Consider the following 57394-nt stretch of genomic DNA (forward strand, 5'->3'; position numbering starts at 1 on the left):
GAATATTCGTCTTCGGTTGGGCAAAGGTCGCCCTGAATTCATCGGCTGAGGCGTTGTCCGGTGGTGCTCGCTGGTGGCGCTTGCTCGTGGTACTTGATGGTGGTGCTCGATGGTGGTGCTTGATGGTGGTGCTCGCTGGTGGTGCTTGATGTTGGTGCTTAATGGTGGCGCTCCCTGGTGGTGCATGATGGCGGTGCTTGATGGTGGTGCTTGATGGTGGTGCTCGCTGGTGGTGCTTGCTCGTGATGCTTGATGTTGGTGCTTGATGTTGGTGCTTGATGGTGATTCTCGCTGGTGGTGCTTCATGTTGGTGCTTGATGGTGGTGCTTGATGTTGGTGCTTTCTTGTGGTGCTTTCTCGTGGTGGCTGCTCCCCAATAAATTGTATTCATACAACTTATTTGGCTCCAAACGGCGGAGAAGAGGCATTTACTTGCAAAAGTACAACTTATTCAACAGAAAATCGANNATCGATATGAAGGTCATTCTGTGGAAAAAGTTGTACATTTACAACTGTTCGGTCGGCGTTGGAGGTCCGGAAGTCTGGAGGTCCGGAAGTCTGGAGGTCCGGAAGTCTGGAGGTCCGGAGGTCCGGAGATCTGGGGATCTGGATGTCCGACAAATCTATGATGACGGAACAATAGGTGCTTAGAATGTCAGAATGTCCGCTTACCACCAATAAGAATTCGATAGGCCATGTGGATTTTATCGTTGCAGCTCGTAAAGGCCGGATTCGCCGCTGTGCGATCCTTTTATAGCCTGTCGCAATTTTCATTATTGCTGTAACCTAGTAAGGTCATGCGTGTTTTTATCGGTGACCATTTAGAAATGGATAATCATGAAACTTATCAAATTCTAAATGGCAAAAAAAAGTCCCGCTCGCGGCCATTGGCCGCTGGCGGGACTTCTTGCGTATAAGGGCAAAGATTAATACAGATGACAAGCCACGAAGTGGCCCTGCTCGACTTCCTTGTAAGCAGGCATCGACTGCGCGCACTTGTCCATCGCGCTAGGGCAGCGCGTACGGAACGGACAGCCGCTCGGCGGATTCAGCGGGCTTGGAATCTCGCCTTGCAGGATGATGCGCTCCCGCGTCTTCTGCACTTCCGGATCCGGGATCGGGATCGCCGACAGCAGCGACTGCGTGTAAGGATGCAGCGGCTTGGCGTTCAGCTTCTCGGAATCGGCCACCTCGACGAGCTTGCCCAGGTACATGACGCCGATCCGGTCGGAGATGTGCTTGACCATCGCGAGGTCATGCGCGATGAACAGGTACGTCAGATCGTGCTCGCGCTGCAGCTTCTTGAACAGGTTCACGACCTGCGCTTGGACGGATACGTCCAGTGCGGAGATCGGTTCGTCCGCGATGATGAACTTCGGCTCGATCGCGAGCGCCCGGGCGATGCCGATGCGCTGGCGCTGACCGCCGGAGAACTCGTGCGGGAAGCGGTTGGCGTGCTCTTCGTTCAAGCCGACCGCATCGAGCAGCTGGTGCACGCGCTCCGTGCGCTTGTTCCCTCTGTACAGGCCGTGGATGTCGATCCCTTCGGCGATGATCTTGCCGACGGTCATCCGCGGGTTCAGCGAGGCGTACGGGTCTTGGAACACCATCTGCATATCGCTTGTGAACTTCTGGCGCTCGGCGCCTCTGAGCTTGCGGACGTCGCGGCCGCCAAAGATGACTTCGCCGTCGGTCGGCTCGTAGAGTCGCATGATCGTGCGGCCGGCCGTGGACTTGCCGCAGCCGGACTCGCCGACGAGACCGAACGTCTCGCCGCGCTTGATCTCGAAGTTCAGGCCGTCGACCGCCTTCAGCACCCGGTTCCCGCTCAGTTGGAAGTGCTTCTTCAGGTTATTGATCTTTAGGATCGGCGCTTCAGACATGCGTGACACCTCCTCCAGCCGCTACCGGTCTCTCGACTTTGGGCGCGTCGGGATGCATGAGCCAGCATGCGGCGGTATGCGTTGGACCCGACACCGGCAAGTGCTCGGGGTCCTGCTCTTGACAGATCTTCATGGCGTACGGGCAGCGGGCAGCAAACGCGCAGCCCTTCGGCGGCGCGAACAAGTCGGGCGGGGTGCCCGGGATCGACGCCAGCGCCGCCTTCTTGTCGCTGTCCAGCCGCGGCACGGAGCTGAGCAAGCCCCACGTGTACGGATGCTGCGACTTGTAGAAGATGTCGTTCAGGTCGCCTTGCTCCACGACTTTGCCCGCGTACATGACGATGACGCGCTGCGCCATCTCGGCCACGACGCCGAGGTCATGGGTGATCAGGATGATCGCGGTCCCGGTCTTCTCTTGGATGTCGCGCATCACGTCCATGATCTGCGCTTGGATCGTCACGTCGAGCGCGGTCGTCGGTTCGTCGGCGATCAGGAGCTTCGGATGGCAGGCCAGCGCGATCGCGATCATGACGCGCTGACGCATGCCGCCCGACATCTCGTGCGGGTATTGGTTGATCCGCTCGCCGGGGTTCGAGATCCCGACCAGCGTGAGCAGCTCGACGGCCCGGCGCATCGCGGCGGACTTGCTGAGCTTCTCGTGCTTGCGGATCCCTTCGGCGATCTGCGCGCCGACCGTCATGGTCGGGTTCAGGGAGGTCATCGGATCTTGGAAGATCATTCCCATCTCCTGACCGCGGATCTTCATCATTTGTTTCTCGGAGAGCTTCGTTACGTCCGTCTTGCCGTCAAAGATGATAGAGCCGTCCTTGATGAAGCTGGGCGGCGTCGGCGTCAGACGCATAATGGTCTGCGCCGTGACCGACTTGCCGCAGCCGGACTCCCCTACGATCGCTAGCACTTCACCTTTATCCAATGTAAAGGAGACGCCGCGAACGGCTTGGACTTCGCCGGCGAACATTTTGAACGATACTTTAAGATTGTTCACTTCCAGTAAAGGTGCGCTCATTCGACTCTCCTCCTTATTTTCTCATTTTGGGATCGAGAGCATCCCGCAGACCGTCTCCCAACAGATTGAAGCTAAGCAGAATCAAGCTGAATACGACCGTAGGGAAGATCAAGCGATGCGGATGGAACTGCATAACCTTCGCGCCGTCGCTGAGCAGGTTGCCGAGCGATGCGAGCGGAGGGCGAATACCTAGACCGATAAAGCTGAGGAACGCTTCCGCGAAGATGGCGGCAGGCACGACGAACGTGATCTGCACGACGATAACGCCGAGGGCGTTGGGAATCAAGTGCTTCAAGATAATCCGGAACGGCTTGGCGCCGAGCGCACGGGCCGCCAATACGAACTCCTGCTCCTTCAAGACGAGCAGCTGTCCGCGGACGAGCCGCGCCATCGAGACCCAACCGGTGATGGCATAAGCAAATATGATCGACTTCATGCCCGGCCCAAGCACCATCAGCAGCAGAATCGCCAGCAACAGGTATGGGACGGAGTAGATGACTTCGATGAAACGCTGCATGATGCTGTCCACGCGGCCGCCGAAGTACGCGGAGATGCCGCCGTAAAGCACGCCTATGACGAGGTCCATCACGGCTGCAACGATACCGATCGTCAGCGAGATGCGGGCGCCCCACCAGATCCGGGTCCACAGATCGCGGCCGAAGTCGTCGGTCCCGAAGTAATGCGCGGCCGAAGGCCGAAGGTTAATCGATTTGGTATCCTGCGTCTTGTAGTCGTAACCGCTGACGAGCGGCACGATGATCGCGAGCGCCGCGATGATGATGAGCACGACAAGAGCGATCATGGCCAGCTTGTTCTTCTTCAGCCGCCGCCAAGCATCTTGCCAATAGCTGAGGGACGGGCGCAGTATCGCGTCTTTGTGCGCCTGCTGTATGGCAGGCTGGAATTGTTCCTTGGCTATAGATTCCATCCCTATCTCCCCTTCCCTAACCGAATGCGTGGATCAACCAAGCCGTAAGCGATGTCGGTAATGAACAAGACGATGATCAAGATCGCAGCGTAGAACAGCGTCAGTCCCGTAATCATCGTATAATCGTTCGACACGATGGAGCTTACGAACTGGGACCCGAGTCCCGGCACCGCGAAGATAATCTCCACGACAAGGGTGCCTGTAACGACGTTGACCGCAATCGGACCGAGAATGGTAATGACCGGGAGGATGGCATTACGCAGCATATGCGAATTGATAATGGCGCCGGACGTCAAGCCTTTGGACTTGGCTGTCTTGATGTAGTCTTGGTTCGCTACATCCAGCATCGAAGCCCGCATCATCCGCGCCAGGATGGCGATCGTTCCGAAAGATAACGCAAGCGCCGGCAAGACTCGATGCTCCGGCCCCGTCCATAGACCCGGAGGCAGAATGCCCCATTTGACGCCGACGAAGTAGGACAGCAGAGGCCCGATGACGAAGGACGGCACGGAGATCCCGACAATGGCGATCAGCATGGCGGTGTAGTCGCCGGCCTTGTTGTGCCGGAGCGCCGCGTAAGTGCCGAGAGCCAAACCGATGACGATCGCGAAGATCAGAGATTCGAGGCCGAGCTCCAGCGAGGCTTTGAAGGAGTGCTGAATGACGCTGACGACGGAACGCGTAGGGTATTGATAAGAGATCCCGAGATCTCCTTGGAGCACGTTGCCCATGTACTTCAGGTATTGCTGCCACACAGGTTTATCTAAGCCGTACTGCTCGCGCAAAATCTGGAGGTTTTCGGGCGTCAGCTTGGCTGCGCTCTCGCCGAACGGATTGCCGGGAAGCAGCTTCATCAGGAAAAAGGTCAACGTAATAATGACCCACAGCGTCACAAGCATATAGAAAAACCTGCGAAGCGTGTATTTGAGCATACGAACAGCCTCCTTTCTAAGAATGGAACAAACGGCAACAACATGAAGGAAGCCGTTCAAGTCGTTAACGAGAACGGCCTCCCCATGTATGGTGTCTATTCTGGTTGCAATGGAGCGCTAAGCCAGGTTGTTATTCTACGTGGGCCCACTTCAGTTCGAAGTCAGGACCGAAAGGAGGCAGGATCAGGTCTTTCACCTTCGGATTCACCAGGAACGTCGAAGAACGGAAGTACATTGGCGATACCGCAGCTTCGCCCAGCAGGATCTTCTCGGCTTGCCCCAGCATGTCGGCGCGCTTCGCCAGGTCGAGTTCCTTTTGCGCGTTCTTGATCAGCGTGTTGTACTCATCGTTGTTCCAGTCTTGCGTGTTGAAGGAAGAGCCTTTGATGAACATGTCGAGCCACGTCATCGGGTCGTTGTAGTCAGCGCCCCAGAGGGTGTTGACGATGTTGTAGTTCTTGCCGAGCTCGCGATCCAGACGGTTCGCGTGCGGCAGCGGTTCCGCGCTAACGGTTACGCCGAGGTTCGTGCTCCATTGGGAGACGAGGTATTCCAAGACTTTCTTGCCCGTCTCGGTGTCGTCGCCGATGATGGACAGGTTCTTCGGCAGCGTTTGGCCGGATTCCTTCAGACCTTCTTCCAGCAGCGTCTTCGCCTTAGCCGCGTCGAACGCCACTTCCGTGTCGCCGACGACGTCGCGGAATTGCTTGCCGTTGCCGTCGAGATTGCCCACCGGTACCAAGCCGGTCGAAGGGATGGAGCCGTTTTGCAGCACGAGGTCTACCAGGCCTTGACGGTCGACGGCCATGCTGAACGCTTGACGAACCTTCGCGTTGGCGAATGCAGGAACCTTCGTTTGTTGGAAGTTCAGGTAGCCGGTGACGAGTTCTTTCTTAACCGCCAGGTCAGGCTTGCCTTCGTATTCCTTCAGGAAGTCGCCCTTGACGTCCGCATAGTCGGTCGACTTGGTCTTATACAGGTTGACGCCTGTCGTCGGATCTTTCACGATGTTCAGGGTCACTTTGTTCAGCTTCACGTTAGCAGCGTCCCAGTACTTGTCGTTCTTCTCGAGAACGAGCTGTTGCTCGTGATCCCACTTCGTGAGCTTGAAGGGACCTGCGCCGAGGACTTTGTCCGCGTCTGCGCCGCTCTTCTCGCCTTGAGCGGATACGAACTTCTCGTTTTGCGGGTAGAAGTTCAGGAAGGCCAGCTGGGAGGTGAAGAACGGAACCGGGTTTTCCAGCGTGATGACGAGGGTCGTGTCGTCCTTCGCTTCTACGCCGAGTTCTTTTTTGTATTTTTCTACGTCTGCAGGCGTCTTGGCGTTCATCAGCTTGTCGCCGCCCTTGATCCAGGCGACCATGAAGGCGTAGGAAGCTTTGGTAGCCGGGTCAAGCGTTCTTTGGTACGAGTATACGAAGTCTTTGGCGGTCAGCGGGCTGCCGTCCGTCCATGTCAGGCCGGATTTGAGCTTGATCGTGTAGGTCAAGCCGTCTGCGGAGATCTCAGGCATGCCGTCGGCAAGCGCCGGTTGCGGTTGCAGGTCTTTGTCCAGACGGTACAGGCCTTCGCTGATCGCGCCCAGAATCGTGAACGACGCGGCGCTCTCCGCGATCGATACGTCCAGCGCGGGCGGATCGGCCCGGTAGTTCATGACGATCTCTTGTTTGCTGTTCGAGCCGCTCGGGCTCGCGCTTGCGCTGGCGCTAGGGCTAGCGCCGTCACTCGCGCTCGGGCTGGCTGCGTTGTTGTTGCTGCCGCAAGCGGCCAACGAAGCGCCCAGCAAAACTAATGTTACTAATCCTGACACAGACTTCTTTAACTTCATCTGTTCTGCCTCCCCAGGGATATTGATAGGACTTGACCACGTGTCTTCTTTACCAGTTTCGGACGCATGTGAGCCCCTCGCTTCCCAGATTATAATGCAAAGTTGAATCGAAATCTATCAAAATTTATTTAAATCCTTACTTTCTCTGGTTTCACCTGTACATAATATGTTAAGTATGTACATGGAGGAAACGATTGCAAGTTCAGAACTTTCGAGGCATTGTCGAATAATGACCTCTTGAAAGCGCTGTCCGTCAACGTTTTTCGGTTTCGTTCGTTATTACTTCACGAATCATGTGAGGTGGCCATGTCAGCTTCCTTTTTTTGACGCCTACAGCAACTTCCAGCATTCTACCAAAATCGATATTCCCCCTAAATTCACCTCCTCCCCCGAGAGATTTACTTCTATTTCCATGTCGTCTCAGCCGCGGCGATCAGCGGTCGGGCGGGTCGCCGCCCTCGGTCGCGGCTCCGCCTTCGCCTCTCCGGACACCCGGGTGCCGGTGAACGAGCGACATCTTGAGCTCCCATGCCTTCTCGCTTAAGCTGACCCGATATTGCTCCGGATTCAGCTTGCGTAGATATTGCGGCCAGAAGAGGCGGAATTGCTCGGCATGATAATCGCGGATCGCATCCAACCGCGGCAGGCCGCCCACTTGGGCGCCTCCGTCGATCACCGGGACAAGCAGCGGAATCGCTTCGTAATCCTCGACATACTTGTGGATGTAGGGATGGACCGGATCGAACAGCTTGATGCGCTCTCCGCGAGCCACGGCTTCCTCGTCCCGCAGCGTGATATAGTCGCCCTCCGCCTTGCCCGTCCGCCGGCTGACGATGCGATACGCTTCCTTGAAGCCGGGATTCGTCACCTTGTCCGGGTTGGCCGAGATCTTGATGACGGGCTCGTACCGGCCTTCCTTCTCGCGCGCGACCAGCTTGTACACGCCGCCGAGCGAAGGCTGATCGTTCGCCGTGATGAGCTTGGTCCCCACGCCCCAGATGTCGATGCGCGCGCCCTGCGACTTCAGGTTGAAGATAATATTCTCGTCGAGATCGTTGGAAGCCGTGATCTTGACGTAGTTAAGCCCCTCCTCGTCCAGCATTTCCCTCGCGCGCTGCGACAGATACGCGAGGTCCCCGCTGTCGAGCCGGATCCCGTTCATACGCTTGCCTTGCCGTTCCAACATGCGGGCGATCTTGATCGCGTCCGGCAGGCCATCCCTCAGTGTATCATAGGTGTCCACCAAAAGCGTAACCTGGTCGGGCAGCGCCTCCGCGTATTTGCGAAAAGCTTCCTCTTCCGTATCGTGCGCCTGCACCCAGGCATGCGCGTGCGTCCCCTTGGTCGGGATGCCGAACATCATGCCGGCCCGCATGTTCGAGGTCGCGTGGAAGCCCGCGATATAGGCCGCTCTCGCTCCCCAGACGGCGGCATCCGCTTCTTGCGCGCGCCGCGTGCCGAATTCCAGGAGGATGTCGTCCGGCGCGGCGAGCTTGATTCGGGCGGCCTTGGTCGCGATGAGCGTCTGATAGTTCACGAAGTTCAGCAGCGCGGTCTCGATCAGGTGCGCTTCGAACAGGCGGGCTTCGACGCGCGCCAGCGGCACGTTCGGGAAGACGATCGTGCCTTCGGGCACGGCATGCAGCCGCCCCGTGAACCGGAATTCCCTCAGCAGCGCGAGGAACGCCTCGTCGTAGCCTTCTTCCTGCTCGCGCAAGTAAGCGAGCTCCTCGTCCCCGAACCGCAAGTCCGCCAAATACCGAACGACCCGTTCCAAGCCGGCGAAGACGGCGAACCCGTTGCCGAACGGCAGCTTGCGAAAGTAGATCTCGAATACGGCTTTGTCGTTCAGGGAACCCTGCACCCAATGGGCGTACATCATGTTGATCTGATACTTGTCCGTGTGAAGCGTCAAACGTTCGGCGTTCATGGCTCACTCTCCCGCTGCGCGTTCCGCGAGCCGCTGTGGCTGTCGGCCGCTGATCTAGGTTGTGTACAAATCGCCCGATCCATACTTTTCCTCAGGCGACGATGCCGCCCCGCTCCCAGAGCGGGAGCGTTAGCGTGACCGCGGCCCCGCTCGGCGGCCGATTGCGAATGGACAGCCTTCCTTCATGCGTTTCCACGATCTTGTAGCAGACCATCAAGCCCAGGCCCGCGCCTTTCTCCTTCGTCGTGAAGAACGGTTCGCCCAGCCGCTCCAGCAGCTCGGCGGGAATGCCCGGCCCGTCGTCTTCGATCCATACCGCCACTTCGCCTTTGATCCGGTCCCGCTCGTACCGGATATCGATCGTGCCGCCGGTCGGCATCGCTTCGATCGCATTCTTCATCAGATTGATCAGCACTTGCTTGATCTGGTTCATGTCGCACCGGACCAGGCACGCTTCGGACGGCGGCTCGATCCGGAGCACCACGTTGTGCAGGATCGCCTGGGATTCCAGAATCGGCACGATCCCGATCAGAATGTCGTGGAGGTTCTCCGCCTTCAGCTCCTGCCGGTGATGCGGCTTGGATAGCACCATAAATTCGCCTACGATATAGTTGATCCGCTCCAGCTCCCCCATCATGATCTCGTAATACCGGCTGTTCGAATCGGCGTTCCGATGCAGCAGTTGGGTGAAGCCCTTCAGCGCGGTGAGCGGATTGCGGATCTCGTGCGCCACGCCCGCGGCCAATTGTCCGATGACGGACAACTTCTCCGAACGGATGAGCCACTGTTCCGAGAGCTTGCGCTCGGTAATATCGAGCACGATACCGGAGATCGCCTCTCTGCCTTCATAGTAAGTCGTAGTCAATTGCATCTCCAGATACAGCGGCGTCCGATCCTTGCGGATGGCGGCCACATCGAAGCGGACGGTCGAGCCCTGGAGGAGACGCAGCTTCATTTGCTCCCGGAATTTGACTGCATCGCCGGGCGCGATGAGCCCCGCGACCGAACGCCCCCGCATCTCCCTTTCCTCGAAGCCGAAGATCCTTTCGATCTGCCGGTTCGTATAGACCAGCGCGCCGTTCTGCTCGATGAAGACGCCGACCAAGGAGTTCTCCGTCCAGCTTCGGTAATTGCGGTTCGACTTGCTCAGCGCTTTGTTCATCGACTCGTACTCGTAGATCGCGAGGAAGAGCCGGATCAGCAGCAGCGCGACGGCGATGATCGACAAGCACGCCATGAAGGTCGGCAGGACGCTGGCCAGCACGACCAACAGCATGACCGTTCCGACGCCTAACGGGATGTAGCGCCTGAGCAGCCAATTGCGATTGTTCGAGGCGTTCAACGTCCGGATGCCGGCGCGATAGCCGTCCAGCAGGCCCGAGAAGCCAAGCAAGAGCATGCCGGTCAACCAGGAAGCGCTGGGCACCCAACTCCAATGGATCCACTCTCCGCCTTGTTCCACGAGGATCGCGGCGGAGTTGCCGATCGACCGGATGAGGAATCCGACGATCAGCACCGCCATGACCCGCAGCGGCAGCGCGGTGCGTTCATACAAGCATAGAATGAGCAATCCGACGAAGATGACGGCGTTCAAGGAGCAGCAGTACAGTTCGTAGACGATCGACAGGATCGGGAGATCGCTCTTCTCGCCGAGCAGCGGCTGGATCGCGACCAGCCAATTCAGCGCGAAGGAGATGACGGTGAAGACCAGCACGTCCAGCAGAAACCGCAACGAAGGCGCCTGTTTGGCACGATTGTACTGATGCAGAATGGCCAGCAGATAGAAAATGTACTGAATCATCCAGAGCGCCTGGGGAGCCCCGAAAGTCTGGGACAAGCTGCCGTCGCGCAGCAATTCCGCGATCCGGAAGGACTGGGCCAGCAGATAGCAGGCCGCGCCGCATGCGTAAAAGAGCCAATGGCGCTCCCGGCCCGTCCGGCGATACGCCCCGATCGTCAGCAGGACGGTAAAGACCGCGGCCGCCTCGTGGATGAGACTTTCTCCGAGCCGTACCGTCATGGAGGAATTGTCCCGATAGACCATAACCCAAACGAAGTAAGCTCCCCCGATCAAGAGCCCGATCAGACCCGCGACGCGCCTTTTCCCGAGCATGCGATCCCTCTCCCCGTCAGCCTGCCGAGCAAGCCGCTTGAACCTATCGATTTCTAATTCCATCCTCCTCCGGAAAATCCTCTCTTTCGCGCAGAAATAAAGCGAATGTCAAATGCCGAATGCCGCGCGGAACATCCTTCGCTGCCGTCTACCCGACTTTACCCGTCCGACCCCGCAAACGAAAAGCCGCCCCGGTCTGCATCGCCGGGGCGGCCGCTGGCTGTCCGATCAGGCGTCGCGCCACTGATCGATCGCCATCCGCGCATGGTAGGATAGATTAAACTTGGCGCGTTCGGAGACCACGCCTTTCTCCCCGCCACGGTTAAAAAACAGAGATTCGCAACGCGTCGCGCCAAATTCGATAGACCCGAAAAAGACCCGAAAGCGCAAGAGATGCGCTCTCGGGTCCGGACCCGGCAGCCTGAAGGGTTAAGACTTCGGTTCGGCGACTTCGTCCTTCGGCTCGGCGACGAGCTCCTTGGCGGACGCCTTGAACTCATGCAGCGTACGCCCGATTGCTCGCCCTAGTTCGGGCAGCTTGGACGGGCCGAAGAGGATCAGCACGACGACGAGAATCATGATCAATCCAGGAAAACCGATGCTTTGCAGCATGCTATCATCTCCATTCAATAGATTAGCGGACGCCGGAAGAGCCGGCCGTGCGCGACGTCGCTAGCGGCGACCCGGCGCCTTCTAGCGCTTCGGATAAGCCGCGAACGCTTCGATCTCGATCAGCCAGTCGGAGCTGACCAGGCTGGACACCCCCACGGTCGATCGCGCCGGCTTCGTCGGATTCTCCTTCGTGTTGAAGAACTTGGCGTAAGCGTTAAACCAGCCTTGATAGTCGAACTTCCCGCCGAGCGCCGCGTCCGGCGCGACATAGACGCGCAGATAGGTGACGTCCTGAAGCGACAGGCCCTGCTCCTTCAGCTGCGCTTCGATCGCTTTAAGGATTCCCTCCCCTTGCTTCTCCGTATTGCCGTATTTCTCGTAGATCGTCTTGCCGTCCTTGTCCAGGACGGGCGGCACCGTCCCGCTCGTCCAGAAGGATGCGGTCCCCTTCGGAATGGCGACCGCGCTCGAGATCGATGACGTCTCGGCGCCGAAGTAGGTCACCTTGTGGATCGTCTTGTACGCGGCGGCGTAGACGCTCGCCCCAGCGAAGCAGGAGAGGAGCGCCGCCCCGACCATCGCCTTCGCTTTGTTCCTTGCCTTCATCTCGCGTCCCCCTCGCTCAGCATGGATATAGACCGATTGATCTTACGGACCGATGGATTCGATAGATTCGATTGATGATAGAATCTTCAGCTCTGCATGACCCGCTCATGGATCGCCGTGACGACCTCGCGCGCCGACTCGATGGCGCCGGCCTGCCACGCGGTGATATAGCTCATATGCTCGCCCGCCAGATAGACATTGCGGTCCGGCTTGCAGAGTGTCGGATAGATCGTCTTGCGTTGATCGCCCGTATAGGACACCCAACCGCCGAGGTTGTACTTGATCCGTTTCCAGTCGACCGAGAAAGAAGCCTCGAACTCTTTCTGGTATTGCGGGTGAATCTTGGCCCCCTGCGCGAGGGCGTGCGCTTCGCGCTCCTGGTAGGTCATCGCCCCCAGCTTGTCCGCATTGGCTCCGAAGGCGTAATAGCCGAGCAGCAGCCCCTTCTTATCGTTGTAGCGCGTAGGCGGATAATATATAGAAGAGATGTCCATGTTCGTCAGCGTATTGCCTCCGTAGATCTGCTCGTCCTCCTCCCAGAACCGGCGCTTGAACTGCAGGCCGATCTTGCCCGCGGAGGCGTAGCCCACGCTGTCGATGGCGCTCTTCATCTCCGGGGAGAAATCGGCCTTGATCGACTTCAGGACGGACAGCGGGATCGTGCAGATGCAGAAGTCTCCTTTCGCCTCGTTCAGCCGGCCCGTTACCAGATCCTTGTAGGCGACGGTCACGCCGTTCTCGCTCTGCTTGATCTCCGCCGCTTCGGCATTGAACTGGATCTTGCCCTTGAGCCGGCTCTCGAACGCCTTCGGGATCGCATCCATCCCGCCGACCGGATGGAACATCATCATCTGCTGGTCGTACTCGTACTCGTTGCTGAAGAAGTTGCCGAAGCCCGCGTTCAGGATCGCCTTCATGCTGAACGGATCGCGGATGACGCCGGCGTCGAGGCCGGATCCCGGCTCGTCCTTGTAACCGCCGCGCGAGGACCCTTTGTAGAACAAATCCTTGTCAAGCGCCCCCTCCGCGCGGAGGTAATTGACGAGCTTCTCCTTCTCCTCCGGCGTGAGCGGCAGATCCAGCCCCTGCTGGTTGACGGCCTTCGCCATCAGCTCGCTCACGTAGCCGCGGACGTCCGCCTTGGCCTCGCGTTTGCGAATCTTCCGGTCGGACAGCTCGCCGACGTTCTCGTTGTAATAGTAGGCATGGTCGTTCACGTTGTTGAACGGTTCGATCGGAATGCCGAACTTCTTGATGTACTCCATCGTCACGTGGAACTGCGGAATCCGCATCGGGCCGGCGTTCAGATACATGTCCTCTCCGAAACGAGCGATCTGCTTGGCCCCGCCGACCTCGGTATTGGCGGTGCCCTTGCGCACGGACCAGGCTCGTCCGCCCGACCGCGTCCGCGCTTCCAGCACCGTGCAATCGTATCCGGCCAGTCCGAGCTCGTAAGCGGCGGTCAGACCGGCGACGCCCGCGCCTAAGATGACGACCTTCTTGCCATTGCGCTTGGTGAGATTCAGATCGTTCTGGCCCGGCGGCGTATACGCCGCCGCCTTCATCGTCTCCGGCGAGAGCAGTCCCAGCGTCCCCATGACGCCGAAGACGGCAGCGCCCCCGCCGAGCTTGCCGACGGTCGTCAGGAATTGCCTCCGCGTGATTTCGTTCGGCGCTCCCGTCGTTTCTTTGGTCTCCATCTCGATCACTCCCGTTGGCTGATGGTTCTGCATCCAACGTGAATGTAGCATGGGCTTCGAGCAGCTCGCCATTTTTGAGTCAGTATTTCTCACATCACCTTTTCTTATCACCTCGAAGATATTCAATAAATTTCAGAAATATACGCCCTCGGTCCTGCGCCGAATCGCGGATCGGGCTTCAATTTTTGTAATTAATATCATTCGAAATAACCATTGTCAGCGAACGAAACGCTTGGTAGAATCTCGACCATAACCATTTGCGTTACTTTATGTGACGCAGATATCACAAAATGCAGGGCGCACACCCCATTCCACGAGGCAAGGGAGGACGCTTGATGCACGAAAAGGTCATGAACATCGGCACCGTACGCGAATTGACCGGTCTCTCGGAGCGGCAAATCCGGTACTACGAGGAGAAGCAGCTGATCTTTCCCCGACGCTCCAAGGGCGGAGCGCGAAAATTCTCGTTCGAGGATGTCGAGCGGTTGAAGGAGATTCATATGAAGATGAAAGACGGCTTTCGAACCTTCGATCTGCGCAAGTCGGCCGCCGGCACGCTTAAGCTCGACAGCGGAAGGAGCTGACCGCCATGAGCCGCCCCTTCTCGATGCCCGTCCTGAGCCACGTGAGCGAGCTGCGCAAACGGCTGATCATCGTGGCATCCGTCTTCGCCGTCAGCATGGTCGGCGGCATGTTCGCGGCGCCGTCTATCCTGAACTATATGAAAAGCGCCCCGCCCGCGTCGGGCATGACGTGGAACGCCTTCTCGCCTTGGGACGGGATTCAGCTGTATATGAGCGTCTCCGCCATCCTTGCGTTCGCGGTCACGCTCCCCGTCGCGCTGCACCAGCTATGGGCGTTCGTGAAGCACGGCCTCAGCGATCGCGAACGGACCGCGACGCTCCGCTATATTCCTTTCAGCTTGGGCTGTCTCGCCTGCGGCCTCGCCTTCGGGTATTACGTCGTCTTCCCGATGAGCTTCTCCTTCGTCTCCTCTGTCGCGCAGCGGATGAGCCTGGTCGAGACGTACGGCGCGAGCCAGTATTTCCGCTTTATGCTGAACGTCGTCATCCCCATCGCCGTCGCGTTCGAGCTTCCGATCGTGGTCATGTTCCTGACCGGCATCGGCGCGCTCACGCCGTACAAGCTCCGCAAGCTGCGGCGCGCCGCCTATGTCGTGCTCGTCGTCGTCTCCACCGCCATCACGCCTCCCGACTTCCTGTCGGCGTTCATCGTGCTCATCCCGCTCGTCATCCTGTACGAGGGCAGCGTATGGCTCTCCGGCAGCGTGTACCGCAAGCGGACCGAGCGAATCGCCCTGGCCGGCGCCGCGGCCGAAGGATCGGCAGGATGACCGTCCCTCCTCGAGGAGCTGCGCAACCTTCGCTTATGGACGAGAGGCGGGACAGGATCGCCAATTGTTGCGGATGCATGCATCAAAAAGAGCTTTGGCCGCGCCAAAGCTCTTTCGCGTTGTCGGCATGCGGATGGCGATACCCCCTCTCCTCGCGAGCCCAGAGACCGGTCATTCAACTCTGCATCTTCCCGGGCCGCTTCGTATAGCGGTTCGCATACGCGGAGGCGATGACCGCATCCGGCTTCAAGCGAGCCTTCATCCCTACGGCCTCCACGCGATGGCGCATGTCTTCGACGTACGCGGCCGTCTTCGAGACCGCCGGATCCGTCCCCGCGTCCACGTCGATGTAGGCGTCGAACGTGGCGCCTTGATAGACGTAAGGAAGCACGACGTTCTCCATCTGCGCGAGACGGTCGCCGATCAAGTGAAGGGCGATCTCCTCGCTGTAGGAGGTCTCGAGCGACAGCTTCTCCTTGATCGAGAGCAGCTCCCTCGGCAGGATCACCTGCCTGTAGCAGGCCCAGGCCCCCTTTCCCTTGCGCTGGATGACGATGCCGGTGATGAAGTTCGTATAGCCGGGAAAAACCTGGCAGTCGGTCCCGATCATCAGATTGTAGCTGCCGCGCGGATCCTGGTTCATAAACCTGAGAATCCGGTCGTGGACTTGATCGAGACTCAGCCGGCGTTCCGATACGTTATGGAAGGTCATGTCGTGCTTCCACTTCAGGTTCTGAATCTTCCTCATGATCGCCACCCCAATCCTCGAGATATTGTATGGCGGAGCAAGCCGGTCTTGAACCAAATGACGTATTGACTGTCTGGGCGGGAGCGCCTAGGATGGAAATATCAGGCGAATCGGAGAGGCGGCGGGAAGTTTGGCAGCGAAGCCCATGACGGCATGGCGGAGATCGCTTTGGATCGCAGTGATTTCCCTGCTTGTCATCTACGTAGGTTTCTTCCCGTCTCCGACGGCCGAGCTCGCCGTGCGCAAGCACCTCTTTTTCTCGTTCCATCCGATCAAGGCGTTTACGGAAGAGGTAAGGGCGGGCAGCATCCGGAACGACGCCCGATACGGCGATTTGTACTTCGTCGATTCGGTAGCGCTTCCCGCGATCTATGTGAGGCACAACTTCCTCGGGTACCGGGTAACTTCCGCAGGTACGGGGCCGTGAAGTCGGTAGATTCCAGCTCGGCGCCGGGCGCCAGGCCGCGTCGAGACGATGAAGGAGACGATGCTTGTGGGACCGTTCGCGGCGGATTTGCTGCAGGACAAGGTCGTTCTGATTACCGGCGGAGCCACTGGACTCGGGCGCGCGATGGGCGAGCAGTTTTTGCGGTTGGGCGCGAAGCTGGCGATCGCCGGCAGGCGCGAGGAAGTATTGAAGCAAGCGGCCGACGAGATGAGCCGGGACGGGGGCGAAGTATACGGCAAGAGCTGCGACGTGCGGGACCCTGCCCAAGTCAGCGCGCTCGTCGACGCGGTCGAGGAGCGGTTCGGACGAATCGACGCGCTAGTCAACAATGCGGCGGGCAACTTCATCAGTCCGATGGAGCGGCTCTCGCCCCGAGCCGTCGACGCGGTGCTAGGGATCGTCCTTCACGGGACGTTCTATATGACGCTGGAAGTGGGTAAAAGGTGGATCGCCCATGCGCAGCGGGGCACGATGCTGAATATCGCGACCACGTACGCTTCGAGCGGCTCGGGGTTCGTCGTCCCGTCCGCCGCGGCCAAGGCCGGCGTCCTCGCGCTGACCCGCTCGCTCGCCGTGGAATGGGCGCGGCACGGCATCCGCCAAGTCGCCATCGCGCCGGGTCCCTTTCCCACCGAAGGCGCCTGGTCCAGGCTCTCGCCTACGCCGGAGCTCGAAGAGAAGCTGATGAACCGCGTCCCGATGGGACGGGTCGGGAACCCCGAGGAGCTCGCGCATCTGGCCGCGTATCTGATCTCCGACTATGCCGGCTATATTAACGGCGAAGTCGTCACCATCGACGGCGGCGAATGGCTGCGGGGCGCCGGCCAGTTCAACGATCTGCTCGAAGTGACCGGCGAGCAATGGGACGTCCTGGCCGCATTGACGCGCAAAGGCAAGTGACGCGCGGGAGGGCGGCTGCCGGAGCGGTTGCCGTATCCGTGAACTTCGGCGGCTTATCGCGGTCGGGCATCGCACGCCCCCCCCGCACTACGGTGTCGATCAGCGCGCCAGTCCTTGGCCCTCGAGCCCGGCGAACTTCTCGCGGACGGCCTCGGGGATCGGCGTGCTGCTCCCCTGCGCTTTGTCGATATGAACCATCGCGCCGCGCCCCGTCGCCTTCAGCACGCCTGTGTCCGCTTGGACGATCGCGTACTCTAGATCGAACGAGGACCGGCCGATTTTGGCCACCCGGACATGCAGCTTCAGCGGATCTTGGATATAGATCTGCGACAGATACTGGCATTCCAGATCGGCGACGACGGTGATGGTTCGGTCGTTGAACAGCTCGTCCCTCAAGCCGAGCCGATCCAGATATTCGACGCGCCCTTGCTCGAAGTAGATGAAGTAGCTTACGTTGTTCACATGGCCGAGGATATCGGTCTCGCAGTAGCGGACTTTGATCGACGTGGAGAAGTTGAACTTCTGCAGCCAGACCTGCGGGTCTGTTCCTACGTACGGCGCGTTTCTCATGGGTTAACCATCCTTTCTCGTGTGCGAACCTGAACCTGATCCTGATCCTACCATCATATACGATCTTGCAATCAAGGAGAATCCATTTGAATCTACAAACGCGCATTTTGAACGCCTTGTCAGACGAGCAATACCAGGAGATTCAAGCGCTGCACCGGCTCTGCGAATCGGCCGAAGGTCTGCACCTGAAGATCAACTGGGATATGATCAAGAACCGGCTCGGCGACGAACGCAACGACTATTTGGCCTACGCGGACGGACGCCTGATCGGCTACTTGGCGTTGTACGTCTTCCATGACGGAGAGGCGGAGGTCAGCGCGATCGTGCACCCGGACCATCGACGTCAAGGCATATTCGCAACCTTGCTGGAGGAAGCCCGGAAGGAACTGGTCGACCGGCGCATCCCGCAATTCCTCTTCATCGTAGACGAGAAGTCGTCATCCGGGCAAGCGGTCGCCCGCCGTCTCGGCACCCGCTTCGACCACTCCGAATTCAAGATGAAGACCGCGGCTGGCGAAGCCGTTCTAGCCGACACCCACCCTCTCTCGCTCACGCGCGCGACGGAGCGCGATCTGGCGGATATGGCGGAGCTGGACGGCGCCTGCTTCGGTCCCGAATTCTCCGAAGTATCGGAGCGCTCGAGGCGGGACATGGATCATCCTCAGCGGCTGCACTATCTGTACCGCGAAGACGGCCGGCTCATCGGCAAGGTCAATCTGAACGTCATCGAGCCGGGGCTTGGGTTTGTGTACGGCTTCTGCATCCGGCCGAACCGCCAAGGCCAAGGCATCGGACGCGCTATGCTCTCCGCCCTGATGGCACGCTATCAGGATCAAGTGGACGCCTTCGCGCTCGAGGTCTTCGGGGAGAATCGACACGCCCTGCGCCTGTACGAACGATGCGGCTTCCGGTTGATCTCCCAGGACGATTACTACGCGCTGCCGACCTCCGCGCAGGAGCGCCAATGAAGAACTATTCATTGCTCCTCTCCGTCGGCTTGTTGGCCGTGTTCTTCTTGGCCGTCTTCCTCTCTTCCGGCCGAAGCTCGGACTTCGCGGACAGCTTAGAGTGGGCGACGAAGTTCATCTTGCCTTGGTTGTTCTTCTTCGCCTTTATCTTGATTTTCGGCAGACGAAAATAACGGCAAATAAAAAGGCCCGTCGCGTCGCGAGACGGGCCTTTTTTGATCGGCGCTCTAAGCGCATGCTGCTCATCCCGCAAAGGAATCCCCTTCGCCATGAACCTCTTGCCGAACGGTTTCCAAGCTCGGATCCATCTTGCGCTTCATATAGGGAACGAACACTTGGACAAGCACCGGATCGAACTGGGTCCCGGAGCAGCGCTCCAGCTCGTGCAGCGCTTCTTCGAACGACTTGGTCTCCTGATACGGCCGCTCGGTCGTCATCGCGTCGAACGAATCGATAATGCAGAGCATACGGGCCAGCCGGGGGATCTCCAGGCCTTTCAGCCCGTGAGGGTATCCTTTGCCGTCATATCGCTCGTGGTGCAGTTCGACCAACGGGACCAGCTCTTTGTACTTCCCGGTGGCGAGGACGAACTCCTTGCCCCACAGCACGTGCTTCTTGACGATCTCCCATTCTTCGTTCGTCAGCCGCGTCTTCTTGTTCAGGATATCCCGAGGGATCTCCAACTTCCCGATATCGTGAATAAGGGCACCCAGCGCCAGGACGCGGCGCTCTTCTTCGCTCAGGCGAAGCTCGTCGGCCATCTCGACTGCGTACGAGAAGACGCGCTTGGAGTGCTTGAACGTGTACACGTCCTTGGACAGGAAAATCCGGATCTGCTGTTCGATCTCGTTCATCTCGTCTTCGATGCTGATCGGCAGACTGCTCTGCTCGCCGTAGATGAGAACCGTATTTTTCCCTTTAGCCTTCGCTACGTAGAGCGCGCGGTCGGCGAGATCAACGAGCTGAGATTTGTCGTAGCTCATCTCGCTCACTTCTATGATGCCGGCCGAAAATGAGATGCAGCCGTGCGGGAGCACCTCTACGCCCTCGTATGGGGTATCGTTCACGTGTTTGCGGAGATTGTCGATGAATACTTTGGCACGGTCCTGCGCGTAACCCGGGAGGATGATCGCGAATTCCTCTCCGCCGTACCGGGCGACGAACAACCGATCCGGTTCGCACACCTCCTTCAGCATTTGGCCGAAGAAGCCTAGCAGCTTGTCTCCCTGGGGATGGCCGTACTTGTCGTTGAACTTCTTGAAGTCGTCCAGGTCAAGCAGGGCCAAGGAAAAGGTCGTTCCGCGTTCCCGGTATTCCTTGATGAAATCCTCTAGCTTTTCCTCGAAGTAGCTATGATTGAAGAGACCCGTTCGTTGATCCTTGTTCGCTTTTTCGTTCAATTGATCGTACATGTTGAATAATTGTCTAAAAGCGTGGGAGAGCAGCATGGCAACCGCCAAGAAAAGGAACAATCCGAACGTGCGGTTATGAACAAGCAAAATCACGAGGACTAACGAGAGCAAAAGTGTGCTAAGGTAAGCGAAAAGGGCATCCGACAAGAAAATGCGCATAATTCCGAACAGGTTGCCTTTATGAACCAAATAGAGATAGAATCCCAGCGCCAATGCGTTCAGTAGAAAATAAACGATCAACGCTAGAATATAAGAATGCAGGCGGCTTATCTCGATTGTACCTAGATGGCCTCCTGTCAGCTTAAAGGCTGCGCCAGCTCCGGTGATCATGATCGTATAGGCCGAGAAATTAACGATATGCTTCCACCATAAGGTTTTGCGGTTAAAAAAGAAAGCGATCAAGAAGCCGAAGAACAGTACCGACAAAGAAAAGTCGAATCCATATACGAAAATTACCGCGAGATAGACCGACGAATCCATCGATTGAAAATTCCCGTCAGGCGGAAGTCGAAACATATAACGATCCAAAATCTGAACCGCGGCGACCAGAGCGTACACCAGTACCCAATCGTTAATCGAATAGGATAGGAAGGAGAGTCGATTATTCGTGATAAAAAGAACAGCACCAATAAGGCAGACGAACGCAAGATAGCCGATGGTAGGTTGCTTCAATTGCCTAATCAATCTGCTGGCCACTCCCATTCAGGCTCCGACCTTTCACAAATTCGAATCAAATAAAACAAAGGAAACAGGATGGCCCTGTTCCCCGTCCTTACCTATGATATTCGATGTGATATCAAAAAATCCTACTAGGTTTGTTAACCAAGCTTCCAACCGGACGTCAGCGCTACGACAACGGAAGCTACGATTAGTGCGTTGATGACGATACGACCAATTTTGATACCTTCGAACGATTTTTTCATTTGACATTCTCCTTTTTATTGTTTAATAGTATGGACGAATCTATGTTATTTTGTTTGCACAAATGATGCTCTCACTTTGTTCTTCAACATGACGCTCTGCAAATACAGGAAGATGCCCACATTCATCACGACGTCGCCGATGCTGATGACTTGCGTTCGCGGATATGGCGGGGCTATCGGAATGATATCCCCCAGAAACGACAAGCGGGTAGAGTCGTCCAGCGCGTAATGCTTGGCGGCGCCAACGCCATCCTTCAGCATTTGCGTGTAGATCGGATCAAGGACTGCCGCGGCATCCAGAGATACCGGCATTCGGCCGCCGTTCACCAGCATAACGAGGAAGTTCATCGCCACCCCGATGAAGATAATCCAGATGCCGCTCTCCTTGCGGTTGAGCCACAGCACATAGAGCCCAACGACGTAAACCGCCATAAACAACCAGCCGCTGTACTGCCCCACAAACGAAACGCGATCTTGGATCGAAAAGACAATCAACTGTACGGCTAGCAAAGCGGGGAAAATCCATCCGCCTCGAATGCGGATCTGCGAGAGCGCGACAAGCCCGGGGCGCCAGCCGGCGCGCAAGAGCCCGATGATGAGCCCGATTACGATCCCATCGTAGACCATCTGCTTAATTCCCTTCTCTACTCCGGAGATGGATTAGATCGCCATCGAGCGGACCGTGCCCGGCTTCGGTTGATCCTTCGTCAGAATGTACGTCTTGCCGAACTTCCTGCAGCGTACCTTGCCCTCTCGACACCATCTCTTCACGTGATCTTGGTGAACGCCCCATAGCTTTGAAGCTTCTTCGGTAGTCATAATCTGAGTTAGTGGGTCCAAGTCTAGGTCGTCCTCCTCATGCGGGTCATGCTAGCATTCGGGATAGGGGATGATCTACCAACATTTTCTAACTTCCTGACATGATTATAGAATGTCCGACATCGGACGTCAACAGATTTCGAGAAATATTTTCCAACTTTTTTTCATAGAGCCATGGATAGGAAGATTGGAATGATTCGAAGTGGCTGCTTTGCCGCCAAATGTCGCCTCAAATAGCGGTCCGTCGCCGATTCCGGATGTTTGGCGAGTTCGGTCGGACCCCCTCGAAGATGACCCTCCGGCCTTCGGCCCCCGCTACCGTTCTCCTATCGAACCTTTGAGCGTTGATTTTTGTCCAAAAGAAAAACCGCCCAATGCGGCGGTTCATTCTTCTATTACTTGTGCATTTTTCCCCTCATGATAGTCTTCCCAAAGCGGGCTGATGTATTTCTCTAATGTTTTTACGACGTCATCTCTTCGGCTCTCTTCGATATTTACAGTGTCATTTGAAATATCATTTCTAATTCGTATGAGCACAAATAAAGGAGGTAATGCTACCTCACGGAGAGCCTTAATCATGTTTTCTTCTTGTGGCGTAATATCCATAACGTATCTTTTTTCCTTTCTAGCAGATTATACAAATATTATAAACCCTGACAACAGTGTTAGGGTCAAGCCTGGTTGGACGAAAGATGGGTTGAGCATCCGCCCAAGCTCGCCCACGATGACGCGAGGGGTGCTGGCTCGTGCACCGAACTTCAAGGCTGTCCCACCATGTCCCCGATCTCGAACGATCCAATACCGCGGATGCCAGGCGATTCACACCGATAGCATGACTTCGAGATTGTGTTTCACTTCAGCAGCAATCAAGTCCATGATCGGCTGGAGATCCCCATGATCAGCCTTCTCCAAAGCGGTGTAGTAGATGTCACGGTTTTCATTCCTAATAATCGCAGGCGGGTAACCTGTCTTCATCAGGATGACATTCATCGCAAGCCGACTTACTCTGCCGTTCCCGTCATTGAAGGGATGTATAGCTGTTAATTTATGGTGGAATACTGCCGCCAGTTCTATGGGGTGCATCGCATTCCTCATACCGTCATACCACTGAATTAATGCTTCCATTTCAGATGTGACATGAATAGCAGGGGTATAATGATGAATAACGCCTGACAAGGTTAGAACGTGGTTATCTTCTTTCTTGTACTCGCCCGGTGAAAAATCGATATCTCGGACGCCTTGAAAGAGAATCGCATGGAATTCCTTAATCATTCCTTCAGTCAATTCCCTTTGCTCGATACCTTCTCGCAAGAAGTCGATTGCTTCGGCATGGTTAACAATCTCAAGATGCTCTCGGAGCGATTTGCCCTTGACCGTGAGACCTTCCCGTAGGAAAAATGCGGTCTCTTGAATGGTAAAGGTGTTTCCCTCTATGGCGTTCGAATGATACGTCCATTCTTCGCGGAACTTTTGAGCGAGTGTATTCATGATGTCCGGATGAAGCGGGCGCCGCGCATCCACTAGTTTGCGCATTGCGTCAATTTTCTCGAACATATATTTCACTATTCCTTCCGCATACTGTTCTATTCTTCATTATATCAGAAGCACATCCGATAAATACGCTATTCCACACGAGGTGGATTGATATTCCCGGATATCTCGCGCTGTTGGCGGTTACTCGTAATCTGTCGATAGGTCCACCCTTCTTCTACATGTAAACGCACAGCCTCTTTCTATCACTTCCGAATAGAAATTTGAACTTTTGTCCCAAAGTCGCCATAAAAATGCACCCCTTAGAAATCATCGGAATAACCGGGGGTTGTTCCAATGTCTATTCTAAGAGGTGCACCTCACGGGCAGCCAGGCTTTCTGAGTCGACCGATGAGTTGGAGAAGCGTCGGCGCCGTTAAACCGCTGCGATGCGATCCGACGCCCGCCTGCGCAGCGCCGGCAGAATGTCGTTGACCGTCATTAGCGAGACGCCGCAGGACAGCGCGTAATCCACTTGCTCCTCGTCGTCGGGGCAGTAACACCAGGCCAGCAGCCCTAGGCTGCGCATCTGCGCGACGAGCTCGGACGTCAGCAGCTTCATCGGCAGGCCGACCGCCCACATTTTCGCGTAGGTGCCGGCCTCCCCATGCTCGAAATTCGACATGAGCGCCGCGGGAAATCCCTGCGTCTTCACGCCGTGCACTTCGTGCAGATAGGCGATGATGCCGGCATCGAAGCAGGTGAACACGCATCGCGCGAGGAGTCCGGAAGCCTCCAGCATCGGGACGACCTTGTCCGCGATTGCCCGCGCCTGCTCGCTCGGCTTGATCTCCACGTTCAGCAGCGTATCCGGATAAGCCGCCATCAGCTCGCACAGCTCCGCGAACGTCGGGATGCGCAAGCCTTCGAACGACCGCCCGAACCAGCCGCCGGCATCTAGCCTTTTCAGCTCCGCGAGGGTTAATTCATTCACGCTCCCCGTGCCGTCGGTCGTGCGGTCGACCGTATCGTCATGGATGACTACGGTGACGCCATCCTTGGACATCCGCAGGTCGAACTCCAGCATATCGACGCCCCGCTTCAACGCTTCCTCGAACGCCAGCAGCGTATTCTCGGGATAGGCCGCTTTGTAGCCCCGATGGCCTGCCACGACGATTCGCGATTCGTCGGTCAGACGTTCTATGGTCGCCATGCTTGTCGCCTCCGATCGGTCTCTTATTGGTTAAGGATGCGGTCCGCTTCCTTCTTGAATGTCGCCAGCGTGCTCTTGATATCCTTGCTGTCATACATAATCGCTTCGATCGCCGAGAAGAACTCGTGCATGACTTCGGGCCAAGCGACGTCCATGTTCGTGTCCACGGCATACTGCAGCTGATCGTAGGCGACCTTGCGGTTCGGCTCCTTCGCCCACAGATCCTTGATCTCCTGGGAATCGACCATCGCCTTCGTGAACGGCAGATACCCCGACTGCACGATGAACTGCTGGGCGCCCTGCGGATCGGTATCCATCCAGCGGATGAACTCCCATGCGGCATCCTTGTTCTTCGAACCGGACAGGATCGTGACGTTCGCGCCGCCCGTCGGGTTGGCGTATTCTTGATCCTTCGGCAGGAACGCCGTCACGTAGTCGAAGTTGACGGCTTCCATCAGGCCGCCGATGGAGCCTGTCGATTGATACATCATCGCGACCTTGCCTTCGGTGAACATCTTGTTGACGATGTTGCCGGAATCCTGCTGCGGCGGATAGTAGAAGGCGCCGGCATTCTGCAGGTCCTTCAGGTAGGCGAATACTTTCTCCCCGACGCCGTTGTCGATGAAGTCCACCGACGTCTTGTCGTCGTTGAAGAACTTGCCGCCGGCTTGGGTGATCATCGCGAGCTGGTACCAGGTATCATAAGGCATCGTCAGGCCGTATTGTCCTTTGCCCTTGTCCGCCAGCGCGTTCGCGGCCGTCTTCAGCTCGTCCCACGTCTTCGGGACGGAGAGCCCCTTTGCGTCGAGCAGCGTCTTGTTCACGTGCAGGATGGGCGTCGAACGGTTCAGCGGCAGCGATACCAGCTTGTTATCGAAGTACGAGTGGCCCATGAGGCCCGCGGTAAAGTCGTCCGGGCTCATGCCCGACTTGTCCAGATAGGGCTTCATGTCCTCCAGCACATCCGAGTCGGCGAACATCTGCACGTATGCCCGCTCCAGCATGCTGACGTCCGGCGCGGTGTTCGACGCGATCGCCTGCTGCAGCTTCGTCACCGTCTCGTCGTAGCCGCCTTGGAACGTGCCGACCACCTCGATATCCGGGTGCGAGTCGTTGAAGCGCTTGATGAGCGCGTCCATGTATTCGCCGTTCTTGCCGCCTAGGGAATGCCAGAACTGCACCGTCGTCTTGCCGCCTCCAGTTGCTTCCGCGGACGGCGAAGCCGATGCGGACGCGCTTGCGCTGGGCGAGCTCGATGCCCCCTGGTTCGCATCGTTCGGCGCCGCGTTGTTGCCATTGCCTCCGCCGCAGCCGGCGAGTACCCCCATTAACGCTGTTGCGGCCAATACCCCGCGAATCTTGTTTGCCACTTTTGAACCCCTCCATGAATGTTAATTCGGATCTCTATGCCAAGGGATCTCGCCGATTCACTTGATCCCCGAATAGACGAATGCTTTGACGATCTGCTGGGAGCAAAACAGATAGACGATGAGGATCGGGACGACGAGCACCACGTTGCCCGCCATGAGGATGTGCCAGTTGCTGATGCCTTCCGTCTCCCGCAGCATCGCGATGCCGAGCGTCAGCGGCCGCACCGCGTTCGAATCCGTCATGATGAGCGGCCAGAAGTAGTCGTTCCAATGGCTGACGAAGCTGAACAGCGCGATGGTCGCGAGCGCCGGCTTCGACATCGGGATCATGACGCGCCGGACGATCTTCGCTTCGCTGGCATTGTCCAGCCGCGCCGCCTCGATGATCTCTTCCGGAATCTGCATGAAGTATTGGCGGAGGAGGAAGATGCCGAACGCGCTCGACAGGAACGGCAGAATCTGCGGCAGCAGCGTCTTGATCAACCCCCAGTCCGCGAGCATCAGGTACACCGGGATAAAGGTGACCTGACCCGGGATCATGAACGCCAGCAGCACGAGTCCGAACAGGATGTTCCTGCCGGGAAAACGGTATTTGGCGAACGCGTACGCCGCCGGGATCATCACGAGCAATTGAAGCGCGATGATCGATGCCGTGACGACGATCGAATTGCGCGCGTACGTCAGGAACGGGCCCGCTTGCATCGCATGGGAGAAGTTCGTCCATTGCGGGGAAGCCGGGATCCACGTCGGCGGGAATGCCATCGTCTCGCGAAACGTCTGAAGCGACGTCGAGATCATCCAGAGGAACGGAAAGACGAAGACGAGCACGACGGCGCCCTTGAGCGCATAATCTGCGATCGAGCGGATGGGATGGCGTTCGTATTCCGGATTCAACGGTTATGCTCCTTCCTGGCCGGGATCGGCGCTCGCGGGCGTTCGCGGACCGGTCATTGATAGTGCACCTTGCGTGCCAGCAACCGGAAGTAAAGAAAGGTCAGCAGGCCGATGATCGCCATGAGCACTACGCCGGTCGCGGCCGAGTAGCCGATATTGGTCGTGCGGAATTGGTAGATATAGTACACGATCGTGCTCGTCGCGCCGTTCGGGCCGCCGCCCGTCATCACCTGCACCGTGTCGAACACTTTGAAGGAACCGATCGTCATGATGACCAGGATGAAGAAGAGCTGCGGAGAGAGGAGCGGAAGCGTGATCCGGAAAAACACTTTGGCTCTGCTCGCATTGTCGAGCGCCGCCGCTTCGTAGATCGTCGGCGGGATACTCTGAAGCGCGGCTACGATGATCAGCGTGTAGTAGCCGATGCTCTGCCACACCGAGACGAGGATGACGGACAGCAGCGCCGTCTTCGAACTCTGCAGCCAGGCCGACGGCGGGAGGCCGAACAGCTTCAGCAGGAAGTTCAATAAGCCTTGATTCGGCTCCATCAGCCACATCCACAGCAGCGCGATCGAGACGATGGACACGATGTGCGGGGTGAAGATGCCCGCTTGCACGATCCGGTTCCACCGCGTCTTCCGCTTCAGCCAGAGCGCGACGAGGAGCGAGAGCAGCATCGTGCCGGCGACGACGCCTACCGTATAGACGGCCGTATTGCCCAGCGCCTGGTAGAAGTCGTCCCGCGTGAAAATCTTCTGATAGTTGTCGAAGCCGATATATTTGCTCTTCGCCTTGTTCATCAGGTTGTATTTGTAGAAGCTGAGCTTGATCAGGTAGAAGATCGGATAGATCACGAACAATCCGATCCCCGCCATCGCCGGCGCGATCATGACGTACGGGCGCAGCAGCGCCCACCAGCCGCGGTTAGGCATCGGACGGCCCTCTGCGCAGCGCCTCGAGGTAGGCGCCGTGCTTCGGATGATCCCGGCGGATCCGGTCGCCTTGGGCATCGAAGAAGAACAGCTTGTCCGCCGGCACGCCGAGCTCGACCGCTTGATCCACCGCGAACGGATCGGAGAAGCACTTCACCATGAACGCCAGGGCGGGATTCTCGTAGCCGCGCACTTGGTAGATCGTCTCCGCGCCCAGCATCTCGCGGGTCGCGATGCGTCCGCGGATGACGTAGTGCGGCTGGCCGCCGCCGGACGCCGCGATCGGGTCCGCAGGGAGCGAAGCCGCAGCGCGATGTGGGTCGTCCGGCGTCGTCGCGGTCGGCGAGGAGCCGGAGGCCACGTGCGCAGCGTCGGCTGCTTCGAGCTGAACGATAGCGGCGTTGGCGGCTGCGGCTGGGTCGTGCTGCGTGATGGCGGCGTTGGTTGCTGCGGCTGGGTCGTGCTGCGCGATAGCGGCGTTGGCTGCTGCGGCTGGGTCGTGCTGCGCGATAGCGGCGTTGGCGGCTGCGGCTGTGTCGTGCTGCGTGATGGCGGCGTTGGCTGCTGCGGTTGGGTCGTGCTGCGCGATGGCGGCGTTGGCTGCTGCGGCTGGGTCGTGCTGCGTGATGGCGGCGTTGGCATGGAGACCCTGCTTTGGCTTGCCGTACGCAGCAGTACCGCTGGCCGCCGCTGCAAGTTCGCGATCCGCTTCGAACGGCGCCGCGCGGAGGCTCGCGCTCTCGGGCCGGAACCCGAAGCGCACGCCGTCCACGTGCAGCTCGCCCACATTCATCGGCGGCACGCCGATAAACTGAGCCGCGAACAGATTGGCCGGATCGCGGTAGATGACCTCAGGCGGCGCCTCCTGCTGGATGATGCCTTCGTTCATCAGCACGATCGTATCCGCCATCGACATGGCTTCGACCTGATCGTGCGTCACGTAGACGAAGGTGGCGCCCAGCTTCTTGTGCAGCTCGATCAGCTCGATGCGCATCTGCGCGCGCAGCTTCGCGTCCAGATTCGAGAGCGGCTCGTCCATCAAGAAGACGGACGGCTGCTTCACCATCGCGCGGGCGAGCGCGACGCGCTGCCGCTGCCCGCCGGACAGCGTGGACGGCATCCGGTCCAGATAGCCGCCCAGACCGACGGTAGCGCCGATCGTCTCGACGAGGCGGGTGCGCTCGACCTTGGGGACGCGATTGTTCTTCAAGCCGAATTCGATATTGTCCCGCACGGTCATCGTCGGATAGATCGCATAGTTCTGGAACACCATGGCGACGCCCCGCTTGCCCGGCGCGACGCGGGTCACGTCCTTGCCGCCGATGCGCACTTCCCCCGACGTCTGCGGCCCGATGCCCGCGATCATGCGCAGCAGCGTCGTCTTGCCGCACCCGGACGGCCCGACGAGCACCGTGAATTTGCCCTCTTCGATCGTAAGATTCAGATTCTCGATGATGTTGCTCTTCTCGAACGATTTCGTCACGTGTACGAACTCGATAGATGCCAATCTCGCCCCTCCCTACTCCTCGCTTCACTCGCGCATCTTCGCGCATATTTCGCGCATTATTTGATCGTTTATGTTCGTTTTTATACTTTTGATTGTAGGGGTCGACTGTCATGCGAGTATCAGCGCGAGATAAATCGGATGTTAAAATGAGCAAATTCGAGCGAAAGCTACAGCAAAATCGAACGAACTTTCGCAGGTGGAGGATGAGAAGCAAGATTGCGTGGCAGGGTGTAGAGGCGAGGTCTTGAGAGATGGGCTGAGAGATGGTTTTTGAGATGAGGTTGAGTGGCTTGGTTGAGTGGCTTGGTTGAGAGATGAGGTTGAGAGGTGAGATTGAGAGTCGGGGTTGATAGATAAGGTTGAGAGACGAGGTCTTGAGAGATAAAGTTGAGAGGCTTGGTTGAGAGACATGTTGAGAGAGTGGTTTGATAGATGTGATTGCGTGACGAGTTGACTGACGAGTTGCGTGACGAGTTACGTGACGTGGTTCCTTGATGTAGTTGCGTGACGTGGTTGCGTACGTAGTTCCTTGAAGTGGTGGCGTGGCGGAAATAAAAAAGCACCTCAGGGCGCTTTTTCGGAATGGCGGCATCTACCGCTCGCGGTTATCGCAAAACGGACTCTTCTATCCATAAGTTGCATTTGTACAAGTAATTTGGGCTTGAAGACGATCATGAGGGACATTCGTTGCATTTGTACAACTTATTTGGCACGAATTCGGATAATTGGGGCAAATCGGGCCAAAAAGATGTACGTTTGCAACTAAATCACTTATTTGCCCCCAATTCCTTCAAATTAGATGTACTTTTGCAACTTATTATCGAATTCCGGCCTTCGCCGCGCAGATTGCAGACTCGCTTCTGCTTCTCATAGGGCAGATCAGCGCAGTTGCAGCCTGGCCTTCGCATCACATAGCGTCAGAGCAGGACGTGTCCCTACGCCTCATTGTACGCATGCAGCAGCGTGTACCGATTCGGGCGGATATGGTGCGCTTCGCGCAGGCTGCGCGCGACGAGCTCTTCGCTGATCCCGAGATCCGCGGGCGAAGTCGGTCCTCCGACGGTACGCAGCACCCCGACGAGCGTCTCGGCATCCGGGATCTGTCCGATCAGCGCCGCGATCTCTTCCCATTGCCCGCCGATACGCTCGCGGCCGCTCCATCTGCCCGCGCCTTCTTCGGCGAGGCGATGATACAGCTTCGAGATCTCGATGCAGGCGACGCCGACCTTCGCGCCGTGAAGCAACTGCTTGCGGCCCTGGCGGATGCACTCCATCTCCCAGTAGTGGGAGAGATGATGCTCCGCGCCCGATGCCGGATGCGACTGGCCGAACAGCAGCATGGCGAATCCCGACTCGATCAGCGCGCCGGTCAGCACGGCGATGCCTTCCTCGTCACGCTTCGCGATGAGGCCCGCCTGATCCATGCATTGCCGGAGCGCCGAGCGCGTCATGACCGCCGCCTCCTCCAGGTAGGGCTCCCCCGCCGCGAGCGCGCCGAACCGCCAATCGAACAGCGACGTATGCTTGCCGAGCATATCGCCGAACCCAGCGGCGACCAGGGAAGGCGGCGCCTGCACCAGAATGTCCAGATCGGCAAAGATGGCATCCGGCCCGATCGCCCCGATCGTGATCTTGTCTCCCCGGATCAGGAGCGGCGCCCCCTTCGAGTTGAACCCGTCCACGGAAGGCGCCGTCGGTACCGAGACGAAGGGGATGCCGGCCGTGTAGGCGGCATACCGCGCGATGTCGTGCAGCGTACCGCTGCCCGCAGCGACTACCGCCTCCGCTTGATGCTGCTGAATATCCAGCAGCAGTTGAACGATGGAAGCCTCGTCCGCGACAACATCGCCGATGGCGTTAGGCTTGATGCGCGAGACCGGCGCAGCGATCCGCGCCGCGGTCAGGTCCTCCTCCAACGTCTTGCCCGCCGCCGCATAGGTATGGGCATCCGCGACGATCACGACGCGGCGGTAGCCTTTCTCCGCCAGATAGGGCGTCACGAGCCGGATCGCGCCCGCGCGAAGCTCCAACCGCTCCATCCCCATCCGTCTGTGCATCCCCTCTTGCTGCTCCGATCCCATCCGTCTTCGTCGCATCTCCTCCGGCAGTTCCTTGTCTTGCGCATGGATGTTCGATGTGGAATCAGACATGTTTGCTGTCCTTTCCGGCACGATAGACCGTGATGCCTTGTTCTTCGAATGACTTCGTGTCGGATTCGGCGATCTCCTCGCCCGTGATGATCGTGTGGATCGCGCTGTTCGGCACGACTTCGTGAAGCGCGACCTTGCCGATCTTCGTATGATCCGTCATGACGACGATCTCTCCCGCCGCCCGGATCATGGCTTGCTTGGCGGGGACCAGCAACGCTTCGGGATGCATGAGTCCGTGCTGCGGATGCAGCGCGGGCGTGCCGATGAACGCTTTCTCCACATGCAGCGACTTTAGCACTTGGTCCGTAATCATGCCGTTCAGCATATAGCTTGACGGATACAGCTCGCCGCCGGTGAGGATCACCTTCACGCCTGGCGCGTCGCGCAACTCGGCCGCCACGTTCATGTCGTTCGTGATGACCGTAATTCGCGAGCGGTACACGAGGTTACGCGCGAGGTGCAGCGTCGTCGTCCCCGAATCGATAATGATGTTCTCCCCGTCTTCCACCAGAGAGGCCGCCAGCTGCCCGATCCGCATCTTCTCGTCGAGATGCTGGCTCGTCCGCTCGTTGAACGAAGGTTCGTCGCGCGTCCACTGCTCCACGATAACGCCGCCGTGCGTACGCTTCAGCATGCCTTCCTGCTCGATCTCCGCCAGGTCCCTGCGAATCGTCGCCTCGTGCACGTTGAACGCCTTGGCCAAGACGGACACGGTCGCCGTCCGATATTGCCTAACATAGTCTACAATTCGTTTCTTTCTCTCCGCTGCCAGCACTCGATCGCTTGCTCCTCTCGCGCGCGCCTCGGCGCGCATTGCACGTTTATGCTTATATACGCTCAATTTTATTCGTTTTTAGAATAGCGCGCAATGGTTAAGGGAGTGTAAAACGGGAAAGAAAAAATCCATCTTCGAATGGAGATCGGACGCCCGCCAACGGGACAACCCCTCTCCACTTCCAAGCATGTCTCCTGACGGACATGCATAGTTAATTAGTATCATTCATTCCTGGGGAGGTAGGTCCACATGCTCCTGCGGCTCAAACGCATCTCGGTCGAGATCCGGCTGCTTGCCGTCCTGTCCGCGCTCTTCGTGTTCAGCGCATCGCTCGGGGAGAAGTCGGCTTTCTTCAGCACGATGTCGTTCCCGCTCCTGCTGTTCAGCGCAAGCCTCTGCATCTGGCTGTATGTCCGCAAGATGAATCTGAACCGCCGGATTATCGGCGGGCTCACGATCGTCATGCTGCTGTCCCTGCTGCTGCGCGACACGCCGTTCGCGCACTTCGTGAACGCAGCGCTCGCCGTCCCGCTCGTCCTGCTGGCCGCCGTGGAATACACCCGCTTCTCCAGGACGGACATTCGCGCCTGCCTGCTGTGGCTCGTGCTCGCCCCTTCGGCCGGCGCGCTGCTGATCAGCATGGTCGCGGGCGACAACATCTGGTTCCAGCTGACCGCGCTGCCCGTCGCCTGGATCGCGATGGCCCGCTACGCCGAGCATGACGTCTATGCGAAGAGCCTGAAGTTCGTCGTCGCCGCCATCACGCTGCTCGTGCTGGGACTTATCGTCTCTGCCGACGTGCTCGCGCTGCAGCCGGGGCTGGAGCTGATCAAGAACGAAGAGGCGAGAACATTCCTTTTGAAGGCCACGAGCGGCGACGGCCTGCCGGCGCTTCATCTGCTCCTGTTCGCGCTGTATCTCCCAATCCTTGCGATCAGCGTCATCTCTTACTACGTCAGCAAGCAGCAAGCGGCCTAAACGGCAAGCAACTTAGCCGGTAATGGCCAGCCGCAGCCCTCGCACCTCTCCGCTGCGGTCATCGTCGCCACGGCTCCGAACCGATACGGCGCCGACGAAGCCCCCGTCTCTTCCCCTTGCGGAAGGATGGGGGCTTCCTTGTGACGGGGCCTCTGTATGGATGGGGGTTTCCTATGGATGAGGGTTTCCTATGGATGAGGGTTTCCTATGGATGAGGGTTTCCTATGGATGAGGGTTTTCCTATATGGGGGGGGTTCCTGTGGATGGGGTTTTCCTGTGGATAGGGGCTTCCTTATGGATGGGGGGCATTTTCCAAAGGGACGGTTCGTTGTCATCCGCCACTGTGCGCCGCGGTTCATCTCCCTCCGCCGCCATCCGCTACCTATATCCACTCGAAGCAGATCGTGTTACAATGGCCCACATATATAGATCAGATTCATCCAAGGAGAGAGGCCGTACCGCATGGAAATCACGAATTCGAACAAGCCACGTTTTCCGTTCCCGCTCTTGTGTCTGACCCTCGGCGCCTTCGCGATCGGCATGACCGAGTTCGTCATCATGGGCCTGCTGCCGAATGTGGCGCATGACCTCCAGGTGACCATCCCCCAAGCTGGCATGCTGATTACGAGTTATGCCCTGGGCGTCGCGGCCGGCGCGCCCGTGCTGACCATCCTGACCCATCGACTGCCCCAGAAAAAGCTGCTCGTCCTGCTCGTGAGCATGTTCATCTTCGGCAACCTGGTGTCCGCGATCGCGCCGACCTATCCGCTGCTCATCGCCGCCCGCGTCCTGACGGCGCTCTCGCACGGCACGTTCCTCGGCGTCGGCACGATTATCGCCTCCCGCCTCGTCCCGCCCGAGAAGCGCGCGGGCGCCGTGTCCCTCGTTCTGGCCGGCTTGACGATCGCGAACATCGTCGGCGTCCCGTTCGGCACCTTCGTCGGCCAGCAGTTCGGCTGGCGCGCCTCGTTCGGCGCGATCACGCTGCTCGGGCTGGTCGCGCTCGTCGGGATCATCCGGTTCATTCCCGTCATCCGTCAAGACGGGCACGCCAGCTTGGCCAAAGAGATCCGCGGCGTGCTGAACCCCCAGGTGCTGCTGATCCTGCTCACCGGCGCGCTGGGCTGCGGCAGCTTGTTCGCGCTCTTCACGTATATCACGCCCATCCTGGAATCGATCAGCGGCTTCGCGGAGCATAGCGTCGCCTGGATCCTGGTCCTGTTCGGCATCGGCGTCACGATCGGCAATATGCTGGGCGGCAAGCTGGCGGATTGGAAGCTCATGCCTTCCTTGATCGCGAACTTCGCCGCACTGGCGGTGATCCTCGCGCTCTTGACCCTGGCATTCCGCGAACCGGTCCTCGCGGTCGTTACCGTCTTCGTCTGGGGCATCGCCGCCTTCGGCATCCTCCCCGGCATCCAGCTGCGCATCCTGAATCTGGCGCATGAGGCGCCGCTGCTGGCGTCGACCTCCAGCCATTCCGTCTTGAATCTCGGCAATGCCGGCGGCGCGTATCTCGGCGGCGTCGTCATCACCCATGCCGGTCTGTCCCAGGTGCCTCTACTGGCGTCCGGTCTGGCCGTCCTCGGATTGGTCGCCGCGCTGGGCAGCGTCGCGCTTGAACGCAAGGTAAGCGCGCGCGTAGCCGCCCGACGGGCGGCGGTCGGTTCATCATAAGCAAAAGTCCCCTCTCCTACCGAAACGAGGTGTCACGAACATGTCCATCCCGCTTCAGCGGTTGAAGACCGCGTCCAAAGACAATCTGATCGCCTATATGTCGGCGCTCGGCAGACACGTTCCCGGTTTCGAATGCACAAGGGACGGCCGGTTGATCCGCATCTCGGCCGACATGCCGTATCCGATGTTCAACCGAATCCTCGAGACGCCGACGGATTTGACTGCGGCGGCGCTGACGAGTCTCATCCAGAGAGTACAAGCAAGATATGCCCGGCGGGGATCGCCGATGATGTGGATCGACTGGGACGGGGAAGAGAACCCCGAGCTAGCCGAGAGACTCCTCGGCACCGGCTTCGCGCTGAGCGGCAGGATCCCCGGCATGGGGCTTGCGCTAGCGGAGTTCAAGGAAGAGATGCCCGCGATCCCCGGGCTGGCGATCTCCTCCTTGACGAAGGCGGAGGAATTCGAGGTATACAAGGCCGTATCCGCCCAAACGTTCGGCTTGCCGCTCCCTTTGAACGCGCTGCTCGTCGACGCCATCGCCGGCGAGGCGCTTCGGGGCGACGGCAGGACCGTCTCGTATCTCGCGGAGCTGGACGGCGTTCCCGTCGCGATCGCTACGTCGTTCAACCAAGGCGAAGTCGCCGGCATTTATAATGTAGGAACGCTCCCGTCCGTACGCGGCAAAGGCATCGGGCGCGCCGTTACGGTACACGCGGTTCGGGAAGCCCGGGACGCCGGCGCATCCTTGGCCGTGCTTCAGGCCTCCAAGATGGGAGAGCCCGTCTACCGCAGGATCGGCTTTCAGGACGGCCTCATGATCGGACTCTATCAATGGGAACCGCCTGCGGCCGCTTTCTGAGCGTTCGGAACGACAAAGCCCGTGCCAGCTTCGCGCTGGCACGGGCTTTTGTGCTCACATCGGACGCATCTTCGACTGCATGGACTTGACCGGCAATACCGCTCTGTAGCGGTCGGATAGGGACGTCAGGTACTTGCGCAAGCCTCTCCAGCTGATATATGCGATCCCGCCGACGATGGCGCCGACCGGGATCGCGACAGCCATGCTCCACAGCGTCGGCACCTCCATGCCCGGCGCGATGGACATATTGATCCAAGTGACGCCGAACGTACGTATAACGCCGGCCAGGAAGATCAAGACGGAACAGAATCCGAAGCCATAGGCGAGGACCGCCAGCACCGGCACGACCATCACGCTCAGCAGGCCCGCCGTGCAGTAGAATCCCACGAGCGTCATCACGTCTTTGAACGAACGCATGGACACGCTCCCGATCAGGCGCTCGCTGCGATAAGCCCGAGCGAGCTTGCGCGGGTCGCCAAGCCTGGCAAGAATGACCCCTTCCGGTTCGCCGTTCGCCGCGCCTTCTACGATGTGGCTCTCGATCTCGCGCACGGCGTCGAGCCGCTCCGTTTCGGGCAGCTTCTCCAGGTAATGATACAACTTATCCAAATAGGCTTTTCCTTGAGGGGTAATCATATCGGTTCTCCTCCATACGTTTCGATTTGCCGGACAGCTCCGCCGATCTTGTGCCACTCCGCCGACATCATATCCATAAGGCTTATCCCGATACCGGTCAGCCGGTAATACTTCCGCGGCGGGCCGGATTCGGATTCCTGCCAATACGATTCGATGATCTGATCCTTGAGCAGCCTACGCAGCAGCGGGTAGAGCGTTCCCTCCGTAACGGCAAGCGGCTCCCACCTCGAGAGCAGCGTCACCAGCTCGTAGCCATACCTCGGTTCCTTCCCGATCAGTTGCAGGATGCAATACTCCAGCAAGCCGCGGCGAACCTGTGAGGTCCATTCGGACATATCCATCCTTGCGACCGCTCCCTTCGGTACTATGTTATCACGTAGTACTGTGCCGCACAAGGTACCTTGCAACAAAAAAACGCAACCGCTGTATTTGAGCTTGCGACTGCGTTTATTCTCGACGGACGTTAGAGCGCCTTCGTCTGCAGCTTCCGATCCGTTCGCCGCTCTCTCCCCGAAGCCGGGCGCTTCACTAGAAAGATCCCAACGAGGATAAGGAACCCGCCTGCGTATACATACCATTGGACGACCTCCCGCAAGAGGAGCCAGCCGGACAGGACGCCGAAGAACGGCGCCAGGAATAGAAAAGCGCTGGTCTTGCCGGGATCCCCGGCGTTCAACAGGTAATACCAGGTCGTGAATTGAACGATAGAGCCCAAAATCGCCAGGTAGAGCACGATGCCGACCGAAGCCCCGGTCAGAATCAGCCTCGGCGTCTCCAGGGTTACGCCCATCATGAGCAACAGCAGACCGCCGAACAGCATCTGATAGGCCGTCAGCGCCCAGATGTTCAGCTTGGAGCCCCACTTGGCCACGAGGATCGTCGCGAATGCCCAAGCGATCGCCGAACCCAGACCTAGCAGCGTCCCGCTCTTCAACTGCAGCTGGAACCCCAAGGTAGCCGCTACGCCTACGAAGCCGATCACGACGCCGAGCCATTGCGAAGCCCGGTACCGCGTCCGAAGCAGCCACGCGCCGAACAAGACGACGAGCAGCGGATTCGCGAATGTGAGGATCGAAGACTCCCCCGCCGTGATCGTCCGCAAGCTGAGGAAGATGCAGCCCATAACCGCCGCCGTCTGACATGCGCCGACCGCCGCGATCTTGGTCCAGCCTGTTGCCGAGCCCGGTAGCCCTCTCCTTCCTACCCACAGAGCCATCAATACGCCGGCGAGCGTGAAGCGAATCCCGGCCAACAGCAGCGGAGAGCCATAGTCCAGTCCCAACTTGCCCACCGCAAAGGAAGAGCCCATCATCGCGGTCGCCATAAGGACCAGCATGCCGTGTCGTATAGGATGCATTTCTCGTTTCCCCCTCTTGCTTGTTGGAACGAGCGTAACATCTCAATCTTACAGCGTTCATCGAAATATGGATGTCATTCATGCGAGCGATTGGGGGACAGCGCGGAAAGGAAGCGGCAATGGCAATGCATGCGGAATTCGGCCGTGTCAGCAGGTTAAACGGTTTCGGCACCACTTGCAGCAATCGGGTAGAACAAGCAGAAAAAGGACGCTTTCGCGTCCTCTTCCGTTTGGGGAATATCCGATCTCGGCTTAGTCTTCCGCGAGGCCGAAGCGCTTGGCATTTCTCAAGCGAGCGCGTTCGGCTTCGATCTCGCGGTTGCGAGGCTCGGCTTGGGTGACCAGGGAATCCAGCAGGTTGCGCGCGACCGCCGCCACCTCGTCGACGGCGCGATGGAACGCCTCCGCGTTCGCCTTCGATGGCTCGTTGAATCCGGAAAGCTTCCGTACGAACTGCAGCGAAGCGGCGCGGACCTCGTCCTCGGTCGCCGGCGGTTCGAAGTTGAACAGCGTCTTAATATTTCGGCACATGGCGGTCTCCTTTGGCAGTATGTCGTTACGTTCATCATACTGCACGCCGCCGCGCCTCGCCAGTCATGCGCGGACACGCCCAAAAATCGAATAAGTATTGAAGGCGATCTCGCCCCGAATCGCCCAACGATTACCGGAAGCGGCTGGCTGCTTCGGATGGGAGCGGCGGCAAGGTTTCAAGCGGGGGCGAATTTCTGGTATGATAGAGCGTATCTACCGGAACGTCTGATCCCATCGCAAAAGGAGGCCTCTTGCATGAGCGCCCTGATCACCCGCCGGACCGTCAAGCTGCTCTGCGGACGGATCGCCTTCGAGAGCGGGGAAGCGTACGTCCGGGCGGGCAAGGTGATCTTCACCCGCTACGATGCGGCCGCGCGTCTGTACGAAGCCGAAGTGCAAGGCAGCGGCAAAGGCCGCTACGAAGTGACCGTTCGGCTCTCGTCCGCAGGGGACGTGGACGCGCGGTGCGCCTGCCCCTCCCTGGCCTCCTACGACAAATACTGCAATCATATCGCAGCCGTGCTGCTCCAAGTGTCGCGCGACCAACAAGCCGCCGGCGCGAAGGCGTCCGCGGCGCGGCTCGCTGCGCGATCTGCCGCCGCGCCGGAAGACTCGGCCGATCCCGACGGCCCCGGCGAGTCGAGGCTGGCCGACGGCGTGCTCAGCCTTTTCGAGGACAAGCCGGCGCTTCCGAGCGGCCCCCGCTTGCTGTTCGACGCGCGGACGCCGCTGATCGTCGAGATCGAATGCAGGGCCTTTCGCTATGCCGACGGCAAGGCGCTGTTCGCCATCGAGCTGAAGCTCGGACCGAAGCGGACGTTCGCCGTCCCGCGCATCCGCGACTTCTTGGCGCGCGTCGACCGGGGGACGTCCTATCCGTTCACGAAGCTGTTCGCCTACGATCCGGAGCAGCACAGATTCGGTCCCGAAGACGACGCGGTCATTCGCCGGCTGATCCGAATCAGCCGCGACGAGGCGCTGTACCGCGAGACCGCGAGCCTCTACCCGGCCGGCGGTCCGAGCGGCGACCGCTTGCTGCCCGTGCCGCCCGCCGCCTGGCCGGAGCTGCTCGCCCTGCTGGAGCGCGCGCCCGGCGCGCGGATCGTCCAGGGCGACCGCGTCTACGAGCGGGTCGCATCGTCGAACGAGCGGATGCCGCTGCGGTTTGCTTTCGGCCGGGACGACAGCCAGCGGGAGCCGCATATGCCCGGCCGCGAGGGGCACGAAGCCGGTGACGGCGGCTACCTGCTGCAGGCCGAAGGGCTGGACGAGGTCGTCGTCATGGAAGGCTACGAGACCGTGCTCGCCGGCGGCATGCTGTACAAGCCGGGCGCAGCCTCGTGCGGACGCCTCGCGGAGCTGAAGCGCATGCTGGACGACGCGCGCGGAGCGCCGGTCCGGATTCCCGCCTCGCGGATGGAAGCCTTCATGGCGCGCGTCGTCCCGGGCTTGATGAAGCTGGGCAGCGTTCATATCGCCGATACGGTGTCCGATCGTCTGGTGCAAGCGCCGTTGAAGGCGAGTCTGTATCTGGACCGGGTTCGGGACCGGCTGCTCGCCGGCCTCGAATTCCAATACGGAGACATCGTCCTGAATCCGCTCGAAGGGCCCGACCCGGACCGCGGCGATCGGCGCATCCTGGTGCGGGACGGCGAGCGCGAGCGGCGCATCCTCCAGCTCATGGAGGAGAGCGCCTTCGCGAAGACCGAAGCCGGCTACGTCATGGGCGGCGACGAGGACGGCGAGTTCGAGTTCCTCTATCAAGTCGTGCCGCAGCTGGAGAAGCTCCTGACCGTCTACGCGACGTCGGCCGTGAAGCCTCGGCTGTTCGTCGGGTCCGCGCCCGCGAAGGTGAAGGTGGACGTGGATGAGCGGACCGACTGGATGGAATTCAAGTTCAATCTGTCCGGCATCCCGGAAGCGGAGATCCGCTCGCTGCTGAAGTCGCTAGAGGAGAAGCGCCGTTATCACCGTCTCCAGAACGGCGCGTTCGTCCCGCTGGAGCGCGCGGACTTCGCCGAGATCGGTCGCCTGCTGGACGGCATGGGCGTCCGAAGCTCGGATCTGAAGGGGACGACGCTCCGTCTGCCCGCCGTCCGCGGCCTGATCTTGATGAACGCGGACGAATCCGGATCGTCCGTGAAGCTGGGCCGTTCGCTGCGCCTGCTGCTCGCGAACATGCGCCACCCGGATCAGCTCGACTTCCCCGTCCCCGAACGGTTGGCTTCGGTGCTGCGGGATTACCAGGCATACGGTTACCAATGGCTGAAGACGCTCGCGCATTACCGCTTCGGCGGCATCCTCGCCGACGACATGGGACTGGGCAAGACGGTGCAGAGCATCGCCTTCCTCCTCTCCGCGCTGCCCGAGCTTCGCGAGCGCGGGCAGCCCGCGCTCGTCGTCTGCCCGGCATCGCTCATGTACAACTGGCGGAGCGAGCTGGCCAAGTTCGCCCCGGAGCTGCGCGCCGTCATCGCGGACGGGAGCCGCGCGGAGCGCGAGGCGACGCTGCGGGACATCTCCCGCACGGACGTCGTGATCACCTCGTATCCGCTGCTCCGCCGCGACATCGTCCGCTATGCGGCGCAGCCGTTCCATACGCTCGTGCTCGACGAGGCGCAGGCGTTCAAGAACCAGGCGACCCAGACGGCGCAAGCCGTCAAACGGATTCAGGCGACGCACCGCTTCGCGCTTACCGGCACGCCGGTGGAGAATGCGCTGGAGGAGCTGCATTCGATCTTCGGCGCCGTGTTCCCGGAGCTGCTGCCAAGCCGTCGCGCGTTCGGCGAGATGTCCCGGGAGGCCGTGGCCGAGCGGATTCGCCCGTTCGTCCTCCGCCGGGTCAAGACGGACGTGCTCCGGGAGCTGCCGGACAAGATCGAGACGCTCCAGTCCTCCGACCTGCTGCCCGAGCAGAAGAAGCTCTACGCCGCCTATCTCGCCAAGCTGAAGGCGGAAGCGCTCAAGCATCTGGACAAGGAGACGTTCCACAAGAACCGGATCCGCATCCTCGCCGGCCTGACGCGCCTGCGCCAGCTGTGCTGCCATCCCGCCCTCTTCGTCGAAGACTATGCGGGCGGGTCGGCCAAGTTCGAGCAGCTGTTGGAGATTCTCGAGGAATGCCGGAGCGCGGGCAAGCGCGCGCTCGTCTTCTCGCAGTTCACCGAGATGCTCGGCCTCATCCGCCGGGAGCTCGGCGCGCGCGGGTTCACGCACTTCTACCTGGACGGGCAGACGCCCGCCGCCGAGCGGCTGGAACTGTGCGACCGGTTCAACGGCGGCGAGCGGGACTTGTTCCTCGCTTCGCTCAAGGCCGGCGGCACGGGTCTGAACCTGACCGGCGCGGACACGGTCATCCTCTACGACCTCTGGTGGAACCCCGCCGTCGAACAGCAGGCCGCGGACCGCGTGCACCGGATCGGACAGATGAACGTCGTTCAGATCATCAGGCTCGTCGCGCAGGGCACGGTCGAGGACAAGATGTACGAGCTCCAGCAGCGCAAAAAGCATCTGATCGACGAAGTGATCCAGCCCGGTCAGGAGGCGCTGTCCGCCTTGACCGAGCAGGAGATCCGCGAGTTGCTGTCGATCGGGTGAATGAAGCGCCGCTTTTGAAGCTGAATAAATCGGGCGATCGCAAGCTACCGCCTGGACGCCGACAAATCCTTAAAAGAGGGCATTTCCCATTCCTGATGGGCGTCTCGCCAGGCGTCAAGCTGCCTTTGCACTTCGGACCGCACCTCGTCGATGCCCGCCTGCCGAAGCTCCTGATTAAACTTCGGCAGCACCGAATCTACGTTCACGCTGCCCGTCATCAGGCTGGGGAAGTATTTCTCCCAGACCATCTGGATGTTCTGCATCTGGATGGGCATCCGGGACAAGTCCGGGGTAAAACCCAGCGTGCTCGATTCGACCGCTTCCTTGTTGCTGACGCGGAACTGATTCCATTTGTCCAAGGGATCCGGGAATTCTCCGCCCATGGTCTTCAAGATGAACCAATTGCCCTGGGTGTACTGCACGCCTCCGTAGTTTGGCTGCGCGTCCGGGATCGGATTGCCTTTATTGTCCTTGGGCGGATTGGGCACCACCTGGCCGTAACGATCCAAGGTGTAATGCACGCCCTCGATTCCGAAATTGAACAGATTGCGCACCTCGGGATCCGTGTTCAGCAGATTGAGAAACTTGACGGACTCGACGGGATGCTTCGTATCCGCGCTGATGGCCATAACCCCTCCTCGAGTGGATTCCGTCGTGATCAACGCGGGGGTTACAGGGTAAGCCGCAAGCTTGTAACCGCGATCCTTGCTCCAACTATTTTCCGCCAGCGGGCCGCCCCCCGCGGCTTTCCAGAATACCGGCGCGCCCCGCTTCAGTCCCTGACTTTCCCGCATGGCCGCGTCCTCATTGATATAGCCCTCCACATAGTAATGCCGAAGAAGGTCTAGCACTTTCCGGGCTTCTTCGGTTTCGAAAATATTCACGACCGGGGAATGGGGATCCGGGACTCGCACCATTAGCGGAAGCTTCTTCTCCAACACGTATTCGTAGCCGTCCAAGGCGAAGAAGTTCTGAGATTCCTTGTCGAGTTCCATCGGCTGATAAGCGGGTTCCTTCTGCTTGATCATCCGTAACAGCGGTTCAAGCGATGCCAACGTCGTGTACTTCGAGATGTCAATATGGTACTTCTTGACTAGCGTATCCGGGTACATCCACTGGTCGCGCACGGCTAATTCTTTATTGGTCGGCACGCCGTAGATGCCGCCGTCATCCATCCGCACGCCTTGCCAGAAAATAGGGTCGATTGCGTCATACATATCCTTCCCCACGTTCGATAGATAGTCGTTCAGCCTCAGCCACGCGCCTCGCTGCGCGTAGGTAGCGTACTCCGGCGCAAAAGCGATGTCAAAGGGAGTTCCCGCCGACACGAGGGTGTTCAGACGGTCTCCGTACTCCTGCCAGCCCACTTTGATATAAGTGACGGTAACGCCGATTTTCTTGGCCAGGATCTCGTTGATCTTGTCGTTGACCATCTGAAGGTCCTTGTCTCGATCCCCGATCGTGTAATAGATCAAATTCACCGTATCGCCGGCCAATGCGGCATTCTCGCCATTGCCGGATGTGGCAAAACAGCCGGATAAAGGCAGCGTCAGCATCATGACGAGCACGAAGGATGCAACGAGGCGACTCCAATTCCGTTGTTGTCGCATGGCGTCATTATTCCTTTCTCCGCAAATCCGAGGGCGATTTGCCGAAATAAGCGTGGAAATGAGAATAGAAATAGTTCAGGTTGGGATATCCGACGGAAAGCGCGATGCTGATAATTTTCTCTTCCGTGGACCGAATGCGTTCCTGGGCGCGAAGCATCCGGTAGGCCATTAAATATTCCGAAAACTTCTTTTTCGTCTCCTTGAGGAATAGCTGCCCGAGGTACGTTCCGTTCATACGAAAACGTTCCGCAACCGATTTCAAGCTCAAGTTCTGGGCATACTCCGCCTTGACGATCAACAGAATGCGATTGGTCAGCTTGGACAGGCTGTCGTAGCGCACGCCGAGCACCGGGTCCATGTCCAGGTCGTCGCGATTCGCGCCTGCCAGCGTACCGTGCAGATCTTCTTCGATAATCTTCTCGACCAGATTCTGCAGCTTCGAACGATCGACGGGTTTGAGCAGGTAGTCCTTGACCCCGCAGCGAATGGCCTCCAGCGCATACTGGAATTCGCCATAGCCGCTCATGATAATATACTTCGAGGGAAGACGCAGTTCGTTGAGCTTGTGGATGGCGTCATAACCGCGCTGCTTGCCGATACATACATCGAAGATAGCCAAATCCGGCAAAAACTCCACCGCCTTCGAAATAGCTCCCTCATACGTTTCGCTCGTCTCGATGCGGCCAAAGCCGTACTTCTCCCAGTCAATCGTTCGCTTCATTCCCTCCAAAATCTGCGGCTCGTCATCTACGATCAGCAGCTTGTACATCGTTAGCAGCCTCCTTGGATAGGATCACGGATATTTTAACGCCGGCTTCCTCGTTGTTGTCGATCTTCATGGAGAAACCCGCCCCATAGAAAAAGTGCAGCCGGGTATATACGTTACGTAGACCAATGTTGTCCACCGGGGCGTCGTCGCTTCTGGAAAGCTTATTCCTGATTTCGGCTAAGCGCTCATCGGAGATCCAGTTGCCGTTGTCCACGATCTCCAGCACGAAACGCTCCTCTTCCTCCCAGCCGTTAACGATGAGCAGGTTGAACTCGCTCTTTGGGTTAAAGCCGTGAACGAAAAAGTTCTCCGCCAGCGGCTGCAACCAGAATTTCACGGTGGGCAAGGAGATTAACGCCGGTTCCACATTGAACTGATAATAAAATCGGTCCGGATATTTGAATTCCATGATTTTCAAGTATTTTTGAAGCAAGTTCAGCTCGCTGCCGAGCGGAATGATATTCTCGTTTTTCACGATCTCACGGTACAGCGCGCCCAGGGTGGCGATGGCGTCGGATGTATAGTCGGCGTTGTTCACCAGCGCAGAGGAACGAATAACCTCGAGCGTATTATACAAAAAGTGTGGATTTATTTGATGCTGAAGCGCTTTCATTTCAGTTTCTTGCTGCTTGAGTTTTAGTAGATAATTGGTGCGGATATGCCGATCCAGCTGATGGATCATATCGTCCAATTCCCGGGCGATCATGCCGTATTCGTTTCTCCGGTAGCGGGCCGGGTTAACCGGCGTAAAATCCGCCGTTTTCACGCGTCCGATGGAAATGATGATCCGCCGCAGGAAGTTCGCATCCTCGCGCAGATTGTAAACGATGAGCAGCAGGACGCAGATCATCGCAGCCAGCACGATGAGAAACACGATGAGCAGCACATTCGCTTTTTGACGGATCAGCGAGGCCAAATCCACGATGCTGACGAACCGATAATTGAACGCGTTGGAGTTGAACGTTACAAAATACGCACGGTCCGCAAATCCCGTCGATAGAAAGCCGTGCGTGCGTCCATCCGCAACGACCCGGCGAACCAGTTCCTCCGTGTTACGGCTGCTGCCGGCGATCAGGTACACGTCTCCGGAAGCGCTGACTGCCGCAGCTTCATCCAAACGGTCATTTTGCACCGTCTTAAAAATCCGGTCGCTGCTGACCAGGAATCGGAATTCGCCCAGCTGGCGCGAGATCTGGTTAGGATCCGAAAGCTTTTTGTGGTAGACGAATCCTTTTTGGATCGTCTCGCGGAACGTTTCATCCGTGTTGGGCAGACGGAATAGAAAACTCGTATTGCCGTTACTGTCAAAGCTCACTACGTTGCCCTCTTGTTCGGTATGCAAGCTGATTTGCGTGATGTCTCCCTTGCCCCCGTTGCTCAGAAAGGATTTCATATCGTCGGGAAAGGAGACGAGCGGTCGGTTATAGTGGCTGCCCTGCAGCCTGCTCGTCAGATAGCCTTCCGCGTTATTTCCCAAGAAACTGCGAATGTCGGACACCAGTCCGCTGTTGGAGTACACCCGCTGCATGAATGCTTCGATACGGTCGGCATCGTACTGAAGGGTATTTTCCACCCGAGAGAACGCTCCGGCGGCCTCGTTCCGAGAATTTCCCACCCATTGATCCAGCAGTACCGCGCAGGTGAGCGCGCCGAGCGCCAGGCCGATGAGCACTACAAATACCGCATATGCAATGAATTTGCCGCGATAGATCTTGATTCGCATAAATGAACGCATGCGGCGTCTCCTTTGCAATAGGCTTTTGTCGCCCCCCACCGCTCAACCATATAACGTTGTTATCGATAAAGGCAATCATGAGTTGCCAGAAAACCCGAACGGCAATCTCCGCTCGGGTTTTCTGGATGTTGATGACCTACAAGATTATTTGAAATACGTATCGATTTGCTCTTGGGCGGCCTTCATAATCGTATCCATGCCGGCGGCCTTCAGTTCCGCCACGATCTTCGGTACCGTCTTCTCCGGATCGGAAGCGCCTGTAAGCAGTTCATAACGATATTTGTCCCATACCGCTTTCGTATTGGCCACTTCGGTGCTCAGCTTGCTGATGTCCAGAGCAAAGCCCAAGTTCGTGGAGGAAGTCGCTTGATCGTTTAGCTTGCGGACTTGATCCCACTGATCGACTGGAGCGCCTTTCGTTACAGCCAGGTCGAAGAACGTACCTTGCGTATAAGCGGCCAACGGCCATGTATCCGTTTTGCGCTCAACCACTTTCTCGCCATCCACGTTGTCATAGTCGACGCCCAGCTCGCCGAAGGCCAGCATATTGCGCAGCTTCGGATCCGTATTGACCAGTTGCAGATATTTCAAAGCTTCATTCTTATATTTCGAATTGGCCGAGATGGCGTTCAGGGAACCTTGGATCGTGCTCGTCGTGTAAATCGGACCAAAGATTTGGAACATGTCGTACTTCTGAACGCCTTCCGTGATCTGCCAGTTCGCTTCCGCGCCAGGGAATGCCTGCGCCGCGAAGAACGGGCGGCCCTTGTCCGCTTCGGTTTTAGTCGGTGCATCCGGATTGACGATGCCGTCCTTGTACCATTGGTGCAGCAGCTTCAGACCGTCCATGATGTCCGGCTGCTCCAGCACGGAGACGACTTTGCGGGAAGCGTCGTCGACTTTGACGCCGATTGGCGCCAGACCGAGCGTCATATCATCGTAGCCGTTGAAGAATCCGTTAAATCCGTCGCCTTGGGTGAGCGACAGCGGGTAGAAGCTTTTGCCTTCGCCGGCCTTCATATCGCGGAACGGTTTGTCGAGGTCTTTCAACGTCTTGATGCCAGCAGTATCGATGCCGTATTTCTGCACGTACTTGTCGTCGAACACCCAGTATTGGGTCAAAGACGAGTCCTTGTACGTCGGCACGGAGTAGATTTTCCCGCCGATCTTCGTGCCGTCCCAGACCTTCTGAGGGATGAGCTTGTAGAGCTCGGGCGATTCGCTTTGCACCGAGTCGGTCAAGTCGGCAAACGCGCCCATGGCAACTTGCTGACTGTACTTGCTGTTGTTCGTAAACATGATGTCGAAAGGCTCGCCGGTGTTCACGATTGTATTGATCTTCGTATCCCAGTCGCCCCAGCTTGCTACCTTGATGTCGACTTTCACGCCGATCTTCTCGGCCGTGTATTCGTTCATCGCTGCGACGGCTTTGTCGAAATTGGCAGGCATTTGGCCGCCAATCGTCCACCATACCAGCGTAGGCGCATTGCCCGAATCGGCAGGCTTGGTCGCTTCCGTCTGTGTGTTAGCAGGCGTGTTGGCGTTGGAAGGCGTGCTGCCGCTTGACTCGGAATTGGAATTCGAGGATCCGCAGCCCGCAAGAGCGGTTGTCAAGAGCGCCGCCGCACTGATTGCAAGCAGTTGCTTCTTTGTCTTTTTCATATCCATTTCCTCCCTTTGATCTCTTTCTTCTTTCCCACCGTCTACCTCGTGCGGTGGATATCATAAACCAGACGAATCCGGTTTATTTCGGGTTATCCTTTCACGGCGCCCACCGTCAGACCGGAAATAAAGTATTTCTGGAAGAACGGGTAGGCAACGGCCACGGGAACCACAATGACGATGGCCACGGCCATGCGCGCGGATTCCTTGGGCATGGTGGCGACAAGCTCCGCATAGCTGATGCCCATGCTGGAAGCGTTCTTCGCCAGGGCGTCCACGTTGGTCATCAAACTGTTCAACAACGCCTGCAGCGAGTACAGGCTCTGGTTGTTGATGTACAGCATGGATTGGAACCAATCATTCCAATAGGCGAAACAAAGGAACAATCCGACGGTGGCCAGTACCGGCAGCGAAATCGGCAGCACGATCGAGCAGAAGATGCGCAGCTGGCCCGCGCCGTCCATTTCGGCGGATTCGATCAGCGCGTCCGGAATGGTGCTTCTGAAAAAGGTTTTGCAAATGATGACGTTGAAGGAGGAGACGGCCAGCGGCAGAATCAGCGCCCATACCGTATCTTTCAGGCCCAGTAAATTCGAGTTGATATAGTAGCTGGACACCAAACCTCCGTTGAACACCATCGGGATGAATACGATCCAGGTCAGCAGCCCTTTAAGCTTGTAATTCGGCCGGGAAATGACATACCCCATCGAAGTCGTAAGCAACACGCCCAGCGCAGTGCCGACGACGGTAACAAGCACGGAGATGCCGAGCGCCCTAGTAATCATCTTCCCTTGGTGCGCAATATAGTGATAAGCCTCTCCGGAAAAAGCCGCCGGAAAGAGATGATAGCCGTTATTGCGGATAGAATCCTCGCTGGTTAGCGATATGGACAGTACCACGAGGACTGGCACGAGGCAAACCAACGCCAATAGAATAAAGATCAGATGGAAACCCACGTTCGCGGCGGTCCCGATCCGGTTGAATTTGTCGAGACCCGTCTCATACTTCGCTCTCGTATTCATTTCCCGCTTCCTCCTTTACATCATTGCACTGTCCGGATCAACACGGCGAACGACCCAGTTGGCAATCAGAATGGTCACACAACCCATCACGGATTGTACGAAAGCGGAAGCGGAAGCCATGCCTACCGTAGCGGTCTTGAGCTGCTTGTACACGAGAACGTCAATAGTAGTCGCTACGTTGAACAACGAGTTGGAATCCCGAGGCACTTGGAAGAACAAACCGAAATCCGTGTAGAAGATGCGGCCTACAGCCAAGATGAACATCATCACGATGACAAGCTTCATGAGAGGCAGCGTAATAAATCGCGCTTGCTGCCACTTGGAAGCGCCGTCGATTACGGCAGCCTCGTAATACGTGCTGTCGATGCCGGTGATGGTCGCCAAATAGACAACCATACCGTAGCCCAATCCCTTCCATACATTCATGAAGACAAGAAAGTACGGCCAATATTTAGGCTCCATATACCAGTTCACGGGATCCTTGCCCAGGTCGGCCAGGAATTGATTGGCGATTCCTTTATCGAAGCTTAGAAACGCCCAAACAATGGCGGAAACAACGACCCAGGACAGGAAGTACGGCAAGAACATCATCGTTTGATAGATTTTGCCGGCCTTCCTGCTGTGCAGTTGACCGATCATCAGCGCTAATGTGACGGGTACCGCGATGCTCAGAATGATGAATATCAAATTGTATCCCAGCGTATTGCGGATTACGACCCAAGCATCGTTCGACTTGAACAGAAATTCAAAGTTTTTGAACCCGGTCCATTCGCTGTGTATGACGTTGCTCAGAAAACCCCCGTGGATCTTGAAATCTTTAAAGGCAATAATGAGGCCGAACATCGGCAAGAAACAAAACAAGATGTACCAGATGGTCGTCGGCAAGGCCAGAAGCGTCAGTTCGGTATCCTGTGTGCGCCAGCGCGTTCGCAGGCGTTTTCGTCCGCCCTTCATGTCCATGTTAGCCACTCCTTGCGTTTGATCGCGTTCAGCGTGTACACGCTTTCAGTCCTCCGTAAGGGCATTCGCTGAACATCCTGCTCAATCTTATTGATGTCATTGTATAGAAAGTCGCCAGCTGCATTCTAGACAAAAAACATGAGACCGCAGTCAACAAACGTTAGATTTTTGGGGGGGAAGTGGGGCTTCATGGCAAGGAGCGTACCGGCCATTCGTTACAATTCGGGTAAAAAAAGAAGCTTTCAACCGCCTTCAATCTACGGTTTGAATGCTTCGCGACAATAATCGGGGATTTTTTGAAGTTTATCGAGGAGTTCGGCCTTAATCACCCGGCTGCGGGCGAACTCCGTTTAAGCGCTGCCGCGCGGATAAACGCAATCTCGTCGCCTTCGCCGAATGCCGCGAAGCCGAATGTCTGCGGATGCATGAATCGGACAACGACTTCAAACTGGATGGTTAGAATGAAGCGGCCTGAATTATCTATAGATGATCTCACCCACATCGTTTTGCAGCGCCGTATATCTGGTTGGAGAGTACCCTATGAATCGTTTGAATTCCTTTATGAAGTGCGCTTGATCGTAGTAGTGATCGTTGAAATGTCTGCTTTGCAGGAAGCCGCTCTTGTCTCGGAGCAACGCTTGGAAGCATGATTGGAAACGAACGATCGAGGAGAATGCTTTGGGGCCGATGCCCAGCCGCTCCGCAAACTTGGCGCGAAGCCACCGATCGCTTCGTCCCGTCTCGTGCGAGAGCGCAGCCATCGAGATCAGGCCGCGCGCGTTCATGATCGCAGCCGCGACATGTTCGAACGTCTCGTCCCTCTCCGTCCGGTTGAGCGCCCAGATCAGGTATTCTTGAAGCAGAACTGCCTTATCCTCCGGATTCGACGCCAGATACATCCGCTCTTCCAGGATGCGGGCGGCAGGTGTGCCGATAAGCTCGCCAAACGTCACGATTGTATTGCGCAATTCGTGCTGCGGAACGGCGAGCAGACGATAGGCGGCAGCGGGATTGAGTTCGATACTGATGCAGCCGAACGGCTTGCCTCGATCGAAATCAGCAATAGTAGGGCAGTCAGATACTCCTGCGACGAACAGCTGGTGTTTCGCCATCAGAGAAGCATGTTCGCCGATCCGGCCCACAAGATGCCCCTCATAGTGCAAGAGCAGCTTCACGGCGCCATTGGGCGCGATGGTCTGCATCTCAGCTTTGCCAAGCCTCCCACTGCTCTCGAACACCCAGATGTCTTTGATGTATTCTTTCAGAACAGGGCTCGGCGATAATCGCCTGATGGCAAGGTTGCTCATGGGGATCTCACCTCTGGAATTTCTGCTTGTGGTAATAATATACGACAAAACGTTGGATAAACCTCTCGGGCAAAGACAGAATTAATCATGAATATTCCGATTCGTACAATACAGATTGTCCCAGTTGATATACCATTTAAAAAATTACTTAGGGAATCATCCTCAATCAAAGGAGATCATAATCGATGAAATGGGCATCACGCATTCTGCAAGGATTATTAGTGCTGGATTTTCTGTTTGCTGGTGCTACTAAGATCTTCTCGAGTACCGACCAGATCAGGGAGCTGTTCACCGACAAGTTGGGTACGCCGGTTGCTTTGATCTACACAGTCGGCGTTTTCGAAGCGCTGGCGGCGCTGGTTCTTCTCGCAGGCTACCGCAGTCATAAAGCGGCAGTTGCATCGATCGCCGTCATGCTTGTCATCTTGATCGGTGCGACTGTGACGAACCTCGTAGCAGGTCTCGTTGGGGATGCCATGGTGCCGTTTGTGATCTTGATCTTTGTGGCCATCCTTATGTACCTGAAGCGTGATTCGCTCAAGAGCTTTGCCGGCGCGAACTCAGTGTCTAAGTAACGCAGGAGTTGGATTTACCGCTTGGAAAAACACTAAGCGGATTTTATAAAAAAGGATGCGATGACCAAAATGGCTTACAAATCGAGTCAAACGTACATCAACTTGCCTGTAAAAGACATCAATCGAACGAAGGATTTTTTTGGCAGTATCGGCTTTGAGTTCAACCCCCAATTCTCCGATGAGAATTCGGCCTGCCTGGTGATCAACGACAATACTTTCGTTCAGCTGCTTAAGGAATCATATTTCCAGACGTTTATCAACAAGCCGATTGCCAATGTTGCCAGCGGCGCAGCAGGAATTATCGCACTGTCCGCCGACAGCAGAGACCATGTGAACGAACTGGTAGACAAGGCTTTGGCCGCTGGAGGCAAGCAGTCCAAAGAACCGGCTGATCACGGGTTCATGTATGTGAGAAGCTTCGAGGACCTGGACGGTCATCTGTGGGAATTTGCTTACTTTGACGCAAGTGCCTATACCCAATCGTAAGTTCGGTACACAAGAATGATATTGGCTAATGCGATTGTTTCGCTTAGTCTCAGATTGAAGACAAACGCCCTCGTTTCAGGATGAAACGAAGGCGTTTTGTTTCTAACGGCAGGTTTTTAAGAAAAGACGCATCCCAAGTGTCCTTAGATGCGTCCTAATATGGATATTGAATTCTGTTATGCGGTCTTATTCTCGAATATGATGACCATTTTTTTGCTGCCTAAATATTCTACAGAAGTATTAAGCCTCTCCGACACAAAGCGTACGGGAACGAAAGTGCTGTTATTTTTCAGTAGCAAAGGAGCGTCGGACATCACGGTTTGCTGGTTTATCTTAACCTGCTTATTTCCCACACGCCAACGAATCGTTTTACCGTCTTTTTGAATCGTTACCTCTTTCGTATTCTGGTTCCAATTTACATTTGCCCCAAGTTTCTCGGAAATGTAACGAATAGGCACGTAGGTACGACCTGTTTGAATGAATGGCGCTGCCGTTAAATTGTAGATACTGTCGCCCAAATAGGCTGTCTTGTTGCCGATAATCAAGCGTTGAGTCTTACGCTGAGACCTAATATCGTAATTATCCGCATTCAATTTTTTAAATATTTTATATGTTGGGGTTCCTTGGCTTAAGTCCAAGTAGTTATCGCTCAACTGTAGTCCGTAGCGTGCCGCCCCCGTATCCCAATGAAAATCATAGCTATGATTTTGAATCGGCTCCAAATCCCACACCCGGTTGTTATTCAAATATAGGATTCTTAGGGATTTCAAATTTCTTAACGGTTCCAAATTCCACACTCGGTTGTTATCCAAGTAGAGGTTATCCAGCTTGTTCAATTGTTTTAACGGGTCTAAATCTTTAATCTCGTTGGAGGATAGATCCAATGTAGACAAGTTAGTTAATTTCGCTAAAGGGGCAAGACTCTCGATGTTATTGTTGTTGGCAGAGAGACCTTCGAGATTGTTAAATCCTTCTAGCAGCTTAAGATCAGTAACCCGGTCGCCGTCAATCCCCAAATACGTCAGACTTTTGGACAGCATCCGCAGCGGTGAAAAATCCTTAATTTTATTGTTAGATACATTAAGATAAGTCAGCTTTTTTATATTGCCGAGGGGAGCTATGTCTTCTATCGCATTCTCATTCATTTTCAAATACGCTAATTCTGCGGCTCCAGAGAGGGCATGAACATTCGAAATTTGATTGTGGTCGGCCTCCAACTCGATTAGACTAGGCAATTGCTTCACTACATCCAAGGATGAGACCTGATTCCAGCTTATTTCTAGATATTTCAAATCCTTCAGAGCTGACAATTCCTCAATCGATGAGATTTGATTTGCTTTGAGGCTAAGACTACGGATCTTTGAAAGGTTCTTTAGCGGTGTAAGATCAGTAATTTCATTACGGTCTAAATCGAGTTCCGTGATATTGACGGCATACTCCAATCCCTGCAGATCTTTAATTCCTTTACCTGCTAACGATACAACGGTGAGAGATTCTAAATCCGCTTTGGTAAGTGGTTCATCGCCTTTTTTAGCTAACCACGAATGAATCGCTTGTTCGAGATTTTCATCTTTAATAACCGGTTCTTGGCTAAGCGCTTCCATCGAAGCTTGTCCTGGAAGGACCAAACTTAGGACAAAAATAAAAATAAATAAGCGTACAGCAATACGTTTCTTCATGATGATCATTCCCTCTGATGACTGTATTATGGTTATATTACCTCGAGCTTTTTGATAAGAACAGACATTATGTATATCCGTTACGCTATCGACAAAGTATTATAACACCTGAAGTTTCCTTAGTAACTAGGCGAATGTTGGATAGCGTGAAGGGCGAAAATTGCTAAAGGAGCTGCCGCCGTCAGCTCCTTTGCTTCAATATAGATCTGGTGCGAGTATTATCACTTTCTGACCTGTTTACCCACTGGAATACTCTGAGCAAAACGAAACACATTATGAGGATCGTACTTTCGTTTCACCTGTTTCAATCTGCCGAAGTTCATACCATAATACGCCTTGGGCCAGTTCTTAATCTGCAAATCGGGAAAGTTCACATAATCCCCCTTAACAAAGGGACGTAACGCTCTGCGGAATCTTTTCACCCACTGAATATTCCGCTGCTGCTCCCCGTTGTTCCTCCAGCGGGCTGACAGTTCGTAGATTGTCTCAGCCTTCCGATGAGGATAGGCCGTTGCAGTAGGCGACACTCGACTCACCGCGCTTCCTGCACCACCCAAGCTTTGACTCCACACGGTAGAATGCTTGTTGGGTGCTTTGGATAAAAAGCGGCGTATCATTCGTACTCCTTCACGAGGCAAAGGTTGAAGCCCGTAAGCCCCGGCTATTTTAAACTTCGGTTCCAAATTCAGATCCGATTCGGCAAAAAATTTGGTTGCCTCAATAAAAGGCACTGTCTTCACCAGCACCTTCACCGGAGTGCCTGCTCGCAAAAGTGGTCTAATCAATCGACGCAGCTCCTCTGCACCGCCAAGTAATTGCCCGGTAGATACAATAGTTCCCACCTGCTTGGCAGCCACCTCAATTGTTGAGGTTAAGCGGTTCGTGACAGACGGGGCCCAGCGTTGCCAAACCGGCAACACCTTCTCCAGATCACCCCATTTCCACGTAATACTGTATATAGAAACCGATGAAATGGGTCTAACCCGAAAAGTAAAGGCTGTAGCAACGCCAAAGTTCCCTCCCCCGCCGCCTCGCGATGCCCACAACAGATCGGAATGTTTCCTCCTGTTTGCCACAATCGCCTTTGCCCCATACCGCCCCGAAGCTATGACCATCTTCACTTGTTTCAAGTTATCGCACGTAAGTCCATATTTGCGGGATAGAAGTCCAATGCCGCCTCCCAGGGTAAGGCCTGCTACGCCTACGTCGGGCGCAGTCCCAGCTGGAAGTGCCACACGCTTATTCCACAGCTTTTTGTACACACGGGCAAGTGGATTTCCCGTCTGTACAATGGCCACCCTATTTTTTCGATCAACCTTAACCTTATTCATCTCGCTCACATCGATAATAATACCGCCATTTACAGTCGAAAAGCCTTCATAGCTGTGCCGACCGCTGCGTACTCTCAACCGTACGCTCCGCTCACGAGCCCATTTGACTGCGTTGATCACATCCTGAGTTCGTCTGCAAAAAACAATGACCTTTGGAAATTTAGAGAAGCGCCTATTGTACTCCATTCTGGCCGCATTGTATGACGGATTGCCCGGAAATACAATCCTTCCGGTTAATCTTGTACCTGTCTTTTTCTGGTTTTGCGCCATCCGCTTTACACCATCCCTGTTCATGGTATAAGCCTTTCTCATCAGCTTATTTCTATGTAGGGACATCTGACCTAGTAACGGCAAACGCCTAAAAACCCCAAAGACCTAAAGTCTCTGTTCCCCTTTAGCGTAACGGTATCCACGATTTGATGCCTACTTCAATAAGAAAGGGAACAGGCCCCCATGGCAGTCTGCTCCCTGGTTATCTTTATTCTCCATTACTTTGACTCCTGCAAACCTTATGCTGCTTTCCGTTTGTACGCGCGCATCGCAAAGATATACGCTACGAGCGTAATTCCGACGCACCACGCAAGCGCGATCCATATATCATTGCCTACAGGCTGACCTGACAGCAGCGCACGGATGGTTTCCACGATTGAAGTCACCGGCTGGTTATTGGCAAAAGCGCGAACGACCTTCGGCATCGAATCGGTCGGCACAAAGGCCGAGCTGATAAACGGCAGGAAGATAAGCGGATAGGAAAACGCGCTTGCACCTTCCACCGTTTTTCCGGACAAACCGGCAATCGCCGCGACCCACGTTAATGCCAGCGTAAACAGTAGAAGTATACCGGCTACGGCCAGCCAAGGCAGTACCCCCGCCGACGATCGAAAGCCCATCACAAGCGCTACGAGAATAATGACGACAAGAGAAATGACGTTGGATACCACCGATGTCAGCACGTGCCCCCATAGGACGGCGGAACGCGCAATCGGCATGGAGTGGAACCGCTCGATGATACCCCGTTGCTTATCCATAAACAAGCGGTAAGCCGTATAGGATATGCCGCTTGCAATCGCAATGAGCAGGATGCCGGGCAACAGGTAGTTCACATAGTTATCCGTACCGGTTTGAATGGCGCCGCCGAACACATAGACGAACAGCAGCATCATCGCAATCGGAGTGATGCAGACCGTGATGATGGTGTCCATGCTGCGGAAAATATGGCGCATGGAGCGCCCGAGCATAACGCCCATATCGCTAAAAAAGTGATTCTTTACCGTCTCCATTTACATGGCCTCCTTCTTGCCGACGATGGCGAGGAATATCTCCTCTAACGACGGCTGTTTTTCCACATACTCCACCTTCGCTTGCGGAAACAGCTTTTTTAGCTCCGAGAGCGTGCCATTGGCGATAATCCTACCTTCGTGGAGAATGGCGATTCGGTCGGCAAGTTGCTCCGCCTCATCCAAATACTGAGTGGTTAGAAATATCGTCGTTCCGCCGTCGGCAAGTTCCTTGACGGTCTTCCAAACCTCGATGCGAGCCTCGGGGTCAAGCCCGGTAGTCGGCTCGTCGAGGAAAATGATCTGCGGATTCCCCACAAGGCTCAAGGCGATGTCGAGCCTGCGGCGCATGCCACCCGAATAAGTAGATGCCTTTCGGTCCGCGGCGTCTGTCAGGCCGAAGCGTTTAAGCATGTTATCCGCAACCTCACGCGGATTTTTAAGGTGCCGCAGCTTGGCGATCAAAATAAGATTCTCCCGCCCGGTCAAAATCTCGTCAACCGCAGCAAATTGCCCGGTTAAACTGATCGACTGCCGCACATGGTCCGGCTTTGACGCAACATCGAATCCGCCTACGGTGGCGACTCCGACGTCTTGCTTGAGCAGCGTGGTGAGGATTTTGACAATCGTTGTCTTACCCGCCCCGTTGGAGCCGAGCAGGGCGAAAATACTGCCTTTTTCCACCTCGAAATCCACGCCCTTTAGAACATGAAGCTGTTTATAGGACTTTTGCAGCCCTTTCACTTGAATGGCTTTTTCCATCCTGATCCCCCCCTTTTACTTTGATTTATCCGTCACCTTTTTTATGGCCTTGTAAACTTTTTGGTCAACGGATTCTTGATAGATGTCAGCGTAAGTTTTTGAATCTTTGATTAGATCGTCGCAGAAAGCCGCTACGTCACTACCCGTCACTTCGAGCACGCCTTTCCCCAAGGCCGCGCCCTCTTCAAAAAGATCGACAATCCCCGAGAGCAAACCCGTCCCGTCGGTTAGCTCAACAGGGCCGACCTTAAAGAGATACTTTTGAATCTCTTTATAAACAATCTGATAATCTTGCGGGAGCGCTTTGACACGCGCCACGTGCGCCCGCCACTCTTTTTTGCCTTGGATGATATCTTGAATTTTCATATTGATCCTCCTATTTGCCTAATTTTTTAGCGATATTATGGTTGAGTTGCTCGCGCCACTTGTCGCGGTAAGACTTTGCCCCTTCTTCGCCGGCCAGCGCTGAACAGAAGCCTTTGATATCGTCGCCCAAAACCTCTTGGACACTCTGACCGTCCGCCGCCGTTTCTTCGAGCAGACCAAGCACGCCGTCAAGAATGGGCATG

General features: G+C 56.9%; 55 protein-coding genes and 1 pseudogene (1 of these 56 cut by a window edge). 12 read left to right on the forward strand and 44 right to left on the reverse strand.

The genetic code is table 11. The features are described 5' to 3' along the window. The 11 genes from H7C19_RS34425 to H7C19_RS23335 form a co-directional block, all read right to left on the reverse strand. A partial coding sequence (locus tag H7C19_RS34425; protein ID WP_221469432.1) for a hypothetical protein occupies positions 1 to 391 on the reverse strand: 391 nt, incomplete at its 3' end. Between the two features lie 535 nt (positions 392 to 926). Then, a complete protein-coding gene (locus H7C19_RS23290) occupies positions 927 to 1883 on the reverse strand; it encodes an ABC transporter ATP-binding protein (RefSeq protein WP_185671479.1) in 957 nt (318 codons plus the stop codon). After that, positions 1876 to 2910, reverse strand: a complete 1035-nt coding sequence (locus tag H7C19_RS23295; RefSeq protein ID WP_185671480.1) for an ABC transporter ATP-binding protein — start codon at positions 2908 to 2910, stop codon at positions 1876 to 1878. Before H7C19_RS23295 ends, H7C19_RS23290 begins: the two co-directional genes overlap by 8 nt. 13 nt (positions 2911 to 2923) lie before the next feature. Continuing rightward, on the reverse strand, positions 2924 to 3838 hold the full coding sequence (locus tag H7C19_RS23300; RefSeq protein WP_185671481.1) for an ABC transporter permease: 915 nt from the start codon (positions 3836 to 3838) through the stop codon (positions 2924 to 2926). 2 nt (positions 3839 to 3840) lie between these two features. Further along, a complete protein-coding gene (locus tag H7C19_RS23305; protein ID WP_185671482.1) occupies positions 3841 to 4770 on the reverse strand; it encodes an ABC transporter permease in 930 nt (309 codons plus the stop codon). 130 nt (positions 4771 to 4900) lie between these two features. Next, positions 4901 to 6580, reverse strand: coding sequence for a peptide ABC transporter substrate-binding protein (locus H7C19_RS23310; RefSeq protein WP_313731987.1), 1680 nt, complete (start codon positions 6578 to 6580; stop codon positions 4901 to 4903). Positions 6581 to 7031: 451 nt separating this feature from the next. Further along, positions 7032 to 8528, reverse strand: a complete 1497-nt coding sequence (locus H7C19_RS23315; RefSeq protein ID WP_185671484.1) for a nicotinate phosphoribosyltransferase — start codon at positions 8526 to 8528, stop codon at positions 7032 to 7034. A 91-nt stretch (positions 8529 to 8619) separates the two neighbouring features. Beyond that, complete coding sequence (locus H7C19_RS23320; protein WP_185671485.1) at positions 8620 to 10641, reverse strand: ATP-binding protein; 2022 nt, start codon at positions 10639 to 10641, stop codon at positions 8620 to 8622. A gap of 429 nt (positions 10642 to 11070) precedes the next feature. Further along, positions 11071 to 11253, reverse strand: coding sequence for a twin-arginine translocase TatA/TatE family subunit (locus H7C19_RS23325; RefSeq protein ID WP_185671486.1), 183 nt, complete (start codon positions 11251 to 11253; stop codon positions 11071 to 11073). Between the two features lie 81 nt (positions 11254 to 11334). Further along, on the reverse strand, positions 11335 to 11859 hold the full coding sequence (locus H7C19_RS23330; RefSeq protein ID WP_185671487.1) for a RidA family protein: 525 nt from the start codon (positions 11857 to 11859) through the stop codon (positions 11335 to 11337). Positions 11860 to 11945: 86 nt separating this feature from the next. Continuing rightward, entirely contained in the window at positions 11946 to 13610 is a 1665-nt protein-coding gene (locus tag H7C19_RS23335; RefSeq protein ID WP_313731988.1) for a flavin monoamine oxidase family protein, read from the reverse strand. Between the two features lie 284 nt (positions 13611 to 13894). Here H7C19_RS23335 and H7C19_RS23340 point away from each other — a divergent pair, with 284 nt between their 5' ends. After that, on the forward strand, positions 13895 to 14143 hold the full coding sequence (locus H7C19_RS23340; RefSeq protein ID WP_185671489.1) for a MerR family transcriptional regulator: 249 nt from the start codon (positions 13895 to 13897) through the stop codon (positions 14141 to 14143). Positions 14144 to 14148: 5 nt separating this feature from the next. Then, positions 14149 to 14913 (forward strand): twin-arginine translocase subunit TatC, encoded by a 765-nt coding sequence (gene tatC, locus H7C19_RS23345; RefSeq protein WP_185671490.1) that lies wholly within the window; start codon positions 14149 to 14151, stop codon positions 14911 to 14913. 175 nt (positions 14914 to 15088) lie between these two features. On the opposite strand, the gene H7C19_RS23350 is transcribed toward tatC, so the two are convergent. Next, complete coding sequence (locus H7C19_RS23350) at positions 15089 to 15661, reverse strand: ribonuclease H-like YkuK family protein (RefSeq protein ID WP_185671491.1); 573 nt, start codon at positions 15659 to 15661, stop codon at positions 15089 to 15091. Positions 15662 to 15806: 145 nt separating this feature from the next. Here H7C19_RS23350 and H7C19_RS23355 point away from each other — a divergent pair, with 145 nt between their 5' ends. Together H7C19_RS23355 and H7C19_RS23360 are read left to right on the forward strand one after the other, a co-directional pair. After that, entirely contained in the window at positions 15807 to 16088 is a 282-nt protein-coding gene (locus H7C19_RS23355; protein ID WP_512698978.1) for a YjcN family protein, read from the forward strand. A gap of 60 nt (positions 16089 to 16148) precedes the next feature. Beyond that, on the forward strand, positions 16149 to 17009 hold the full coding sequence (locus H7C19_RS23360; protein WP_185671681.1) for an SDR family oxidoreductase: 861 nt from the start codon (positions 16149 to 16151) through the stop codon (positions 17007 to 17009). Between the two features lie 99 nt (positions 17010 to 17108). Here H7C19_RS23360 and H7C19_RS23365 read toward each other — a convergent pair whose 3' ends face one another. Next, positions 17109 to 17579 carry an acyl-CoA thioesterase gene (locus H7C19_RS23365; RefSeq protein ID WP_185671493.1) on the reverse strand — a complete coding sequence of 157 codons (471 nt, stop codon included), beginning with the start codon at positions 17577 to 17579 and terminating at the stop codon, positions 17109 to 17111. An 86-nt stretch (positions 17580 to 17665) separates the two neighbouring features. Here H7C19_RS23365 and H7C19_RS23370 point away from each other — a divergent pair, with 86 nt between their 5' ends. Together H7C19_RS23370 and H7C19_RS23375 are read left to right on the forward strand one after the other, a co-directional pair. After that, a complete protein-coding gene (locus H7C19_RS23370) occupies positions 17666 to 18547 on the forward strand; it encodes a GNAT family N-acetyltransferase (RefSeq protein WP_185671494.1) in 882 nt (293 codons plus the stop codon). Then, positions 18544 to 18720: a hypothetical protein gene (locus tag H7C19_RS23375; protein WP_185671495.1), complete on the forward strand. Its 177-nt coding sequence runs from the start codon at positions 18544 to 18546 to the stop codon at positions 18718 to 18720. The genes H7C19_RS23370 and H7C19_RS23375 overlap by 4 nt, the downstream gene beginning before the upstream one ends. Before the next feature lie 69 nt (positions 18721 to 18789). On the opposite strand, the gene H7C19_RS23380 is transcribed toward H7C19_RS23375, so the two are convergent. The 13 genes and pseudogenes from H7C19_RS23380 to H7C19_RS23435 form a co-directional block, all read right to left on the reverse strand. Next, positions 18790 to 20052, reverse strand: a complete 1263-nt coding sequence (locus H7C19_RS23380) for a bifunctional diguanylate cyclase/phosphohydrolase (protein ID WP_313731989.1) — start codon at positions 20050 to 20052, stop codon at positions 18790 to 18792. Between the two features lie 875 nt (positions 20053 to 20927). Continuing rightward, the gene (locus H7C19_RS23385) at positions 20928 to 21509 is read right to left on the reverse strand and encodes a DUF5317 domain-containing protein (protein WP_185671497.1); all 582 of its coding nucleotides are present in this window, start codon (positions 21507 to 21509) and stop codon (positions 20928 to 20930) included. Positions 21510 to 21542: 33 nt separating this feature from the next. Beyond that, entirely contained in the window at positions 21543 to 21701 is a 159-nt protein-coding gene (locus H7C19_RS23390) for a helix-turn-helix domain-containing protein (protein WP_221469434.1), read from the reverse strand. A gap of 384 nt (positions 21702 to 22085) precedes the next feature. Continuing rightward, positions 22086 to 22307 (reverse strand): hypothetical protein, encoded by a 222-nt coding sequence (locus H7C19_RS23395; RefSeq protein ID WP_185671499.1) that lies wholly within the window; start codon positions 22305 to 22307, stop codon positions 22086 to 22088. Between the two features lie 213 nt (positions 22308 to 22520). After that, positions 22521 to 23234 (reverse strand): Fic family protein, encoded by a 714-nt coding sequence (locus H7C19_RS23400; RefSeq protein WP_246469700.1) that lies wholly within the window; start codon positions 23232 to 23234, stop codon positions 22521 to 22523. 373 nt (positions 23235 to 23607) lie between these two features. Further along, a complete protein-coding gene (locus H7C19_RS23405; RefSeq protein WP_185671501.1) occupies positions 23608 to 24384 on the reverse strand; it encodes a glycerophosphodiester phosphodiesterase family protein in 777 nt (258 codons plus the stop codon). A 23-nt stretch (positions 24385 to 24407) separates the two neighbouring features. Next, entirely contained in the window at positions 24408 to 25712 is a 1305-nt protein-coding gene (locus H7C19_RS23410) for an ABC transporter substrate-binding protein (protein ID WP_185671682.1), read from the reverse strand. Between the two features lie 99 nt (positions 25713 to 25811). Further along, entirely contained in the window at positions 25812 to 26552 is a 741-nt protein-coding gene (locus H7C19_RS23415) for a carbohydrate ABC transporter permease (protein ID WP_185671683.1), read from the reverse strand. A gap of 149 nt (positions 26553 to 26701) precedes the next feature. Then, the gene (locus H7C19_RS23420) at positions 26702 to 27580 is read right to left on the reverse strand and encodes a carbohydrate ABC transporter permease (protein ID WP_246469702.1); all 879 of its coding nucleotides are present in this window, start codon (positions 27578 to 27580) and stop codon (positions 26702 to 26704) included. Continuing rightward, positions 27573 to 27941, reverse strand: a complete 369-nt coding sequence (locus H7C19_RS35765) for a TOBE domain-containing protein (protein ID WP_376775410.1) — start codon at positions 27939 to 27941, stop codon at positions 27573 to 27575. The genes H7C19_RS23420 and H7C19_RS35765 overlap by 8 nt, the downstream gene beginning before the upstream one ends. Before the next feature lie 345 nt (positions 27942 to 28286). Next, positions 28287 to 29087 (reverse strand): annotated as a pseudogene (locus tag H7C19_RS23425) (ABC transporter ATP-binding protein); the annotation flags it as partial. A 935-nt stretch (positions 29088 to 30022) separates the two neighbouring features. Continuing rightward, on the reverse strand, positions 30023 to 31237 hold the full coding sequence (locus H7C19_RS23430; RefSeq protein ID WP_313731990.1) for a sn-glycerol-1-phosphate dehydrogenase: 1215 nt from the start codon (positions 31235 to 31237) through the stop codon (positions 30023 to 30025). Beyond that, complete coding sequence (locus tag H7C19_RS23435) at positions 31230 to 32012, reverse strand: DeoR/GlpR family DNA-binding transcription regulator (RefSeq protein ID WP_185671502.1); 783 nt, start codon at positions 32010 to 32012, stop codon at positions 31230 to 31232. Before H7C19_RS23435 ends, H7C19_RS23430 begins: the two co-directional genes overlap by 8 nt. 249 nt (positions 32013 to 32261) lie before the next feature. Between H7C19_RS23435 and H7C19_RS23440 the strand changes: the two genes are divergently transcribed. From H7C19_RS23440 to H7C19_RS23450, 3 genes are all read left to right on the forward strand, one after another. Next, positions 32262 to 32990, forward strand: coding sequence for a hypothetical protein (locus tag H7C19_RS23440; protein WP_185671503.1), 729 nt, complete (start codon positions 32262 to 32264; stop codon positions 32988 to 32990). Positions 32991 to 33452: 462 nt separating this feature from the next. Continuing rightward, the gene (locus tag H7C19_RS23445) at positions 33453 to 34667 is read left to right on the forward strand and encodes an MFS transporter (protein WP_185671504.1); all 1215 of its coding nucleotides are present in this window, start codon (positions 33453 to 33455) and stop codon (positions 34665 to 34667) included. A 40-nt stretch (positions 34668 to 34707) separates the two neighbouring features. Next, a complete protein-coding gene (locus H7C19_RS23450) occupies positions 34708 to 35529 on the forward strand; it encodes a GNAT family N-acetyltransferase (RefSeq protein WP_185671505.1) in 822 nt (273 codons plus the stop codon). Positions 35530 to 35583: 54 nt separating this feature from the next. Here H7C19_RS23450 and H7C19_RS23455 read toward each other — a convergent pair whose 3' ends face one another. The 4 genes from H7C19_RS23455 to H7C19_RS23470 all read right to left on the reverse strand — a co-directional run bounded on the left by H7C19_RS23455 (position 35584) and on the right by H7C19_RS23470 (position 38053). Then, the gene (locus H7C19_RS23455) at positions 35584 to 36138 is read right to left on the reverse strand and encodes a DUF1700 domain-containing protein (protein ID WP_246469703.1); all 555 of its coding nucleotides are present in this window, start codon (positions 36136 to 36138) and stop codon (positions 35584 to 35586) included. Positions 36139 to 36161: 23 nt separating this feature from the next. Further along, the gene (locus H7C19_RS23460; RefSeq protein ID WP_246469704.1) at positions 36162 to 36500 is read right to left on the reverse strand and encodes a PadR family transcriptional regulator; all 339 of its coding nucleotides are present in this window, start codon (positions 36498 to 36500) and stop codon (positions 36162 to 36164) included. A gap of 128 nt (positions 36501 to 36628) precedes the next feature. Next, positions 36629 to 37522: a DMT family transporter gene (locus H7C19_RS23465; RefSeq protein ID WP_185671508.1), complete on the reverse strand. Its 894-nt coding sequence runs from the start codon at positions 37520 to 37522 to the stop codon at positions 36629 to 36631. Between the two features lie 252 nt (positions 37523 to 37774). Continuing rightward, a complete protein-coding gene (locus H7C19_RS23470; protein WP_185671509.1) occupies positions 37775 to 38053 on the reverse strand; it encodes a DUF2277 domain-containing protein in 279 nt (92 codons plus the stop codon). Between the two features lie 255 nt (positions 38054 to 38308). Between H7C19_RS23470 and H7C19_RS23475 the strand changes: the two genes are divergently transcribed. Further along, a complete protein-coding gene (locus H7C19_RS23475) occupies positions 38309 to 41650 on the forward strand; it encodes a DEAD/DEAH box helicase (RefSeq protein ID WP_185671510.1) in 3342 nt (1113 codons plus the stop codon). A 44-nt stretch (positions 41651 to 41694) separates the two neighbouring features. Here H7C19_RS23475 and H7C19_RS23480 read toward each other — a convergent pair whose 3' ends face one another. The 8 genes from H7C19_RS23480 to H7C19_RS23510 all read right to left on the reverse strand — a co-directional run bounded on the left by H7C19_RS23480 (position 41695) and on the right by H7C19_RS23510 (position 50715). Next, positions 41695 to 43260: an ABC transporter substrate-binding protein gene (locus H7C19_RS23480; protein ID WP_185671511.1), complete on the reverse strand. Its 1566-nt coding sequence runs from the start codon at positions 43258 to 43260 to the stop codon at positions 41695 to 41697. A gap of 7 nt (positions 43261 to 43267) precedes the next feature. Continuing rightward, positions 43268 to 44029, reverse strand: a complete 762-nt coding sequence (locus tag H7C19_RS23485) for a response regulator transcription factor (protein WP_185671512.1) — start codon at positions 44027 to 44029, stop codon at positions 43268 to 43270. Then, positions 44004 to 45752, reverse strand: coding sequence for a sensor histidine kinase (locus tag H7C19_RS23490; protein WP_246469705.1), 1749 nt, complete (start codon positions 45750 to 45752; stop codon positions 44004 to 44006). The genes H7C19_RS23485 and H7C19_RS23490 overlap by 26 nt, the downstream gene beginning before the upstream one ends. Positions 45753 to 45908: 156 nt before the next feature. Next, positions 45909 to 47426: an ABC transporter substrate-binding protein gene (locus H7C19_RS23495; RefSeq protein ID WP_185671514.1), complete on the reverse strand. Its 1518-nt coding sequence runs from the start codon at positions 47424 to 47426 to the stop codon at positions 45909 to 45911. A gap of 92 nt (positions 47427 to 47518) precedes the next feature. Then, positions 47519 to 48448 carry a carbohydrate ABC transporter permease gene (locus tag H7C19_RS23500; RefSeq protein ID WP_185671515.1) on the reverse strand — a complete coding sequence of 310 codons (930 nt, stop codon included), beginning with the start codon at positions 48446 to 48448 and terminating at the stop codon, positions 47519 to 47521. Between the two features lie 15 nt (positions 48449 to 48463). Next, positions 48464 to 49408 (reverse strand): ABC transporter permease, encoded by a 945-nt coding sequence (locus H7C19_RS23505; RefSeq protein ID WP_185671516.1) that lies wholly within the window; start codon positions 49406 to 49408, stop codon positions 48464 to 48466. A 325-nt stretch (positions 49409 to 49733) separates the two neighbouring features. Continuing rightward, positions 49734 to 49910, reverse strand: a complete 177-nt coding sequence (locus H7C19_RS35885) for an alpha-1,3-galactosidase-related protein (protein WP_446681761.1) — start codon at positions 49908 to 49910, stop codon at positions 49734 to 49736. Then, complete coding sequence (locus H7C19_RS23510; protein ID WP_185671517.1) at positions 49885 to 50715, reverse strand: helix-turn-helix domain-containing protein; 831 nt, start codon at positions 50713 to 50715, stop codon at positions 49885 to 49887. Before H7C19_RS23510 ends, H7C19_RS35885 begins: the two co-directional genes overlap by 26 nt. Positions 50716 to 50900: 185 nt before the next feature. On the opposite strand from H7C19_RS23510, the gene H7C19_RS23515 reads away from it, so the two are divergent. Further along, complete coding sequence (locus tag H7C19_RS23515; protein WP_185671518.1) at positions 50901 to 51290, forward strand: DoxX family protein; 390 nt, start codon at positions 50901 to 50903, stop codon at positions 51288 to 51290. 69 nt (positions 51291 to 51359) lie between these two features. Beyond that, positions 51360 to 51776, forward strand: coding sequence for a VOC family protein (locus tag H7C19_RS23520; RefSeq protein WP_185671519.1), 417 nt, complete (start codon positions 51360 to 51362; stop codon positions 51774 to 51776). A 176-nt stretch (positions 51777 to 51952) separates the two neighbouring features. On the opposite strand, the gene H7C19_RS23525 is transcribed toward H7C19_RS23520, so the two are convergent. The 6 genes from H7C19_RS23525 to H7C19_RS23550 form a co-directional block, all read right to left on the reverse strand. Next, complete coding sequence (locus H7C19_RS23525) at positions 51953 to 53455, reverse strand: leucine-rich repeat domain-containing protein (protein WP_185671520.1); 1503 nt, start codon at positions 53453 to 53455, stop codon at positions 51953 to 51955. 221 nt (positions 53456 to 53676) lie between these two features. Then, on the reverse strand, positions 53677 to 55056 hold the full coding sequence (locus H7C19_RS23530) for an FAD-binding oxidoreductase (protein ID WP_185671521.1): 1380 nt from the start codon (positions 55054 to 55056) through the stop codon (positions 53677 to 53679). Between the two features lie 239 nt (positions 55057 to 55295). Continuing rightward, a complete protein-coding gene (locus H7C19_RS23535) occupies positions 55296 to 56066 on the reverse strand; it encodes an ABC transporter permease (RefSeq protein ID WP_185671522.1) in 771 nt (256 codons plus the stop codon). Beyond that, on the reverse strand, positions 56067 to 56825 hold the full coding sequence (locus H7C19_RS23540; RefSeq protein WP_185671523.1) for an ABC transporter ATP-binding protein: 759 nt from the start codon (positions 56823 to 56825) through the stop codon (positions 56067 to 56069). It abuts the gene before it with no gap. A gap of 15 nt (positions 56826 to 56840) precedes the next feature. After that, complete coding sequence (locus H7C19_RS23545; RefSeq protein WP_185671524.1) at positions 56841 to 57191, reverse strand: DUF1048 domain-containing protein; 351 nt, start codon at positions 57189 to 57191, stop codon at positions 56841 to 56843. A 10-nt stretch (positions 57192 to 57201) separates the two neighbouring features. After that, positions 57202 to 57394, reverse strand: partial view of a DUF1048 domain-containing protein gene (locus H7C19_RS23550; protein ID WP_185671525.1) — the 3' portion only. Its footprint extends 155 nt past the window's final position; the window shows 193 of its 348 coding nt (coding positions 156–348); the start codon falls outside the window, past its right edge; the stop codon is at positions 57202 to 57204.

The organism is Cohnella nanjingensis (assembly GCF_014212125.1).
Classification (GTDB): domain Bacteria; phylum Bacillota; class Bacilli; order Paenibacillales; family Paenibacillaceae; genus Cohnella; species Cohnella nanjingensis.

Coding starts and splice junctions, on each gene's coding strand:
- H7C19_RS23340 (WP_185671489.1), top strand. CDS start 13,895: ATGCACGAAAAGGTCATGAACATCGGCACCGTACGCGAATTGACCGGT.
- H7C19_RS23480 (WP_185671511.1), bottom strand. CDS start 43,260: ATGCGACAACAACGGAATTGGAGTCGCCTCGTTGCATCCTTCGTGCTC.
- H7C19_RS23300 (WP_185671481.1), bottom strand. CDS start 3,838: ATGGAATCTATAGCCAAGGAACAATTCCAGCCTGCCATACAGCAGGCG.
- H7C19_RS23475 (WP_185671510.1), top strand. CDS start 38,309: ATGAGCGCCCTGATCACCCGCCGGACCGTCAAGCTGCTCTGCGGACGG.
- H7C19_RS23320 (WP_185671485.1), bottom strand. CDS start 10,641: ATGCTCGGGAAAAGGCGCGTCGCGGGTCTGATCGGGCTCTTGATCGGG.
- H7C19_RS23365 (WP_185671493.1), bottom strand. CDS start 17,579: ATGAGAAACGCGCCGTACGTAGGAACAGACCCGCAGGTCTGGCTGCAG.
- H7C19_RS23495 (WP_185671514.1), bottom strand. CDS start 47,426: ATGAAAAAGACAAAGAAGCAACTGCTTGCAATCAGTGCGGCGGCGCTC.
- H7C19_RS23395 (WP_185671499.1), bottom strand. CDS start 22,307: ATGGATATTACGCCACAAGAAGAAAACATGATTAAGGCTCTCCGTGAG.
- H7C19_RS23390 (WP_221469434.1), bottom strand. CDS start 21,701: ATGACTACCGAAGAAGCTTCAAAGCTATGGGGCGTTCACCAAGATCAC.
- H7C19_RS23490 (WP_246469705.1), bottom strand. CDS start 45,752: ATGCGAATCAAGATCTATCGCGGCAAATTCATTGCATATGCGGTATTT.
- H7C19_RS23485 (WP_185671512.1), bottom strand. CDS start 44,029: ATGTACAAGCTGCTGATCGTAGATGACGAGCCGCAGATTTTGGAGGGA.
- tatC (WP_185671490.1), top strand. CDS start 14,149: ATGAGCCGCCCCTTCTCGATGCCCGTCCTGAGCCACGTGAGCGAGCTG.
- H7C19_RS23525 (WP_185671520.1), bottom strand. CDS start 53,455: ATGAAGAAACGTATTGCTGTACGCTTATTTATTTTTATTTTTGTCCTA.
- H7C19_RS23360 (WP_185671681.1), top strand. CDS start 16,149: ATGCTTGTGGGACCGTTCGCGGCGGATTTGCTGCAGGACAAGGTCGTT.
- H7C19_RS23535 (WP_185671522.1), bottom strand. CDS start 56,066: ATGGAGACGGTAAAGAATCACTTTTTTAGCGATATGGGCGTTATGCTC.
- H7C19_RS23460 (WP_246469704.1), bottom strand. CDS start 36,500: ATGTCCGAATGGACCTCACAGGTTCGCCGCGGCTTGCTGGAGTATTGC.
- H7C19_RS23410 (WP_185671682.1), bottom strand. CDS start 25,712: ATGGGGGTACTCGCCGGCTGCGGCGGAGGCAATGGCAACAACGCGGCG.
- H7C19_RS35885 (WP_446681761.1), bottom strand. CDS start 49,910: ATGTGGGTGAGATCATCTATAGATAATTCAGGCCGCTTCATTCTAACC.
- H7C19_RS23415 (WP_185671683.1), bottom strand. CDS start 26,552: ATGATCTCGACGTCGCTTCAGACGTTTCGCGAGACGATGGCATTCCCG.
- H7C19_RS23420 (WP_246469702.1), bottom strand. CDS start 27,580: ATGCCTAACCGCGGCTGGTGGGCGCTGCTGCGCCCGTACGTCATGATC.
- H7C19_RS23545 (WP_185671524.1), bottom strand. CDS start 57,191: ATGAAAATTCAAGATATCATCCAAGGCAAAAAAGAGTGGCGGGCGCAC.
- H7C19_RS23405 (WP_185671501.1), bottom strand. CDS start 24,384: ATGGCGACCATAGAACGTCTGACCGACGAATCGCGAATCGTCGTGGCA.
- H7C19_RS23515 (WP_185671518.1), top strand. CDS start 50,901: ATGAAATGGGCATCACGCATTCTGCAAGGATTATTAGTGCTGGATTTT.
- H7C19_RS23440 (WP_185671503.1), top strand. CDS start 32,262: ATGCTCCTGCGGCTCAAACGCATCTCGGTCGAGATCCGGCTGCTTGCC.
- H7C19_RS23450 (WP_185671505.1), top strand. CDS start 34,708: ATGTCCATCCCGCTTCAGCGGTTGAAGACCGCGTCCAAAGACAATCTG.
- H7C19_RS23375 (WP_185671495.1), top strand. CDS start 18,544: ATGAAGAACTATTCATTGCTCCTCTCCGTCGGCTTGTTGGCCGTGTTC.
- H7C19_RS23430 (WP_313731990.1), bottom strand. CDS start 31,237: ATGTCTGATTCCACATCGAACATCCATGCGCAAGACAAGGAACTGCCG.
- H7C19_RS23510 (WP_185671517.1), bottom strand. CDS start 50,715: ATGAGCAACCTTGCCATCAGGCGATTATCGCCGAGCCCTGTTCTGAAA.
- H7C19_RS23520 (WP_185671519.1), top strand. CDS start 51,360: ATGGCTTACAAATCGAGTCAAACGTACATCAACTTGCCTGTAAAAGAC.
- H7C19_RS23305 (WP_185671482.1), bottom strand. CDS start 4,770: ATGCTCAAATACACGCTTCGCAGGTTTTTCTATATGCTTGTGACGCTG.
- H7C19_RS23315 (WP_185671484.1), bottom strand. CDS start 8,528: ATGAACGCCGAACGTTTGACGCTTCACACGGACAAGTATCAGATCAAC.
- H7C19_RS23500 (WP_185671515.1), bottom strand. CDS start 48,448: ATGAATACGAGAGCGAAGTATGAGACGGGTCTCGACAAATTCAACCGG.
- H7C19_RS23465 (WP_185671508.1), bottom strand. CDS start 37,522: ATGCATCCTATACGACACGGCATGCTGGTCCTTATGGCGACCGCGATG.
- H7C19_RS23530 (WP_185671521.1), bottom strand. CDS start 55,056: ATGGCGCAAAACCAGAAAAAGACAGGTACAAGATTAACCGGAAGGATT.
- H7C19_RS23295 (WP_185671480.1), bottom strand. CDS start 2,910: ATGAGCGCACCTTTACTGGAAGTGAACAATCTTAAAGTATCGTTCAAA.
- H7C19_RS23355 (WP_512698978.1), top strand. CDS start 15,807: ATGACGGCATGGCGGAGATCGCTTTGGATCGCAGTGATTTCCCTGCTT.
- H7C19_RS23335 (WP_313731988.1), bottom strand. CDS start 13,610: ATGCTACATTCACGTTGGATGCAGAACCATCAGCCAACGGGAGTGATC.
- H7C19_RS23445 (WP_185671504.1), top strand. CDS start 33,453: ATGGAAATCACGAATTCGAACAAGCCACGTTTTCCGTTCCCGCTCTTG.
- H7C19_RS23385 (WP_185671497.1), bottom strand. CDS start 21,509: ATGGTCTACGATGGGATCGTAATCGGGCTCATCATCGGGCTCTTGCGC.
- H7C19_RS23505 (WP_185671516.1), bottom strand. CDS start 49,408: ATGGACATGAAGGGCGGACGAAAACGCCTGCGAACGCGCTGGCGCACA.
- H7C19_RS23400 (WP_246469700.1), bottom strand. CDS start 23,234: ATGCGCAAACTAGTGGATGCGCGGCGCCCGCTTCATCCGGACATCATG.
- H7C19_RS23325 (WP_185671486.1), bottom strand. CDS start 11,253: ATGCTGCAAAGCATCGGTTTTCCTGGATTGATCATGATTCTCGTCGTC.
- H7C19_RS23290 (WP_185671479.1), bottom strand. CDS start 1,883: ATGTCTGAAGCGCCGATCCTAAAGATCAATAACCTGAAGAAGCACTTC.
- H7C19_RS23470 (WP_185671509.1), bottom strand. CDS start 38,053: ATGTGCCGAAATATTAAGACGCTGTTCAACTTCGAACCGCCGGCGACC.
- H7C19_RS23350 (WP_185671491.1), bottom strand. CDS start 15,661: ATGAGGAAGATTCAGAACCTGAAGTGGAAGCACGACATGACCTTCCAT.
- H7C19_RS23540 (WP_185671523.1), bottom strand. CDS start 56,825: ATGGAAAAAGCCATTCAAGTGAAAGGGCTGCAAAAGTCCTATAAACAG.
- H7C19_RS23330 (WP_185671487.1), bottom strand. CDS start 11,859: ATGAAGGCAAGGAACAAAGCGAAGGCGATGGTCGGGGCGGCGCTCCTC.